General features: G+C 66.7%; 42 protein-coding genes, 2 pseudogenes and 1 CRISPR repeat array (1 of these 45 running past the window's edge). Of the genes and pseudogenes, 24 read left to right on the top strand and 20 right to left on the bottom strand.

What is annotated here, in order from left to right; all coding sequences use genetic code 11:
* Positions 1–12: 12 nt before the first annotated feature.
* Positions 13–940: direct repeats of the CRISPR family, unit length 28 nt; unit sequence GGCTCAACCCCCACGCAGTGGGGAGGAC.
* 46 nt (positions 941–986) lie between these two features.
* The 6 genes from Q0A27_RS05080 to Q0A27_RS05055 are packed head-to-tail and all read right to left on the bottom strand — an operon-like array spanning position 987 to position 9312.
* Positions 987–1322, bottom strand: coding sequence for a type I-E CRISPR-associated endoribonuclease Cas2 (locus Q0A27_RS05080; RefSeq protein WP_291473974.1), 336 nt, complete (start codon positions 1320–1322; stop codon positions 987–989).
* Positions 1319–2182 (bottom strand): CRISPR-associated endonuclease Cas1, encoded by an 864-nt coding sequence (locus tag Q0A27_RS05075; protein ID WP_291473973.1) that lies wholly within the window; start codon positions 2180–2182, stop codon positions 1319–1321. The genes Q0A27_RS05080 and Q0A27_RS05075 overlap by 4 nt, the downstream gene beginning before the upstream one ends.
* Positions 2175–5933 (bottom strand): hypothetical protein, encoded by a 3759-nt coding sequence (locus tag Q0A27_RS05070; RefSeq protein WP_291473972.1) that lies wholly within the window; start codon positions 5931–5933, stop codon positions 2175–2177. The genes Q0A27_RS05075 and Q0A27_RS05070 overlap by 8 nt, the downstream gene beginning before the upstream one ends.
* Positions 5930–7309 (bottom strand): type I-U CRISPR-associated protein Csb2, encoded by a 1380-nt coding sequence (csb2, locus tag Q0A27_RS05065; RefSeq protein WP_291473971.1) that lies wholly within the window; start codon positions 7307–7309, stop codon positions 5930–5932. The genes Q0A27_RS05070 and csb2 overlap by 4 nt, the downstream gene beginning before the upstream one ends.
* A 4-nt stretch (positions 7310–7313) precedes the next feature.
* A complete protein-coding gene (locus tag Q0A27_RS05060) occupies positions 7314–8663 on the bottom strand; it encodes a type I-U CRISPR-associated protein Cas7 (protein WP_291473970.1) in 1350 nt (449 codons plus the stop codon).
* Positions 8664–8688: 25 nt separating this feature from the next.
* Positions 8689–9312: a hypothetical protein gene (locus Q0A27_RS05055; RefSeq protein WP_291473969.1), complete on the bottom strand. Its 624-nt coding sequence runs from the start codon at positions 9310–9312 to the stop codon at positions 8689–8691.
* Between the two features lie 512 nt (positions 9313–9824).
* On the opposite strand from Q0A27_RS05055, the pseudogene Q0A27_RS05050 reads away from it, so the two are divergent.
* Positions 9825–9941 (top strand): annotated as a pseudogene (locus Q0A27_RS05050) (helix-turn-helix domain-containing protein); the annotation flags it as partial.
* Positions 9942–10113: 172 nt separating this feature from the next.
* Here the strand turns inward: Q0A27_RS05050 and Q0A27_RS05045 are convergent.
* Positions 10114–10743: a hypothetical protein gene (locus tag Q0A27_RS05045; RefSeq protein ID WP_291473982.1), complete on the bottom strand. Its 630-nt coding sequence runs from the start codon at positions 10741–10743 to the stop codon at positions 10114–10116.
* A gap of 386 nt (positions 10744–11129) precedes the next feature.
* Between Q0A27_RS05045 and Q0A27_RS05040 the strand changes: the two genes are divergently transcribed.
* Complete coding sequence (locus tag Q0A27_RS05040) at positions 11130–11282, top strand: hypothetical protein (protein WP_291473968.1); 153 nt, start codon at positions 11130–11132, stop codon at positions 11280–11282.
* A gap of 122 nt (positions 11283–11404) precedes the next feature.
* Here Q0A27_RS05040 and Q0A27_RS05035 read toward each other — a convergent pair whose 3' ends face one another.
* A complete protein-coding gene (locus Q0A27_RS05035) occupies positions 11405–11983 on the bottom strand; it encodes a hypothetical protein (protein WP_291473967.1) in 579 nt (192 codons plus the stop codon).
* 261 nt (positions 11984–12244) lie between these two features.
* Between Q0A27_RS05035 and Q0A27_RS05030 the strand changes: the two genes are divergently transcribed.
* The 9 genes from Q0A27_RS05030 to Q0A27_RS04990 all read left to right on the top strand — a co-directional run bounded on the left by Q0A27_RS05030 (position 12245) and on the right by Q0A27_RS04990 (position 20418).
* Positions 12245–13240 (top strand): hypothetical protein, encoded by a 996-nt coding sequence (locus Q0A27_RS05030; RefSeq protein ID WP_291473966.1) that lies wholly within the window; start codon positions 12245–12247, stop codon positions 13238–13240.
* A 316-nt stretch (positions 13241–13556) separates the two neighbouring features.
* A complete protein-coding gene (locus Q0A27_RS05025) occupies positions 13557–14129 on the top strand; it encodes a MauE/DoxX family redox-associated membrane protein (RefSeq protein ID WP_291473965.1) in 573 nt (190 codons plus the stop codon).
* 107 nt (positions 14130–14236) lie between these two features.
* Positions 14237–14860 (top strand): redoxin domain-containing protein, encoded by a 624-nt coding sequence (locus tag Q0A27_RS05020; RefSeq protein WP_291473964.1) that lies wholly within the window; start codon positions 14237–14239, stop codon positions 14858–14860.
* A gap of 30 nt (positions 14861–14890) precedes the next feature.
* Entirely contained in the window at positions 14891–15595 is a 705-nt protein-coding gene (locus Q0A27_RS05015; protein ID WP_291473963.1) for a methylamine dehydrogenase light chain, read from the top strand.
* Between the two features lie 51 nt (positions 15596–15646).
* Positions 15647–17023, top strand: a complete 1377-nt coding sequence (locus tag Q0A27_RS05010) for a hypothetical protein (protein WP_291473962.1) — start codon at positions 15647–15649, stop codon at positions 17021–17023.
* The gene (locus Q0A27_RS05005; RefSeq protein ID WP_291473961.1) at positions 17023–18711 is read left to right on the top strand and encodes a multicopper oxidase family protein; all 1689 of its coding nucleotides are present in this window, start codon (positions 17023–17025) and stop codon (positions 18709–18711) included. Before Q0A27_RS05010 ends, Q0A27_RS05005 begins: the two co-directional genes overlap by 1 nt.
* Positions 18712–18718: 7 nt before the next feature.
* The gene (locus Q0A27_RS05000; RefSeq protein WP_291473960.1) at positions 18719–19096 is read left to right on the top strand and encodes a plastocyanin/azurin family copper-binding protein; all 378 of its coding nucleotides are present in this window, start codon (positions 18719–18721) and stop codon (positions 19094–19096) included.
* A 50-nt stretch (positions 19097–19146) separates the two neighbouring features.
* Positions 19147–19446: a cupredoxin domain-containing protein gene (locus tag Q0A27_RS04995; RefSeq protein ID WP_291473959.1), complete on the top strand. Its 300-nt coding sequence runs from the start codon at positions 19147–19149 to the stop codon at positions 19444–19446.
* A 165-nt stretch (positions 19447–19611) separates the two neighbouring features.
* On the top strand, positions 19612–20418 hold the full coding sequence (locus Q0A27_RS04990; protein ID WP_291473980.1) for a methylamine utilization protein: 807 nt from the start codon (positions 19612–19614) through the stop codon (positions 20416–20418).
* Between the two features lie 127 nt (positions 20419–20545).
* Here the strand turns inward: Q0A27_RS04990 and Q0A27_RS04985 are convergent, their stop codons facing one another.
* Together Q0A27_RS04985 and Q0A27_RS04980 are read right to left on the bottom strand one after the other, a co-directional pair.
* Positions 20546–21874 carry an SLC13 family permease gene (locus tag Q0A27_RS04985; RefSeq protein WP_291473958.1) on the bottom strand — a complete coding sequence of 443 codons (1329 nt, stop codon included), beginning with the start codon at positions 21872–21874 and terminating at the stop codon, positions 20546–20548.
* A gap of 271 nt (positions 21875–22145) precedes the next feature.
* On the bottom strand, positions 22146–22715 hold the full coding sequence (locus Q0A27_RS04980; RefSeq protein WP_291473957.1) for a hypothetical protein: 570 nt from the start codon (positions 22713–22715) through the stop codon (positions 22146–22148).
* On the opposite strand from Q0A27_RS04980, the gene Q0A27_RS04975 reads away from it, so the two are divergent.
* Positions 22716–22847: a hypothetical protein gene (locus Q0A27_RS04975; RefSeq protein ID WP_291473956.1), complete on the top strand. Its 132-nt coding sequence runs from the start codon at positions 22716–22718 to the stop codon at positions 22845–22847.
* Here the strand turns inward: Q0A27_RS04975 and Q0A27_RS04970 are convergent.
* The 5 genes from Q0A27_RS04970 to Q0A27_RS04950 form a co-directional block, all read right to left on the bottom strand.
* Complete coding sequence (locus tag Q0A27_RS04970) at positions 22844–23695, bottom strand: Ltp family lipoprotein (RefSeq protein ID WP_291473955.1); 852 nt, start codon at positions 23693–23695, stop codon at positions 22844–22846. The two genes, Q0A27_RS04975 and Q0A27_RS04970, sit on opposite strands and share 4 nt — an antisense overlap.
* Before the next feature lie 174 nt (positions 23696–23869).
* Entirely contained in the window at positions 23870–25297 is a 1428-nt protein-coding gene (locus Q0A27_RS04965) for an aldehyde dehydrogenase family protein (protein WP_291473954.1), read from the bottom strand.
* Positions 25298–25319: 22 nt separating this feature from the next.
* Entirely contained in the window at positions 25320–26927 is a 1608-nt protein-coding gene (locus Q0A27_RS04960; protein ID WP_291473953.1) for an APC family permease, read from the bottom strand.
* On the bottom strand, positions 26920–27888 hold the full coding sequence (locus Q0A27_RS04955) for a universal stress protein (RefSeq protein ID WP_291473952.1): 969 nt from the start codon (positions 27886–27888) through the stop codon (positions 26920–26922). The genes Q0A27_RS04960 and Q0A27_RS04955 overlap by 8 nt, the downstream gene beginning before the upstream one ends.
* Positions 27885–29399, bottom strand: coding sequence for an NAD(P)/FAD-dependent oxidoreductase (locus Q0A27_RS04950; RefSeq protein WP_291473951.1), 1515 nt, complete (start codon positions 29397–29399; stop codon positions 27885–27887). Before Q0A27_RS04950 ends, Q0A27_RS04955 begins: the two co-directional genes overlap by 4 nt.
* A 163-nt stretch (positions 29400–29562) precedes the next feature.
* Between Q0A27_RS04950 and Q0A27_RS04945 the strand changes: the two genes are divergently transcribed.
* Positions 29563–30294, top strand: a complete 732-nt coding sequence (locus tag Q0A27_RS04945) for a TetR/AcrR family transcriptional regulator (RefSeq protein WP_291473950.1) — start codon at positions 29563–29565, stop codon at positions 30292–30294.
* A 174-nt stretch (positions 30295–30468) separates the two neighbouring features.
* Here the strand turns inward: Q0A27_RS04945 and Q0A27_RS04940 are convergent, their stop codons facing one another.
* Positions 30469–31998, bottom strand: coding sequence for a PucR family transcriptional regulator (locus Q0A27_RS04940; RefSeq protein ID WP_291473949.1), 1530 nt, complete (start codon positions 31996–31998; stop codon positions 30469–30471).
* A gap of 82 nt (positions 31999–32080) precedes the next feature.
* On the opposite strand from Q0A27_RS04940, the gene gabT reads away from it, so the two are divergent.
* Both gabT and Q0A27_RS04930 read left to right on the top strand, forming a co-directional pair.
* Positions 32081–33451: a 4-aminobutyrate--2-oxoglutarate transaminase gene (gene gabT, locus Q0A27_RS04935; protein WP_291473948.1), complete on the top strand. Its 1371-nt coding sequence runs from the start codon at positions 32081–32083 to the stop codon at positions 33449–33451.
* Positions 33451–34869: an amino acid permease gene (locus tag Q0A27_RS04930; protein ID WP_073884349.1), complete on the top strand. Its 1419-nt coding sequence runs from the start codon at positions 33451–33453 to the stop codon at positions 34867–34869. The genes gabT and Q0A27_RS04930 overlap by 1 nt, the downstream gene beginning before the upstream one ends.
* Before the next feature lie 66 nt (positions 34870–34935).
* Here Q0A27_RS04930 and Q0A27_RS04925 read toward each other — a convergent pair whose 3' ends face one another.
* The 3 genes from Q0A27_RS04925 to Q0A27_RS04915 are packed head-to-tail and all read right to left on the bottom strand — an operon-like array spanning position 34936 to position 37519.
* On the bottom strand, positions 34936–36339 hold the full coding sequence (locus tag Q0A27_RS04925) for a GntP family permease (protein ID WP_291473947.1): 1404 nt from the start codon (positions 36337–36339) through the stop codon (positions 34936–34938).
* Positions 36336–36902 carry a gluconokinase gene (locus tag Q0A27_RS04920; protein ID WP_291473946.1) on the bottom strand — a complete coding sequence of 189 codons (567 nt, stop codon included), beginning with the start codon at positions 36900–36902 and terminating at the stop codon, positions 36336–36338. The genes Q0A27_RS04925 and Q0A27_RS04920 overlap by 4 nt, the downstream gene beginning before the upstream one ends.
* A gap of 56 nt (positions 36903–36958) precedes the next feature.
* Positions 36959–37519, bottom strand: a complete 561-nt coding sequence (locus Q0A27_RS04915) for a carbohydrate kinase (protein WP_291473945.1) — start codon at positions 37517–37519, stop codon at positions 36959–36961.
* A gap of 99 nt (positions 37520–37618) precedes the next feature.
* On the opposite strand from Q0A27_RS04915, the gene Q0A27_RS04910 reads away from it, so the two are divergent.
* The 9 genes and pseudogenes from Q0A27_RS04910 to Q0A27_RS04870 all read left to right on the top strand — a co-directional run bounded on the left by Q0A27_RS04910 (position 37619) and on the right by Q0A27_RS04870 (position 48100).
* Complete coding sequence (locus Q0A27_RS04910; RefSeq protein WP_291473944.1) at positions 37619–38917, top strand: MFS transporter; 1299 nt, start codon at positions 37619–37621, stop codon at positions 38915–38917.
* Positions 38918–39128: 211 nt separating this feature from the next.
* Entirely contained in the window at positions 39129–39542 is a 414-nt protein-coding gene (locus tag Q0A27_RS04905) for a lipase family protein (RefSeq protein WP_291473943.1), read from the top strand.
* Positions 39543–39793: 251 nt separating this feature from the next.
* Positions 39794–40465 carry a hypothetical protein gene (locus Q0A27_RS04900; protein ID WP_291473942.1) on the top strand — a complete coding sequence of 224 codons (672 nt, stop codon included), beginning with the start codon at positions 39794–39796 and terminating at the stop codon, positions 40463–40465.
* Positions 40466–40553: 88 nt separating this feature from the next.
* Positions 40554–42839 (top strand): annotated as a pseudogene (locus Q0A27_RS04895) (glycoside hydrolase family 3 C-terminal domain-containing protein).
* Between the two features lie 117 nt (positions 42840–42956).
* The gene (locus Q0A27_RS04890; protein ID WP_291473941.1) at positions 42957–44339 is read left to right on the top strand and encodes a lipase family protein; all 1383 of its coding nucleotides are present in this window, start codon (positions 42957–42959) and stop codon (positions 44337–44339) included.
* 142 nt (positions 44340–44481) lie between these two features.
* Complete coding sequence (locus Q0A27_RS04885; RefSeq protein WP_291473940.1) at positions 44482–45414, top strand: SDR family NAD(P)-dependent oxidoreductase; 933 nt, start codon at positions 44482–44484, stop codon at positions 45412–45414.
* Positions 45411–46235 carry an SDR family oxidoreductase gene (locus Q0A27_RS04880; protein ID WP_291473939.1) on the top strand — a complete coding sequence of 275 codons (825 nt, stop codon included), beginning with the start codon at positions 45411–45413 and terminating at the stop codon, positions 46233–46235. Before Q0A27_RS04885 ends, Q0A27_RS04880 begins: the two co-directional genes overlap by 4 nt.
* A 34-nt stretch (positions 46236–46269) precedes the next feature.
* Positions 46270–47460: an acetyl-CoA C-acyltransferase gene (locus Q0A27_RS04875; protein WP_291473938.1), complete on the top strand. Its 1191-nt coding sequence runs from the start codon at positions 46270–46272 to the stop codon at positions 47458–47460.
* A gap of 10 nt (positions 47461–47470) precedes the next feature.
* A complete protein-coding gene (locus Q0A27_RS04870; protein ID WP_291473937.1) occupies positions 47471–48100 on the top strand; it encodes a TetR/AcrR family transcriptional regulator in 630 nt (209 codons plus the stop codon).
* A gap of 41 nt (positions 48101–48141) precedes the next feature.
* Here the strand turns inward: Q0A27_RS04870 and Q0A27_RS04865 are convergent, their stop codons facing one another.
* On the bottom strand, positions 48142–48229 hold the 3' portion of the coding sequence (locus Q0A27_RS04865) for a zinc-binding dehydrogenase (protein ID WP_291473936.1). 1004 nt of this gene lie beyond the right edge of the window; only the last 88 of its 1092 coding nucleotides appear in the window; the start codon falls outside the window, past its right edge — the gene reads right to left on this strand; its stop codon occupies positions 48142–48144.

The following is a 48229-nucleotide window of genomic DNA, read 5'->3' as shown; positions in this document are numbered from 1 at the left end:
CCAGTCGTTCTCGGCTCAACCCCCACGCAGTGGGGAGGACTCTCCCCCGCCGGTGATCGCCCACCCGCCCTCGGCTCAACCCCCACGCAGTGGGGAGGACCGTCCACGGCGCAACCCCCCAATCTGTCGGGTGGCTCAACCCCCACGCAGTGGGGAGGACCCAGGGACGCCGCCGTGTGCCGCAGCTCGTACGGCTCAACCCCCACGCAGTGGGGAGGACTCGTCCCATCCCACTCCGCCGGATTCCAGATCGGCTCAACCCCCACGCAGTGGGGAGGACGGATGATGTGCGGCATCTGCATGCGGTGATGCGGCTCAACCCCCACGCAGTGGGGAGGACTCGAGGACCGGGTAGGTGATCCAGTCCCACATGGCTCAACCCCCACGCAGTGGGGAGGACTCGTATAGTTCGTGAACAGGGTCAGTCACTCAGGCTCAACCCCCACGCAGTGGGGAGGACCCTCGGCGCACCTCGCTCGCAATCGCGGACCTGGCTCAACCCCCACGCAGTGGGGAGGACCCAGATCCAGGAGTGGACGGAGCAGCGGTTGGCGCTCAACCCCCACGCAGTGGGGAGGACCTGTAGAGTCCAGCACTCGCGTGAGCTGAGAAGGCTCAACCCCCACGCAGTGGGGAGGACTCAATCGGCTGCGTGCGCGGCGGGATCGCAAAGGCTCAACCCCCACGCAGTGGGGAGGACTCAGCCCAGGGTGAGGGGCAGGACGCCCCCTAGGCTCAACCCCCACGCAGTGGGGAGGACAGGCCCTCCACCACCGCGGTGACAGTGCCATCGGCTCAACCCCCACGCAGTGGGGAGGACTTGCCTGCCTGTTCCTCCCCCTCACCCATAGCGGCTCAACCCCCACGCAGTGGGGAGGACCACTCACCGTCCTGCGGGGTGAGGCCCAGCTCGGCTCAACCCCCACGCAGTGGGGAGGACAGGCTGTGACCTGTGGAACCAACCGAGGTTCAGCGAATGCTTACAGTTATTCGCTGCTACCCAGGTTCTGGCGGACCCGCTCGCGGAACATCCTACCGCGGGCCGTATTGTCCGGAACTGACACCACGGAGACCCCGTCGAACTCTATGACCTGTCGACCGTCCGCCCGGATCCCCTGGGCCTCCGACTGCATCAGCCCATGTTCCTGCCACACTGCAGTGTACTGGGGGACTTCGGTCCGCAACTGTTCCAGGAGGCCTTCACGGACCCTCTGGTTGACAATGCCGGCGGATACTCCGGGTGCCACTTCCATGAGAAATCGGGATGCCGTGCGTCGAGCGAGATCGGTCCGGTCCACTGTCACCACGAGCAGCCCACTCATGCTGATTCCCCGTCCCACCATGTCTGGGTGTCCACCAGTGATACGGCTTCTCCCCTCACATTCAGGATCCTGGTCACATCGTTGATAGCACGATTGAACAACTTGTTCTCCCACACCCATGTCCGGATGCGGGCGCGCAGTTCCGATGCATCCGTGAGACCTTCTGCTGCAGCTTGGAACGCGACCGGGGCTACCTCGGACTTGTACAGGTCAGCCAGATCGAAGATGAATGCCCGGGCATTACCCTCGTGCACGATTCCGAGGCCAGCGGACAGGCCCAGCGCTCCGGTCACGACTTCGCAGACGCCGTAGATCATGTGGTTCACGTAGTCGAGGTTCCGGTTGACAAGGTCGGGTTCCTCTCCAGGGCCACGACGTTTCCAGTGCAAACCGAACTGTTCTGAGAGCTCCCGGTATCGTGCCTTCACCCGGACGCCCTCGGCCTGCATCATCGCCTGCAAGGTGTCGCCAGGAACGCCACCGGGGAATCGCTGAGAGTACATCTCCCGCGCTGCGGCCAGACGCAGTTCAGGATCAGACACCACGCGGGCTTGGGCCCGTACCGCCGAGGATCCACGGGTGAAGGATGGTGGCGTGGACGAATGGAAGACACCGAGTCCACCGCCTCGTACCCACAGCAGGGTTACACAGTTCTCCGCCAGGAGGTCCATTCCAGGATGGGTCACCGATGTCCCCGGTCCCAGCATCACCGCCCCCAGCGTCCCGGATGGGACGATGAGGGTGTCGTGGTCCCGGACCAGGGTCAACTGATCCTCATGGCGTCCCAGCACTGTGTACTCGGCGTAGATCCATGCGGTGCGGGCCTCCAGCCGTACCAGTCGGTGCCGGGATTCAGGCATGGTCTACTCTCCGCAGGTCGCCAGGCAGGGTGTACAGGAAGTTGCCCTCCGTGATGATGCGTCCGGAACGTACGGGCAGTGAACCGGTATCGCCGCCGCGCAGCAGAGATGCGACATCATCCACTCGCATCGGCACAGTCGGCAGGGTGAAGGACCGCCGGTGGCGGTCTCCTGTGACACCGAGTCCGCGTTCGGAGACCTGTGGTCCGGACAAGGCACCGATCATCGCCCAGACCGCAACACCGACACGCGACGACTGCTGACCTGCGGTCGGTTCCACATCCAGACGGCCGGTCCTCTTTGGCCCGTCGAAGGGGTCACTGCTCCACCCCGCCGACGGATCATCGAGCGCACGGATGTCGCATACCTGCGCGCTTTCTGTGGATACGGAGTTCTCCCCGAACATTGTCCCGTTGCTGTGGAATAGAGCGGACGGGATCACCGGGAGCGCAACTTTCGACGCCAGCCCCATCTTCAGGTGCGGACTGAACACGGCCGGTGCCAGGATGTTCGCCAGCGCAGACCGGTGCTCCCGGGTGGCTGCCTCTGCCACCGCCTCCGGGCCGACAGGTTCTCTGGAGTCCTCCCATTTCATCTTGTGGTGCTGTGTGGCGATCCTTCGACCGTCAACGGTCAGCATCTCGTCCACGGCGTCCGCCCACAGTGTCTCGGTGCGCTTCAGGACACCCTGGTCCGCACGGGTGGTCACCACGGGTGTGCTGCCCTTCCAGACCAGTGCCGTCTCCGGATCCTGCAGGCTGAGGACCCGGGCCACCCCGAGCGCGGCGAGAATGCTCAGGAAGGTCGCCGAGGACAGTCCCGGCAGCGGGTAGTCCACGCCGACCACCGGGGTCTGCGGTGTCCCGAGTTCAGTGATGTCTCGGGTCTGGACACGCGCCATCGCTTCCTGCACATGGGCGGGTAGGGGACTGAGTTGCTGCGCAGGTGCCACTGAAGCGACGATATCGGCACTGCGCAGCACCCCCTCCAGGTACGCCAGACCCCACGGTCCGTAAATGTGCTCCAGTTCCCGGCGCATCCAACCCAGGGCGGTGGTTCTGGCCTCGCCGAACCACGGGCCTCGCCCTCGGCCATGGTGGGAGACCACTAGCCACCGAGTGAGCAGCGAGGCGTCCCGGTCCATCGCGTTCAGCGACGCGATCTCATGGCGCCAGCGCGCCGGAATACCTGGAATCCGGACAGGAGTGCCGTGCGGCTTGGCGATCGGCGGTTCACCCGGGACAGCGTTGAAATGGAGTTGGTAGAGCGGGGCAGCTTTGCCGACATCGTGGAGCAGCCCGGCGTCCCGCAGTTCCTCGGTGAGGGTGAGGCCTACGGCAGCGGCCGAGTTCGCGGCAGTATCACCCACCTGGCGCAGGTGGTCGGCCAGCGTCACCGTACCGGTGACGCCACCGCTACGTGGGACGAAGACGGCCGGGACGCCGGACACGAACTGAATATCGATGTCCGAGGAATCCGGGAACTCCTCCAGGGATTTCAGGGCGTCAACGAGGATTCTTTTGGCGGTCCTGGCCCGTTTACGTGTGGATACCGTGACATCGAGGAACCCGTCGGCATCCAGCGGGTAGAGCGCATCCATGATGCCCGTGGCAGCACCGTCAGGTACCCCAGCCCCGGCCAGGGACGCTTCGGTGACCGGGGCCCACCGGCCCATCGACAGGGCGGAACGGAGACTGACGTCCCGGACCCCCGGTCCCTTTGCCTTCGCGACCTCGGCGTGGTCTTCCCGGTCGTGGAGTTTTCCCTTCCCGTATGTGGTGACGACACCGTGCTCACTGTCGTAGCCACCGTCAGCGGCGTCGATGACCAGTGTGCAACCGGGGGCGATCTGCTGGAACGAGGTCACGCGTTGCCATTCACCATGACTGAAGACCACGGCGTTCCGGAGGACCTTTTGGTAACGGCGCTGGTTCCGCTGCGCCGGTGTCTCGTCAGGGGCCTCGGCGGAGCCGTCGGTGCGGTCAGTGTAACCCGTCACCAGGACCAGGTCCCGTGCCATGACCAGGGGGATCTGCACGGTCTCCCTTGACAGGGGCATGTGCCCCAGCATCACGGTGGCGAAGTCGTCCGGTGCGACGGCAGTGGGCCGGCCACGCCAGGCCACGGTCACCGGGTCGAGAACGTCCAGGGCAGGGTCGATACCTTCGCGCCAGGTGTCGGCGTTCAGCACCGGTGCAGCGGTCTCCAGATAGGCGGAACCGATCTCGGTGGTCACTGTCGCCGGGGTCGCCGAGCGGGGCCAGAACACGGACTCGTCGGCATCCTGGTCCGTCTGTTCCCGGACAGTCGCCACCATGGCCTCTACAAGGGCGGCATGCCTGTCGGGGGAGACCGACAGCTTCTTGGTGTAGACCGTGGCACCTTCCTGCGCAGAAGCGTACGCGGACACTAGGCCGGCGCCCACGGCGTCCATCGGGGCCTCACCGTAGATCTTGCGGGATCCGTCGGAACCGTACTCCGTGCCGGAAGCGGTGGTCTTCGACGGGACAATCACCACCGCTAGTGCGTTTTCCCGTGAGGATCCGTCCCGGTTGAGGCGTCCCAGCCGTTGGGTCAGCATCGGCCACGGGGCCAACTCGCTGACCAGTAGATCGCAGGTGAAGTCCACACCGGCCTCCACCACTTGGGTGGACACGGTGATGCGGTTGCTCTCCCCCAGATCCTTCGCCGTGGGAGCGTCATCGGCACGGAATCGACCGGTGACCAGCTTGACCGTGAAGCTCTCTCTCACCATGGACTTCGCCAGACGGGCATGGACCTTCTCCGCCTGGGCGACGGTGTTGGCGATGACCAGTACCCGGGAGCGGCGGCGGTGGTTCTCCGGGACGACGGCATGTGTTTCCACGGCATCGACCAGTGCGTCCACGATCTCCTTGTCACTGCTGACGGAGTGTTCCTCGGTACCGGAGACGACCTCCAGAGGGCGGTACACTCCGGACCAGCGCTTCATCGCCTCCGTTGTCTCGGCGGACGGCTCAAAGGAGATCATGCCGTCATCGACGGTGAGGTCAGGTGGGATGGTTGCACCGAGCACGCTGATCTGCGGTGCGGGGACTCCCGGGACCCGGAACTTCCGCTGGACACGCATGGCAGTGGTGATGGTGTGGACCTGGGCGGCACTCAGATGTGGCTCATCGAGCAGGACAACCGCATCCATCATCGCCATCCCTGCTTCGGTGGCGCGGGGTGCTCGGCCTTTGCCCGGTGCCCGTCCGGCGATGCGCAGGGTGTACTGACTAACGGTGGTGGAGACGATCTGGACTCCGTCAGGAGTCAACGCTTCGAGCTGACGCAGGGAGCCGTGGAAGGCTGCGGCGGACGGACCGGTGCCGGTGGCCGATAAAGCCTGCAGGGCGGTACGTACGGGGTACAGCACGCTACCCGGGGCAGCTTCGTTAACAGCGTCCACCAGGACACTGATGTGGTCGCCGGACCCCTCCACGATGATGCGGCGTTCCACGACCATGAAGATGCGCAGGCCCAGGGTGCGTTCGATGCCACGGTGGACCTGGTCAGCGAGGGCCCAGAGGACGGCGTCGACCGTGGAGGTCTTACCGAGACCGGTGGGGACGGACACCCGGCCAGGAACGCGTCCGTGCGCTGCAAGGTGGTCGGCCAGGGCGACCTGCCAGGCATAGGGGTGGTAACCGTGGACCGCAGTGTAGAACGCGTCGAACGTCGGGAAACCGTCGGTGGGATTGCTGCCGACGGCGAACAGGGGAATGGTCATAGGGAGGCTCTCAGGGTGGGGGTGCCGGTGGTGAAGTCGGCGCGGACGAGGATGCCGCCGGTGGTGTCGCCGATACGCAGGGGACCTTTCAGCGGAACCTGGCTGGAGACGGTGACGTCCCACAACCTTCCGCCCACCGAGGGGCGGTGGACGCGGGTGGCCTGGTCAGAGGCGGGGACAGCGGTGACAGTGAGCAGTTCAGCATCTATACCGGTCTGTTCCTCGATGTCTGCGGCGAAGACTGCCGCTGCATACGCGGCGGGGCCGAAACCGGAGGCGGGTACCACGGTGCTCCAGCTGACGGCCTCGGACAGGTAGTGTCTGGCCAGGACGGGAACGTCCGGATCCCATTCGAAGTCGTAGGCCTCGGAGCGTAGTGCCGTATCCAGCGCCTCCATCCTTTCCGGCAGGGTATCCGCATCACCGGTGACGGCGACATGGGCCACCCGAGACCTGGTGCTGTCTGAGCCTCCGGGGGCGAACATCGCGCAGGCCCCGGTCGGGATGATGTCCAGGAGGTGCCCGGCCTTCAGACCGGTGAGCGGATCCTCCAGGTGTGCCACCGCGATACTGGTGTCTGCGGGGGCGACACCGCCGACAACCGGGCGGTAGTAGATCTGTGGTGTGAGGTAAGCGGGGTGCGGGTACACGGTACCTTCCAGTTCGCCGGCGTGCCGGACGTCAAGGGCGGACAGCAGGCCCGGCGTCCACCCGGATAACACTGAACGTGGGCGGGCGGAAGGCGCCCATACGGTCCGTCCTGTCTCACCGACGAGGGAGGCGGCGAAGCCGTGCAACAGGTGGGGTTCTTCGCCACCGACGGTGTCGGTGACGTCGGTGACGGTGAGGCTGGCCTGGTCGGTACTGCGACCCAAGTAGGTCACCCGGGCGGCGATCTCATCCAACGCGGAGGACAACGCGTCGGCTTCCATCACAGTGTGCTCGTCGGTGACGCGGATGAGGTAGTCCACACCGTCGGTGACCACGACATGGTCACCAAACGGGGTAGCCTCACCACCGGTGCCGGCCGGCATCTGGGATACCTCGGACAGCCGGGCTCCGAGCAGACGTCTCTGCAGGACCTGGTCCACCCTGCCGGTTGTTGGAACAGCCACGTCTGCGCGGTTGATGTAGTGGGGGATACGGGGTCCGGGTTTCAGGCCGTCAGCTGCGATGATCACCGGGGCAGCGGCGGACTCCAGCGTGCGTAGGGCGGCGTCCTGGGTCGGGGTGCGGGAGTCTCCGGCACCGGCGACCAGGGCGGAGAACACGCGCGCCGGGGACGGAGGCCACTCAGGTGCCCCGGACGGGGCGTGCCCGGAGAACGTGGCGGTACCGAGGAATTCGACGTGGATCCGTAGGATACAGGGGGTCACAGTCCTAGGCCTCCCCGGCTTCGGCCTTCTTGACCAGCTGCTCCAGGTAGGACGCGGCGACGGCGTTCAGCATGGTCGGGCCCATGTCCACGGCGATACGGTCGGTGGCGGAACCGAAGGCGTCGACGGAACGGGCGGCATCGAGAGCCTCCTTGACGACCGGGATCATCTCTGCGGAAGTGGCGGGCAGGTCTATCACCTCGGATGCGCCGCCGCGGTTCAGGGAATGCCAAACCGTGGAGCGGTCGATCAGGTCGCAGCCGGACCGGTAGAAGCCGTTCTCGAGGATCAGGATGTGTGCGAGCAGGCCCAGGGCGGTTAGCGCGACGGTGGCGGCATCCGCCTGCTCGTCAGTCAGATCGGTCGAGCCACGGAGGACTCGCCGCAGTTGCGCGGTGGCGACGGCGGCGTCGCCGATGATGGTGTCGCAGACGATTTGATTGGTGGCTCCGGAGGTCGGCACGGCGCCAAGCCCCCAGTTCGACGGGCGGAGTTTTTCGGAGATTGTCTTGCCGTCGAGGTAGCGGACATCACCTGTGTCCCTGACCTCCAGGCGCGACGAAATGTCGAAGGGGGTGGCCTTGGTGGAACCACCGAGCAGACGGCGCGCACCGTACCCGGTGACGGTGGAGGTGAAGTTGCGGGCGAGACGGTGGCGGATCGGGAGAGTGGATGCCCAGTAACCGAACAGGATGCTGTTCGGGGAGAAGAAGAGCAGTCCACGCAGGTTACGGGGGCCGGCAGCGGCAAGCTTGTTATAGACTTCGCCGCCGTCATGCCAGATGACGTTGCCGTCGGCGTCCGTGGCGGATCGGATCACACCGTCAACGTGCCGGTGGGACAGGGTCCAGGAGGACATGGTCGGGACGATGGCCTCGATTTCGTCGGTGACGATCCTGGTGGCGGCCTCCAGCGTCTGGACTGGGGTGGCGGTCTTCTTGCCTATGACGGAGGTGTAGTTCTTCTTGACCGCGTCGTCGATGGTCTCCTTGGCCGGGGTATTGAAGGTGATGCCGGGTAGGTCGAGAACATCGGCGAGATCCCACAGGCTGTTCTCGCCACGGGTGGACTGTGCGAAGACGGTGTCGACCGGTGCAGAGGTACCGGTGATCGGTGCATTGGTCGCGGGGTCGCGGAGTACGGTGGCGAGACCGGTCGCCGGATCGACGATGCGCTGGGGAATGTTGTCGGTGATGGCAGGACCTCCCTTGAAGGAACCGTCCTTGGCTGCGGCGAACGTCGCCGGGGAAACCGGGGAGCCTTCACCGGTGGTGGGGATGAGGTCCGAGGTTCCGGACAGGGAGGTTGCAGTGAGGGCGAGTCGGCTCAGGGAGTCGAAGGTCAGAGCGGTCATGGTGTTGTCTCCTGGTGTGAGTGGGTTACTTGCCGGGGGTGAGGATGATGTGGCCGAGGCCGAAGTTCCGGCCGCGTCCGATACCGCCGTCGGCGATGACGGCGGCGAGCTGGGCACCGAGTGCGGTACCGGTGATACGAGCGACGGGGATGCTCTCGCGTCTGTTTCGGTTGTTTCCGTCTAGCTGGAGGTTCGCGACTTTCCTGACCTGGATATCGGTTCCGGTCACTCCCTTGCGGCCGAGAAGTTCGGCGGCCCAGGTGTCCAGGCGCTCGTCAGGGACCGGCATGAGTTTGCCGACCGGGCGCACGCCGTTGGGGCGGGTGACGTAGCCGTCGACATCGCTGGGAGGTGCCGGGCGGTACTGACAGGCCACGTCAACGGTGAACCGGACACTGTAGGTGGGGACGGTGAGTGGTTCGGCGGACTCGACCGTGCCGAACTGCCAGGGTGCGGCGAGACTGAGCCCGTCCCGGGTGTAGATGTCGAGCAGGTTGCCGTCGCGGACGAAGGTGAGTGCGGCATCGGCGCGGGGAGCGTCCGGGTTGAGGCGGACATGTGCCAGCGAGCGCATGAGCGCTTTGTGCGTCAGCCGAGGTGAGGCGGCGGCACCTTCCGGGGTGAGCCGGAGGTGGTGGTGGATGGTCATTGTGGGCCCTTTGGGTAAGTGGTTTTGCGAACGAAGTTCACTTTACTCTTACTTGTAGATCATATCAAGCATATAGTAGATTATACATTTTTTTAGTACATGTATACGGCGCCACCAGCGCATATATGTTCCTAATATGTGCTCACGATCATGTCGAATCTCTATTTTTTGAGCGCCGCGGTGGCGACTGAAGGCTGCGGGGTCTCTCCTTGGCCTCCCGCCGCTTGAGCAGCACAAAGGATTCTAGAAAGGACGCAGGACCGTAGACGTCTGATGCCGAACAAGGTGTTCGACACTGTCGAGTGCATGGCACCGTCAACATCGTTGACTGCACCTCAGTCCGATCTCCATTTCCGGTCTCGTCATATGCGAGGCGGTTCCGCGGAGATCTCTTGGCGGAGACCTATCATGGGCGCCCAAACATCGCTGACCGGCTAGTATGCTCGGTGACGAGCTGACCCCACAGTAGACAGCGAGAAGACCGTGGACGACAACACGCACAAGAAGTCTGGTTGCCTCCTCGTCCTGGGAAGACCATCGCGATTCTCGACGCCTTCACCCTGACCGATCCGACGCTCACTCTGGCCGATCTGAGGGGCCGGACCGGCCTGCCGGCGTCCACGGCGCAACGCCTCGTCGCGTGTCGCTCCTTCAGAGCTGCGGGGAAGGTCGGGGTGTGTGCTGTGACCCGCCCGACACCCTCCTCGAGAAGCTCGGCGCGCGGGGAAACGACTCCGCCGAAGATTCTTGTCGAGCTGCTGTGTGATCGTGCCCTACGGTCATGGTTGCTAACCCGCCCAATCACATCAGGTCGCTGGATCCGTCATTCACCTCATTGGGGCAATAGGCGGCCTCGGAGGCGACAACGAGTTCTGCGGCATCGTCAGCGAGTGACTGCGGCATGGAGACTGATGATCCTTCAGTGGTCGGAATGTCGAGGCCCTTCCACTTTGCGATCTGCTGAGCAGTGGTTATGATTGCCAACTTCCCTGTCTCACTGGTTCCAAATGTCGGGATCATGCAGACGGCGGCTGCGGCAATGAAGAGGTCATCGTCACTGGCGTACAGACGGAGTACCGGATTCACGGTCCCGAGGAACATCGCATCCGTCTCTGCGGTGTAGTCGGAGTCCACCTGGGACGGGGCTATGGTTGTGGTGACCGCTGGTGCCGTCGTCGGCGTGGCTGTCTCAGTTGACCCGTCATTCATAGTCACGACCAGCGCAATCACTAGGCCGACGATGACGACCACCGCCACCGTCGCACTTCCGATAAGTGTCCCAGGACGCCGGAACCACGGGACGGTCCGGGCACCCTCCGTGAACGGATTCCCCGGGGCAGTTGTGCCCCATCCCTCATTCACCAGCTGGTTCTGCGGGCCCTGTCGGTTGTCCGGATCCGGCTGCTCCGGCGTCCGGTCAGGCGTGGTCATGGTGGGAGTTCTCCTCGTGTCAGTGCTCGTGTGGAGCAGTCAGTGTCAGTCCACGTGAGGGAGTGGCAGAAGAGGAGACTACGGACGGTTCGGACAGTGGACGTCGGCGTTCGAACGCCTCGTTCGAGGTCCATCGGTTCCCTGACCAGCTTCCCTGCCAGCCCGGTGCCGGCCCACACCGCGTCCCCTGGAGGGTAACCTCCGGTTACCGTCCCGTGGTCACCAGGCAACGCTGCGGCAACCCGGAGCGGGGTTCCATCGCCGTCCCAGAACCGGTTCGTAGATTGATCGTCATCGGGCACAGCAGTGGTGCCCGATGAGTTCGACTCAGATCCCCTACCGCTTGACGGTCGCAGGACAGCGACCACCACCGAAAGGACATCACCATGGACATCAACAACTTCCTCGAGCCGTTCCACCAGTTCGGTCAGCACGCCCAGGAGCTCCCGGAGCAGGCCCGCCAGTTCGTCGAGCAGCACGCACCCTCCGCCCCGGCCCCGAAGGCCCCGGTCAGCGGCAGCAGCATCCTCGGCTCCTAGGCAGAGAGCCAGGCACGGGTCCCGGGACAGGCGCCCCCGGGAACACCAGCAGAACGCACAACGACCCCCGCACCAGGCATGGTGCGGGGGTCGCTTGCGTGCGGGAGGCGCTTGGAACGGACTCAGGCCTCCGTCGAGGTCACGGCATCCGGGTTGTTCTCCTTGTACTCGGCGTCCCCCGCGCTGATCAGGACGCCGCCCAGCACGGTGATGATCGCCACCGCAGTACCGACCTTCTTCCAGTTCCGGGGCATCGGTTCAGGCCGGGGTCGGGGAGCCAGCGCCTGCGCGATCGCGGCGTCCTCGCTGGTGAGCAGGGCGGACAGCTCCCTGGTCTCCGACCGGTCCTTCTCCCACGCCGCGAGGGCTTTCCTGTCCCGGCTGCGGCAGTACAGCGGCCAGCCGAACCCGAGGGTGATGGCCAGACCGAGCAGCACCCCGCCCAGAGCGTAGACCACCGAATAGCGGGCATCGAAGGCACTGAAGACCGTCATGTACGCGCCGAAGGCGGCACAGAGCCACAGCACGACCGTGCCTCCCTTCCCCTGCTTCTTCACTTGGGCAGGTGCCGTCGGCATCGCGGGGGACGCCGCTCTCGGCGCCGTGTTCGGCGCCATGTTCGGCATCGACGCCGGAGCTGCGGCCGGTGGTGTCGGCTGCGTCACCCGGAACGGGTTCTCGGGTCGTTGCTGGTCGTCCATGGTCTCTCCGTCTCTCCGGGACACCTGCTACGCGCGGTGTCGCGCCGGTCCTCATGTCCGTCGCTGACACTATCGCTGCGACGGACGCGGACGTCTCGAACGGGGGTGGTGGGGGTCCGATTCCTTCCTGAGGGGCGGGTCGATAAGCATGTTCGGGCTGACGACTGTCAGAGGGGGTGCCTGGCGTTCACTCCGGTGGAGGAGAATCAGAGGACCGGCGTTCCTCCCCGGAGCGCCACGGGTCCGACGAGAGGCGTCCCGATGTCCGAGAGATCTGCGTCCCGCTTCCCCCGGTGGCCGCTCATCGCGGGTGCTGCCGTGGTCACTGCTCTTGTCGCTGCAGTGGCCTTCGTCGGCTGGCAGTTGTGGGACGCGCAGCGCACCGAGGAGCGCCATCAGCGCGGGGAGAACAGGTACCGGCTCAGTGAACAGGAGGTGCTGACCGCCTGCGGGGACGCCGTCCGGGACCTCCTCGACACTCCCGATTCGGCCATGCTGACCGTCGGAGAGACCAGGGAGAGCACGGACTCCCGTGCCTGGGACATCACCGGACAGGTCACGGCGTCCGGCCATTTCGCTGAGGACGCCGTCCATTCCGGCATCGTCGACCCGACGACGACCGAGGTCGCGCACCGGTACCGCTGCCATGTGACCTCCGAGGGCGTGATGGTGGGCTTCGGTGGGGACGCGGCGCGATGGGCCGAGGACGCCTTCGGCACCTTCGCCCCGGTGGAGTTCACCGGTACGGGGCCGCAGTTCACCGACCTTCCTGAGGAGATTCAGGACGCCCCCGCCGGGATCATCAGCATCGACTACCGCGGCAGTGAGCGGGTTCTGGACGGTGAGCATGTGACGCTGACGGCGGTGCGGGGAGGCTCTTCCTGCAGGCCGGATGCGGTGCTGCTGGACGGCAGGGCGGAGGCGCACACCCGGAGCAGTCACGATAAGGCTTCACCTGACACCTCACGTGACCTGTCCTGGAGTGCCTCCGACGGTCCACTGGCCGGCCTGGAGATCACCGGTGCGGGGGAGTGGACGATCCGCGTCCTTCCGGTGCACGACCTGCCGGAACTGCCCGACAGTGGCACCGGGACCAGGCATTTCCTCTATGGGGACGCGGCGGGTGGCTGTCCGGGACGATCGGTCACACCCGTGGTGTCGGCGGTGGGCCGGGTGCTGAAGGGCCCCCGGGGCGACACTGCAGATCCTCGAGTACCCGGCGGGGGACGGATCTGCGGGCTCTGTCGACCACCGTGAGCTCGGTGACGCGGCACCGTACTCCCTGCGTGGGGACGGTGATGACGGTGTCGTGCTGTCGGAAGGGCCGTCGTGGATCTTCGCCGAAGGCTGCGACGCGTTCTGGCGGCTGATGCTGCCGTAGGGGTGAGGGCTCCGGACCGGGTGCGTTAACTCAGCTGGGTTGCGGTGAATTCAGCCTGAAACAAAGAGAGATCCAACATTTAACAGTCATTCGGGATGCGGGGAAATAATCCAGAAACGAACTGGGCTTAATCTTTCCCTGCATGGCGGTCCTGACTACCGCCTCGATAGAGCAGAGGAGGACACGATAATGGTGAGTGCCGTTATCTCGTCACTACTGGGGTTCACCCTGTTGGTGGCTGGAGTAAGCAAATTCCGTGACCTTGAGGCGCATGCCAGGGTCGTTGTCGGATACAAGGTCATGCCGGATACGGCGGCCAGGTTCGTCGGCACGTTGCTTCCCTTCGTTGAGGCGGCACTAGGGGCCGTCCTGCTTCTGCGCATCGGCCTCCCCTGGGTGGGATACGCCGCCGCCGTGCTTTTCCTCGGCTATGCGGCCGGACTGGTTGTGAATCTGGCGCGGGGGCGGACAGAACTCGCATGCGGTTGCTTCGCATTCGGCGAGGAAGATGCCCCGCACATTAGCTCGTTCCACCCGTTCAGGGCAGGGTTCTTCGCAGTCCTCAGCATCGCCTCAGCTGTGCTGTCGGCACCTGAATCGACCGGTGATGTTGTCGCCGGCACGGTAGTCAGTGCCCTTGTCGTCGGGCTTGCTTTTGCTGTCACAGCGTTTCTTGCAATTCGTCGTCCTGGACGGATCGGTGTGGACACTTATCTCACCCCCGCTCGCGATGAGTTAGTTCGTCGACGTGCTGTCCTGGGCTAACTTCGCCACTTTCCTACTTCACTTTTCAGATGCCACGGTGCCCGGTAAAAGCCGGGAACAAGTGGTGACTTCGCTAACCCCGAAAGCTACCCAACTAGAGGAAACTCATGACCACAATTCTTGCAGTTATTGTCGCAGTGCTCGTCATCGTCGACATCGCTCTCATTCTTCTGGTCCTCGGCCTGGCACGTGAAATTGGCCGTATCCAGGTTCGTCTCGGACCCCTCGGAGCCCGCGTGATGGACTCAGGACCGGAGATCGGGGAGAAGGCTCCTGCCTTTGACGGGCTCATCGACCAGTACGACCGCGGGGTCACCGTCGCTGGCATCCGTCCGCGTCCTCAGCTGCTCATGTTCACCGGTCCGAAGTGCTCCACCTGTAAGGCACTCCTGCCGGGGATCAAGGCACTCGCTAAGTCCGAGAAGAACCTCGATGTCGTCCTCGTCTCGGACGGGACTCCGGAGGAGCACGCGGAGTTCCTCGCTTCCGCAGGTGTCGGTGCGGAGATCAGCTACCTCGACGCCCGTGAGGTCGGCATCGCCTACCAGGTAGGTACCACCCCCTACGGCGTGCTGGTGGATGACGACGGAACCCTCGCGGCGAAAGGACTGTGCAACAACATGTCTCACGTCGAAAGCCTGCTCAACGCACTCGAAACATCCACCCCGACGGTCCAACACCTCTACTCCGACCTGGCCTCGGCCCGTTCCGCGGATCGGGCAGCCGGATAACAGGAACCACACATAAGAAAGGCTTCGACCATGTCTGAAATGCAATACTCCGACCAAGACCGTCTCAACGACCATGCCGCATGGCTGGCAGGGGAGGGTGGTGGCAAGATGAGCCGTTTCACCCGTCGACTCTCAGAGCGTACGTCTCGACGTTCAGCAATCTCGCGTTTTGCTCGATGGACGATGGGTATCACCGGTGTGGCCATGGTGGCATCGCTTCCAGTGACCCGGGATCCAAAAGCCAACGCGCAGTCTTCAACTTCCCCATCCCCCACTGCACCTTCCGGGGGCGCCGAAACTTTTGGCGAGGGAGACTATCTTCTTCCGACCTACGACGGCAAGGATCCCACAAAGTGTGACTACTGGCGTTGGTGCAACATGGACGGCACGCCGTGTACCTCCTGTGCGGGCGGCGGCATCGCCACTTGCGCGCCCGGCTCTAAGCCAGGCGCAGAGTACTGGGTTGGTTGCTGTACGAACCCTGCCGACGGCAAGACCTACCTCATCGCCTACTACGACTGCTGCGGCGCTCCTGGCTGTTCCACCACATACTGCGGGGAACCTGATGCTCAGGCAGTCATGTACAACCCTGTCTCCGGTTCCTTCGACCAGGAGATCATCTGGTGCATCTCCGATGAATCCCAGTCCTACACATGCACCCTTTCGCCGATCGTCGGCGAGGACTGCCAGACCCAGAAGGCGACCCGGCCTCGCGTCGGCGCTGGGTCCCGTTAGCCGGAATCATCCGGTACTCCACCGGCAACTGACGCGAAAGAGAAATGCAGCATGAAATCCCTGACACAGCGACGGTCGCTTGCCATCGCAGCGACATCCCTGACCGCGGTGACGGTCCTCGCCCTGGCTGGCTGCTCGTCATCTTCCGATGACGACGCTGAAGAATTTGATGTCGCAAACGGCATTGATACCACGTATGAATTTCCCAATGTCCCCACGGTGAAGGATGTACCCGAGGGAGGCGGCCTCGGCACCGAGGAACAGGAGATCGGAGAGGTCGGCGACGAACTCAACACTCCCTCGGTCGGAAAGGTCACTCCGATCAACCCGGACTGGATGATCACCGTGGAAAGCAAGGACAACGAGGCCATTTACAGTGCCATCGATCCGGAGACCGGAAAGATCATGACCCGGATCACCACCGGTCACGCCATCTGGGATGACGTCGTCCACGTCTTCACCACGGACAACGCCGACGATCCCCAGGCCACCGCCTTCGAGGTCTGGGCACCTCGCGGATCACGCGGCCAGTCCGACTACACCGTCTCCACCTATTCCGGAAACCTCCTCGACCCGCAGGAGATCAACCTCCCCAAGCACGTCCGTTTCCACTCCCGTGAGGGCTCGCACACCATCGCTGGCAGCGGAAAATACCTTGTCTCCTGGGACGACCAGCTCGTCGGCGTCCGCGTCGTCGACCTGGAATCCGGGGAACTCACCGGCGAGCTCCAGAGCGTCGGCTGCGGTCCCTACACCTGGCCGGTCGGCAACAAGATCTACTCCGTCTGCGAGAACACGAAGGAACTCCTCGAGCTCACCATCGACGACGACGGAAAGATCGAGGAGACCGGCCGCGAGAAGGTCCTCCCGGAGGATTTCACCGCAGCCCGCACCGCGAAGTTCACCACCGATGCCAAGCAGGGATTCCTCGTCAACGAGGCGGGTGATGTCTATTCCTTCGATTTCTCCGACGGGCTTCCCAATTCTGAGGTGAAGCCGATCGGAAACGTTGGTAAGGACGGTGGGCGCTTCGCCACCGAGAGCGCGCAGGTAACCCCGGATGGCAAGCGATTCCTTGTCGCATACACCGATTCAGATATTCACCCCCATTCCGTCAACGGTGGCGATGTGACTAGTTTCCGTACTTTCGATGCCGCTACCGGTAAGGAGACCAAGCTGGTCACGAAGGAGGACCTGGAACTCGAGTCACTTGATTCTGTCGCCTATAACAACGATGCCTCCCTGATATACGTTCTCGGCGAAGCCAAGCCTGCCGGGAATGATGCTGAAGAAGATGCCGAACCGGTCACGACCCTTGTCAGTGTTGATTCGGTCACCGGTGAGGTCAAGGATTCTGTCGAGGTGACAGGTAACGGGCGTGACGATGTTTCCGGCCTCATGGCACCCGAAGTTCGGGAGGACAACTGATGCGTACCGCTGTGGATCTCTCGCGGGTGGCTTCCGGGCCACTCAACCGGTCGCTGAGCCGGCGGGGTTTCCTCGGCGCGCTCGGCCTCGCCGGCGCGGGAGTCGCTATTGTCGCCTGCAGCGACGGAGACAGCGGGTCGGGAAGTTCGGGTTCAGGTTCCACGGACACCTCCAACCGGATCCTTTTCGGTGACGATGAGATCACCGCGACCGAGAATGCGCGCTACCACTCGGGAAAGACTGTCGAGGCGACCATCGCCGCAGTGATGGCGAACTTCACTGTCGACGGGAAAACGGTGATGGCCACCGGTTACACCGACGGCACCAATCCGGCGGCCCTTCCCACTGGCCCGCAAGTGCGGGCATCCTACGGCGACGAAGTGAAGGTCCGGCACGTCAACACCCTCGACTCGGAGACGGTGATCCACTGGCACGGAATCCATATCCGTAATGACATGGACGGGGCTCCGCCGTTGACCGGTGAGGCGGCAGCGGCAGGCGCGACCTTGGACTACAACTTCATCGTCGATCACCCGGGAACGTACTGGTACCACTCTCACTCCGGGCTCCAGGCCGATGAGGCGATGCTGGGCGCTCTGATTGTCGAGGATCCGGACGACCCGTACGCGGCAGATGCCGACCACGTCATTATTCTCGATGACTGGGTCTGCGGCCGTGACAAGATGCCGTCCGATATTCTCGGCGCGCTGAATCCGGCCCTGGCCGGACATGCCGCGTCCGGGTCCGCGCATGCCCACCATTCCGGTGGCGCCACCGCGTCCGGTGCAGCATCGTCGTCTGCCGCGGCAGTTCCGCAGGTTCCCGAAGCTGCGAAAAAGCTCGTCGCCGGTCCGTTCGCCGAGTCCACGGAACTCGGCGGGATGGTCCAGCACATCGCCTACCCCACCCATCTCATCAACGGGCGTTCCACTGCTGACGCGGAGGCACTGTCCGGAAAGTCCGGGAAAGTAAGGTTGCGGATCATCAACGCAGCCGGGGAAACGCCCTACCGGTTCGCCGTGGTGGGCAAGACAATGACCGTCATCGAGACCGACGGCTATGCCGCGTCCCAGGTCGAGGCATCCTCGATCATTATCGGCATGGCGCAGCGGATCGATGTCCTCATCGACCTGGACGATGAGGCCGTTCCTTTCGTCGCTGTCCCTGAAGGAACCGGTCGCCCTTCGCAGGCCGGTACCTTCGTCGCCGCCACTGTGAAATCGGACGGTGCCGCCGATCTTCCGGCCTCAGCATTGGCCGGTGCGGCTGACGCCCCAGAACTGAAGAAAACTCCGCTGCAGGACAAGGATTTCTCCGCCGCAGACTCCGCGAAGCTCGAGAAGAAGAGCCCTGACCGGTCCTACAAGCTCGAACTCATCCAGTCCGACGACGCCTACGTGTGGGGCATCGCCGGTGAGGACGTCGGGAAGATCACGATGAAGACCGGCGAACGGATCAGCATCGAGATGACCAACTCCACCGACATGTGGCATCCCATGCACCTGCACGGGCACACGTTCTCGGTCCCCGATTTCGGGGGACTGCGACGGGACACCCTCATCATTCACCCGAAGGAGACACTCACCTTCGAGTTCGACGCCGACAATCCGGGTGGCTGGATGTTCCACTGCCACAACGCTTATCACCTGGACGCCGGAATGACCACCAACTTCTACTACGAAAGGTAGGACCATCATGTCCTCTCTGCTTTCCCACCGATTCCGTACCGCCCGAGTCGTCACGTTCAGTGTCCTCGCGGCGTCCTCCCTGGTGGTCACCTCCGCGTGTTCCTCCGACAGTGAAGGAGGGTCCGGCGAGACCGTCACCGTCACCGTCAAGGACATGGAGTTCGATCCGGCGTCGGTGACCATCAAGCCGGGAGACACCGTGAAGTGGGTGTGGGACGCGTCCCTTCCGCACGACGTGGTCTCCGACGACGGGGCACCGGTGGCATACAACTCCGAGCTCATGACCGAGGGCGAGTACACGTTCACCTACGACGACGCCGGCACCTACGGCTACCACTGCACCCCGCACCCGACCATGACCGGGGAGGTGATTGTCGAAGAGTGACCCGCAGCATGACCGGAGGGGTACACCGCGCCCTCACACTGGTCGGAACAGTGACACTGACACTTGCCGGAACCACCCTCGCCGGGTGCTCCTCCGATCAGGACCCGATTCCGATCACCGTCCAGAACGTCGCCTTCTCGCCGAAGGAGATCACCGTCAGCGCAGGTACCGAAGTCGGTTGGTACTACGAGGACGGCGGCACCTTCCACGACATCCTCATCGAGGAACTCAACGTCGATGCCGGCTTCCGGCAGGAGGGCGAATGGGAATACACCTTCGAGACACCCGGCACATACCGGGTGACCTGTTCCATCCATCCGTCGATGATCGGCACGATCGTCGTCACCTGATATCAGGAGAAGACCATGTCCATCACCACACCGTCATCCACGTCGATGACTGAAGCCCCGCACCTACGGTTGGCAGATGCCGCCACTGAAGCCGAACTGCGCTCCCGCTCCGTACCGGATATCCCGGACCAGCAGCTCGGCGACCACCCGGAGATCCGTCCCCGGATGGGCGCCCGGGTCGGCGTCCTTACCCGGGTCGGCACCACCGTTGCCGCGCTGGCGGCGGGCGCCGGCGCCGCCGCCCTGGCCGGTTCGACTGCCGGTATCTCCGCCCACGGCGCGCTGACCGCCGGCGTGGTCGCCACTGGACTCCTCACCGCCGTCGCCGCGAACTGGTCGACCTGCGGCATGTCCGTCGCCGGCGTCGTCGCCGCGCCGAAGCAGGAGGGACGGCCCGGTGCGTCCACCCCGGTCGGACGCCTGTTCGCACACCTCGGCGGTTCACTGCTCACCTCCATCCCCACCGGTCTCGTCCTCGGCGGTATTGGCTGGCTCATCCAGTCCGCCGTCGGTGCCGGTTCGATGCCCTGGGCTGCACTGCTGGGCGTGTGGGCCGTGATCGCCCTGGCCTACGGCCTGCACGAGTCTGACCTGGTCCGTATGCCGACCCCGATGCGTCGGGTCCAGCTTCCCCGCCACCTCCGTCGTGCCGGTCGACCGGCACGGGTGTCCTTCTACTTCGGGATGCTCATCGGTCCGGGCTTCATGATCTTCATCCGTTCCGCGGCCTACTACCTGCTGTTCCTCGGCGTGATGGCGCTCGGCAGCCCGCTGCTCGGTGCCGCGCTGTTTGCTCTGGTCTCCGTGGGCAGGTGCGGCCCTGCAGCGATGGCGATCAACATGCAGCATCGCGGCCAGACCATGGCTGACTTCCTCATGAAGTCGATGACCATGGACCGGATGGTCCAGCTCTCTGCGGGCATCGGTCTCACAGCGCTCGCCGGATTTGCCGGCGTGGCCCTGATGCTCTGACCAGTTTTCCCCGGGGGTGTCCCCTGCCTGTGCGCGTCACGCACCCTGAGGTTGGTCCGGATAGAGTCCGGACAACCTCAGGGTGCGTGTTGCTGACATGACAGGTGAAGAAGAGTGCCCGTAGCCACTAGAACGGCAGCAGCACCATCAGCCACGCCGCCAGCGGGCCGACCGCGACAACCACACCGGAGTAGACCAGCATCTGCCTGAAGAAGGTGTCGCGGTGCTCGGCGTCCACGTTGGCCAGCACCATCGCACCGTTCGTGGAGAACGGCGAGACGTCCACCACTGTCGCTGCGACGGCGATCGCCGCGGCGGCACCGGCGACCGGGAGGTCTCCGTTGACCAGGAACGGGGCGGCCATGGTGATCGCGATACCGATCGTGGCGATGGAGGATGCCAGCGCCGAGACCACACCGGACAGGTAGCAGAGCAGCAGCAGACCGATCATCGGCGCGCCCATCGAGGACATCTTGTCCGAGATCCAGTCCACCGTCCCGGCCGCCTGCAGTACCTCGATGTAGGTCACCATGCCGCCGACCAGCACAATCGTCGCCCAGGACACATTGTCCAGCGCCTTGCGTGACTCGACCGGCTTCATGATCGCCAGCACACCGCCGATCGTCAGCGACACCACGCCGATGTCGAGCGCGAAGATCCCGGCCCCGATGACGAGGGCGGCCAGCCCGACGATCGTCGCCCACTGGTACGGCGTCACCGCGCGGGTCGTGGCGGTGGCGACGGTGGTGGATCCCGATCCCGTCTCGGTCGTTTCGGCGTCCGCTGCGTCCTCCATCTCAGCCCGGATCTCGGCCATCTCGGCGCGGGCCTGCGCGCCGATGAGGCGGCGTCCTCCCAGGAAGACGAAGACGATGGCACCCATGAGGACGTTGAACACCAGGGCCATGAGGAACAGTGTCCATGTGTGGCTGCCGAGGTCGTTGTTCTTGAGGAAGTCGTTGACGTAGATGCCGTAGACACTCAGCGGGCTGAGCAGGCCGGCCATACCGCCGTGGACGACCATCATGCCCATCATCAGCTGGTTGATGCGGTAGCGGCGGGCGAACGGGACAGCCAGCGGGGAGATGACGCCGATCGCGAAGATCGCGCCGATGGACATGAAGAAGCCGGTCAGCGCGAAGAAGATCCACGGCATCACCGCCCGGTTGCCGCGCACCGCGCGCATCGCCCAGCGCAGGATGATGTCGATGGTGCCGTTCTGTTGGGCGAAGCCGAAGAGGTAGGTCAGACCCATCAGCGCGATCATGAGGTCGACGGGGAAACCGCCGAAGACCTGGTCGAAGACATCGCCGGAGTCTTCGGCGGCGTCGGTGAATTCGGGGACGGCCAGGGCGACGAGGAAGGCGCCGATGAGGCCGAGGATGCCGAGGTTGATGTTGCGCAGGGTTCCGAGCAGGAAGATCAGGACGAGGACGCTGATCGTCAGGGCATGCATGGTGCAGTTACTCCCGGGTGAGCGTGGGGGAGGCCGAGCTGCGGGATTGCCGCGTTGAAGAGCCGGGTGCCGCCGGCGGCGCCGGGTCCTGGTGGGGACCGGAGTCTTCAGGGCGGGGTGGTGCGCTTCATGAGGACGCCGTCGGGGGACTGCCCGAAATCGTAGTGCTGGCCTGCAGGACGCCCGGACGCGGGGTCTGTACCGGTTAAGAAACCATGGTCGGGCGATGGTGGTCGTGGGACCTGGCGGCTGTGTCGACCGTGCTGTGGGCTCAGCCCGCCGAGACAAGCAGTGTGGTGCCTGTGGCGTGGGAGCACTGCTCCGGGAAACCGTCGATGTCGGTCACGGAAACTTCGGCGGCGTCCACGGTGATGTCGGTGCCGATGTAGGTGGTGTCCTGACCAGGCAGGGTCACTGACGGTCGACCATCACCTGTCACGGCCTCGCTGCCGGCGGGGAGGATGAGCGGTCGGGGAGCGTCCTGGCCGTCGTGGCCGATCTCCTTGAGTGCGAAGCAGGAACCGGGGCCTACGATGAGCTTTCCACTGACCGTGGTGGTGTCTGCCCCACTGTCGGCGTCGGCGGTGACGGCGACCGGGCCGTGTCCGGCCGCAGTGACGGTGAGCCGGTCACCGGGGGCATCAGTGGACGCGCTTTCGGGGCCGTCGTCCGGCGCCGCATCGGAGGGGGCGTCGGTGGACGACGGGGTTTCTCCGGCACCGGCACCGTCGCTGTCGTCACCGCCGCCCCCGCCGCTGCACGCGGTGAGTACCAGGGCCGCGGTCGTCAACAGTGTCAGCGCCGTCCCCACCGACTGTTTCCGCAGCGTGTGTCGTGCCATGTGTCTCTGCCCGTTCCCTCTCCGTCGGTCGTCTCCGCCGACCGTCGTGGTCCGGTCCATCTGTACCAGAGCCACAGCGACGCCGGGCCACCCGGGGAGGACGCCGCAGCCGGGCGCATCACCGGTGATTAGAGGTTCGCGATGGCGTAGTCCGCTTCTTCCTGGGTGAACTGCCCACCGTATTCACTGGTCAGCTGATCGCGGATGCCTTCCGGGGACATGTCCATCGTGTCCTGGTAGCTTCGTGCGCTTTCCAGTGCATTGTTGTTCCAGTCGGCGTCCATGTTGTCCACCGCGTACTGGGCCTCCTCGGGCAGGAACTGCCCACCGTATTCACTGGTCAGCTGGTCGTAGATGCCGGCCTTGGACATGTGCATCGTCTCCGAGTAGCTTTCCGCACTCTTCAGCGCGTTCTCGTTCCAGTCCGCATCGACGTTGTCCACGGCGTACTGGGCGGCCTCGGGGGAGAATTCGTCGGCGTACTCGCTGGTCAACTGGTCGAACAGGCCCGCCTTCGACATGTGCATCATGTCGGAGTAGCGCTGGGCGCTGCGCAGGGCCGACTGGAAGTCGGCAGGGACAGAGTCGTCCGAACCGGCTGAATCGTCGGAGCTGGCGTCCTCGTTGTCCGCGACCGGGGCGTCGACCTGCTCCCCGGCGTCCGGAGCGGAGATGGTGTTGTCGTTGGAGGACGCCGCGTCCGAGCTGTCCTTGTCATCATCACTGCCACCGGCGGCAGAGGCGATGATGCCGATGACCACCAGGACAGCCAGGATGATGAACCAGGCGCGCTTGTAGAAGGGCTTCTTCTTCGGCTCCTGCGGGGCCGGTGCGCCGTACGGCGCCGGCTGGCCGGGCATTCCCGGCTGAGCGAACTGCGCGGTCGGCTGCATCGGCTGCATCGGCTGCCCCGGGGCACCGTACGGCGCGCCGTAGGGGTTCGACTGGTCCTGAGGTCCGGTGGGAGGTGTCGTGGTCATGGTGTTCTCTCTCGTGTGCGCGACGGCGTGCCGCGGTCAGGTGACCCGGCCCGCCGACGATGTGGGCGTCGGTGGGCCGGGGTGCACGGTCGATCGCCGGGCACAGGGAACATCATGGCGGACGTCCGGACGTGGAAAGCTCGCGTTCGAAAGCCTCGTTCGAGCAGTGGTGGTCTACTTCTTCACGGAGTACAGCCGCTTGTTCACGAACTCGTCCATGCCCAGCGGGCCCAGCTCACGGCCGTAACCGGAGCGCTTCACGCCACCGAAGGGCATGGACTCGGTCTCCGGGGCGGACTGGTTCACACCGGTCATGCCGGCCTCCAGGCCCTCGGCGAACTTCTCGGCGCGTCCTTCCTCGACAGCCCACACGGTGGAGCCGAGACCGTACTGGGTGTCGTTGGCCAGTGCCAGCGCCTCCTCGTCGGAGGAGACCTTGTACACGGTCACGACCGGGCCGAAGAACTCCTCGTAGTAGATGGGGGAGCCGACCGGGATGTCGGTGACCACGGCCGGGGCGACGTAGAAGCCGCCGGCGAAGTCACCGTCGACCCGGGTGCCGCCGACCCGGAGCCGGGCCCCGGCGTCCACGGCCCGGCCGAGCTGGTCGAGCAGGTTCTCCGCGGCACGCTCCGAGGACAGCGGCCCGAAGGCCTTCTCCGCGGTGTAGTCCTCGATCTGCGCCGGATCCTTCGGGGTCAGGGCGCTGACCAGCTCGACCGCCTCGGCGACGAAGTCGTCGTAGATGTCCTCGGAGACGATGATGCGCTTGTTGGAGTTGCAGGCCTGGCCGGTGTTCTCCAGGCGGATCGCCACCGCAGTCGCCGCCGCAGCCTTCACATCGTCGGTGGAGAGGATGACGTACGGGTCGGAGCCGCCGAGCTCCAGGACGGCCTTCTTCAGCGCGGCACCGGCCTGGGCGGCGATGGCCGCACCGGCGCGCTCGGAACCGGTGAGGGAGACACCCTGCACGCGGGGGTCCTCGATGATGGTGGAGACCTGCTCGTGGGTGGCGAAGATGTTGGTGTAGACGGCCTCCGGGTAGCCGCCCTCGCGCAGCGCCTGGCGCACGATCTCCTCGACGACCAGGCCGCAGCCGGGCACGGACTCGGCGTGCTTGAGCAGGATCACATTGCCGGTGACCAGGTTCGGGGCCGCGAAACGGGCGATCTGGTAGAAGGGGTAGTTCCACGGCATGATCCCCAGCAGGACGCCGACCGGGCGACGCTGCACGACATTCAGCGTCTCCTCGGTGTCCTCGAGCACCTGGTCGGCGGCGAAGGCGGGGCCGTTGTCGGCGTAGTAGGCGAAGATGTCGCCGGAGAAGTCGGCCTCGCCGACGGATTCACCCAGCGGCTTACCCATCTCGAGGGTGGCGAGCTCGCCGAGTTCCTTGGCACGCTCCTTGAACAGTTCGGCGACGCGGGTGACGACCTTGGCGCGCTCCTCGATCGGGGTGGCGCGCCACACGGCGGCGGCGGACGCGGCGTCCTCCAGGACGGTGGTCAGTGCCTCGTCGGTGAGGTGCCTGTAGTTCGCGGTGACCTCGCCGGTGGCGGGGACGGTGGTGCGGTAGACGGGGGAGTTGGTCGGGACAGTCATGATGACTCCTTGAGGTGTGATGTCAGTGGTCTGTTGTGGTTGAGGTGATGGTCAGTTCGTCGACAGGCCGGTCAGGCCGGTCCCCGGGTTCGGTACCCACGGTAGTGGCGTCCTGTGGTGCGGCGCTGTCGTCGCCGGAGTGGCTGTGCGCCAGGGTCTCACCCCGGAAGAACGCGGGCTGCTTCGCGCGGACCCACAGCATGCACACCACGCCGAGGGCCAGCACACCCATCCCGAGGATGAACACCATGCCCACCCCGCCGATCGAGGATCCGGAGCCGTAGGCCGGGTCTAGGGAGTCCACGGCGGTGTAGAAGAACATCACCAACAGCACCACCCCTCCGATCAGCGGGAACAGGAACATGAAGACGGCGTTACGCAGCGAGTCGAACATCTCGTGGCGGAAGTACCAGACGCAGGCGACGGCGGTGATGCCGTAGTAGAAGCAGATCATCAGGCCGAGGGCCGTGATCGTGTCCCACAGGGCGTTCTCGCTGATCAGCCGGGTGATCGTGTAGAACGCGCCGGCGGCGACCGCGGAGGCCATGGTCGCCACCGACGGCGTCCGGAACCGGGGGTCGATCTTCGCGAAGGACGCCGGCAGCGCCTTGTAGTAGCCCATCGCCAGCATCGTCCGGGACGGCGAAATCATCGTCGACTGCAGCGAGGCGAAGGAGGAGCTGAGGATCGCCAGGGACATGAGAATGCCCCACCTGCCCAGCACCGGGTCGGCCAGCGCGGCGAAGATGGACTCCTGGTTGTCCGGGTTACCGGCGCCCAGGCCCTGGTCACCGGTGCCGGCCCAGGCGATGACGCCGACGGCGCACAGCGCGTAGATCGCCATGATGATCAGCACGACGATGGTGGACGCCCGGCCAGCGGTGCGCTGGGGGTCCTTGGTCTCCTCGTTCATCGTCAGCGTGGCGTCCCAGCCCCAGAACATGAAGATGGACAAGGAGACACCGGCGGCGATGACGGAGAAGGAGTCCAGGTCGAAGGGGTTGAACCAGGACAGCTCCACGTCGGTGGGGTCGAAGCTGGTGCCGTCGCGTCCCTGGACGAGTGCGGCGACGGCGAAGCCGGTGAGCACGATCAGCTGGAAGCCGACCAGCCAGTACTGCAGGTTCTTCGTCGACTCCACCCCGCGGAAGGCGATCCATGCCGCGACGGTGATGAGCACCAGCGTGGTCGGGATGTTGATCCACAGGTTCTTCGTCAGGTCGGCGATGTCCGGGTTGTCGAAGATCTGCGAGAGCAGCAGGTAGAAGAAGTCCACGGCGACGGCGGCGAGGTTGGACAGCACGATGATCGTCGCGGCGATCAGACCCCAGCCGCCCATCCAGCCGATCCACGGGTTGAAGGCCTTCGTCGCCCAGGTGAACGACGTGCCGGAGTCCGGGACGCGGTTGTTGAGCTCGCGGTAGCCGAAGGCGATGAGCAGCATCGGCAGGAAGCCGAGCAGCAGGATGCCGGGGACGTGCGTACCGACCTCGGAGATGGTGGGGCCGAGTCCGGAGGTCAGGGTGTAGGCCGGGGCGATGCAGGAGACTCCGACGACGACGGCACCGAGGACGCCGATCTTGCCCGCGGCCAGGCCTTTACCGCCGCTGGACTGCGTGTTCTCACTCATGCGCACCTCCCTCGGCCGGGTCCTCCACCGGAGACGCCGCCGGGTGGGTGTACCCGGCCGGAACGACGATGACCGGCACCGGGGTGGTGCGCATCATCTTCGTGGCGGTCTTGCCGAGGAAGAGGTGGCCGTGCGTGGCCAGACGGGAGGACGCCACCAGCACGATCTCGTCGTCGGCCCAGTCCAGCTCGGTCAGCGCGTCGGTCACCGAGCGTCCGGTCGCGATGACGGTGGTCGCGGTACCGGCGTCCACCATGTCGGACGCCTCGGCGGCGAGCCGGCCGGTGGCTTCACCGTGCACCTCGTTGATCACGGCCATGTTGATCTCGGCGGTGTCGTCGGGGGCGGTGGTGTCCGGTTCGTCGAGCATGACCAGAGAGACGAGCCGCAGCGGGATCTGCCGTTCGCGGGCGGTCTCCAGGCCGACGGCGATGACATCGGTGGCACCGGTGCGTCGGCCGAACATCGTGGTCACCCGTCCGACAGGGCCTTCGCAGCGGTAGCCGGTCGGCGCCATGGCCACCGGGATGTGCGAGGTGTGCAGCAGGGCCGAGGCCATCTGGCCGAGCCGGTGACTGCGCAGCAGACCACCGGAGCGGGCGCCGATGACGATCAGCCCGGCGTCCAGCGTGCGGGCGGCACCGAGGAGTCCCTCGGCGGCGTCCACCGCACGGACGACATGGCCGGACGCCGTGACGTCGGCCGGGACCTCGGCAAGTGCCTCGGTGAGCCACTGTTCCAGCTGCTCGTGCAGGATGCGGTCGTAACTGCGGTCGTAGCCGTGGGAGGGGCTGAAGCCGGTGTCCTCCGGGGCGACGAGCACCAGGCGCAGGGAGACATTCTGACGGCGGGCCATCGCGACGCCGAGGGTCAGGGCGTCGCGTCCGGTGGATGTGGCGGAGTACCCGACGACGATCGGGCTGCGCTGCCGGCCCTCACCTGCACCCCGGCCGGCCGTCATGCGGTGACCTCCTCACCCTTCTCGCCCTGGCACTCCAGGATCGCCAGTGCGGCGGCCTCGCCCTGGCGGACCGCGCCGTCGACATGCTGGTAACCCTCGGCGGCGATGTCGGAGCAGGCGTAGTGGACCGGCCCGGTCGGCTGGTTCTGCAGGTGGCCCCAGCGGTGCAGCCCGCCCAGGTCGTAGCTGGTGGCGTAGGCGCCGCGGGTCCATTCCTCGGCGGCCATGTCGGAGAGGTAGAAAGCGACCGGTTCCATGGTCTTCGGTCCCAGGTAGTCGGCCATCGCGGACAGGATCCGCTCCTTGCGCTCGGCCTCGGGCAGGGCCCACATCTCCTCGGCGTAGAGGTCGGAGACGAAGCCGACGAGGGTGCCGTAGGCGTCCTCCCCTTCGGTGCCGTCCGCGCCGTAGTTGGTGTTGTCGTAGACCTCCTGGACCAGGCGTCCGCCACCGAAGGCGGTGCCGGAGAGGCCGTCCTCGCGCCAGAAGGGGGTCTTGTAGACCGCATGGACCTTGATGACCAGGCCCATGGAGATGTGCTGGTGGGCGATGTGCTGCTCGCGCGGCATCGGCGGGACGAAGCTGATCCGGTTGTAGAGGTTCGGCGGTACGGCGAGCACCGCGTTCTTCGCGTGGACGGTGGCGCCCTCGGCGTGGACGGTGACGGAACCGGCGGCACCGTTGTCGGCCACACCGTTGCGCACGTCGGCGACGGTGTTGATCTCGTCGACGGTGGAGGCGTCCGCCTCGTGCCAGTCGATCTGACGCACCGGGGAGTCCAGGATGATCTCGCCGCCGAGCTCACGGATCTTCTCCGCCAGCGTCAGGGAGACGGACTGCATGCCGCCGACCACGCGCCGGTCGAGGATGAAGTCCTCGTCGACGAGGTTGGAGAAGGACCCGGCGGACGCGGCCATGAGCACGGCCTGCAGCGTCGAGAACGCGTAGGACGGCTTGGTCAGCATGCCGGACGCCACGTAGATCGAGACGTTGTCGATGGCCTCCTGGTCGTCGGAGTGCTGGTGGAGCCAGGTGCGGAAGGCGATCGTGTCGAGTTCCTCGGCCTTCGCGGCGGCCCAGGGGGTCTCGGCGCCGATCTCCTCGGCGAGCTCGTCCATGATGCCGATGAGCTTCTCCATCTCGGCCAGGGTGTGGTCGGTGACGGGCAGACGGTCGCCGGTGTAGGTGTGCCGGGTGCCGTCGGGGGAGACGTAGACGGAGTCGCCGGTGCGGTAGCGGGGGAAGGTCTCCAGGCCGAGCTCCTCGGTGAGTGCCATGAGCCGGGTCTGGTCGGGGGAGATCCACTGACCACCGATCTCGATGAAGTGCTTCCGGCCCTTGTCGTCGAGGATGTGGCCGTTCCAGGTGCGTCCGCCGACGCGGTCGCGCGCCTCGATGACGGTGACCTTCTTACCGGCCTTGGCCAGGGTGTATGCGGCGGTGAGGCCGGCGGGGCCGGCGCCGATGATGACGACGTCAGACTCGGTGGTCGGTGCGGTGGTGGTGCTCATGAATTGGTACCCTCTCTAAAAAGAACGACGTTCGTTTAGGGTGACTGTACCGTGTGTGGTGCGGTTTTCCTACGGTTTGTCTGTAAATTCTGTGTGACAGGTCACTTCCGACCACTGACGACCACTGACGACCACTGACGGCGAGGACAGGAGTCGATGGACCATGACAGGACCACAGCCGGGTCGTCGCGCCGGGCGTCCGGCGAAACCCCTGCTCAACCGGGAACTCATCGCAGACGCCGCGCTCGACCTCGTCACCTCCGACGGCGCCGACGGGCTGACCATGAAGTCGTTGGCCGCGCGGCTGGGGGTGTCCGTCTCCTCGCTCTACAACCACATCGCCGGTAAGGCTGAGCTTCTCACCTCCGTGCAGGACGCCGTGATGTCCCGCGTCGACGCGTCCGCCTTCACCGCCGTCGCCGATGGTCCGGGCCTGGCTGAGGCCCTGCGGACCTGGTCACGCTCCTACCGTCAGGTCTTCGCCGACTACCCCTCCCTCGTCCCGCTCATCGCGACGATGCCGGTGTCCGGTGCCCCGGCCACCCGCCGTATGTACGACGCGGTCTCCGCCGGACTCCTCGCCGCCGGCGTGCCGACTGCGCAGGTCGTGCCGGTGATCGTGGCCTTCGAGTCCTTTCTCTACGGCTCGGCGATGGACGTCCACGCTCCGGCCGGGATCTTCGGCTCTCGGCCGGGGGAGCAGGACGCCCCGTCGTTCCGCTCGGTGGTGGAGTCCTTCACCGCGCAGGTGGACGCGGGGGAGGACGCTGCGTCCACCCCGGCATCGTCCACCCCGGCATCGTCCTCCTCTGCATCCCCCAACCCCTACGCCGACCAGCCCTTCGAGTGGGGGCTCGACGCCCTCGTCGCCCGCACCCTCACGCTGCTCGACTGACCTCGCGGCCGCCTGTTCCAGCCCGCCTGACTCTCCCGCACCCGCTGTGGCATCTCAACGTGCTGAGTGGCATCTCCTCCGGTCGCTTGGGCGGCGTGGGGCGACATAGAGAGATGCCGCAGTGCACGTAGGGCTGCCGCTCCGCCTGTCGCGCCCCACCAGCTACCGCCGCGCTCACCGCCGCGTCACTGCCACCAGCAGCAGCTCCGCCCGTACCACCGGGTCGGACAGGTCCACCTCGCAGGCCTCCGCGATGCGGGCGATCCGCGTGCGTACCGTGTGCCGGTGCACCCCCAGCGCATCAGCCGCCGCCGCGGTCTTCCCGCCTGAGCGCAGCCACGTCTCCAGGGTCTGCATCAGGTCACGACCCTCCTCCGGGGTGCGTCCCGCAGCAATGACCCGGTCCACCGTCTCCGCCGCGCGCATGTCCAACGCCTCGCGCACCGCCGGACGCTCCAACCAGTCCGCCCCCGCCTCATAGGGTCCGGCCACCGACCCCGGCGTCAGCGACCGGGCGGCGGTCTCCAACCGGTGCACCCGCTCCATCGACACCTCTGACCAGGCCACCGGCTCACCGACGGCGATCCGTATCCGTCGCGCGGACGCCCCGAAGGTCTCCACGATCCCCTCCAGCGTCCGCGTCCCACGGAACAGGAACAGCGAGGTGGAGGTGTCCAGCCCGGTGGACACGAGGTTGCGTCCCGCCTTCGCTGTGGAACGGTCCGCCTCGTCCAGTGCCCGTCGCAGGTCCGCGACCCGGTCCGCGGCGACGACGACCGGACGCACCCGACCCTCCCCGTCGGCCGCCTGGTCCAGGACCTGACCGCCCGGGGCGTGACCCAGTCCGAGGTGCAGCCGCAACGCCAGGGAGTTCAGCTCATTGCGCTCCTGCCGCAGGTAGACGGGTCGCTGCAGCAGGATGTCCGCCAGACCCGCGGCGTGCTTGAGCACCGACCGGTCATGCGGGCTGAACGGGTGGTCGGCGAGCACCGTGATGAAATGCAGCCGCTCGCCCTGCTGGGTCATCCGCTGCGTGATCCGCCAGCGCTCACCACCGGCGTCACTGTGGTCCGCGCTGCTCCGGTTGCTCCGTGAGGCCTCCTTCGCCGCCTCCATCGCAGACAGCAGGACGCCACCCTCGGTCGTCCGGTCACAGTGACCCTGCGTCCGCCCGTCGTTGTCGGTCACCGCGACCGCCGCCGCCAGGTGGGACGCCGCGTCCGTGAGCAGGGCCGGGAGTCCGCCACGTACCGCCGCGCCCGAGAGCTGCTCCTGGACAGAGATGAGCCGTTCCTGGTCGAGGCGGGCGCGCCGGGTGCGTTCGACCTGGACCGTGTTGAGGATCGAGATGAAGGCGGTACGCCGGGGTACCTCGAATACGGCGATGCCGCGGGCGCGGGCGGCGTCCACCAGGGCCTCCGGGACTGTCGGATAGAACAGTCCGGTGCCGAATCCCACCGCCGTGACCTGTGCTTCCGCCAGTCGGGCGATGTAGTCGGGGAAGGGGTCGGCCTCCCGCGACAGGGCGACACCGACGGTGAGGACGACGGCCTGCGGGGCGAGGAACTCCCGCGGATCGGTGAGTTCGGTCGGCTGGATGACACTGAACCCGGCGTCCGGTGCGGCGGCCACGACCGGTCGAAGGTCCAGCCCGCGCTGGGCGTGGAGCCAGGTCAGGGGGAGGGGAGCCGGTGTGTCACTCATGGCCGAAGTGTACAAGTATCCGGATATTCTTCGCCAGATGGGACATGAGCCACATCACCACACGTGTCCCACAATGACTGCCATGACCGCTTCCACCGGATCGACCGTCCTCACCGAACTCACCCACCGCCTCCCCCAGGAGCGGAAGATCATCACCGACCAGCTGCCCGGACCGGCGTCCGCCGCCCTGACCGCCCGCACCTCCGCCGCCGTCGCCCGGGGCATCGCCCCGACCCTGTCCGCCTACATCGTCGACGCCGACGGTGGCGTCCTCGTGGACGCCGACGGCAACTCCTTCATCGACTTCGCCTCCGGCATTGCCGTGACCAGCGTCGGCGCGTCCAACCCGGCCGTCGTCGCCGCCGTGCAGGACGCCGTCGCGCACTTCACCCACACCAACTTCACCACCTCCCCCTACGAGGCATACACCGCCGTCGCCGAGAAGCTCAACGAGATCACCCCGGGTGACTTCGAGAAGCGCACCGTGCTGCTGAACTCCGGTGCCGAGGCCGTCGAGAACGCCGTGAAGATCGCCCGCCACCACACCGGACGCAACGCCGTCGTCGTCATGGACCGCGCCTACCACGGCCGCACCAACCTCACCATGGCCATGACCGCCAAGAACGTCCCCTACAAGGACGGCTTCGGCCCATTCGCCGGCGAGGTCTACCGCGCCCCGATGAGCTTCCCGCTGCACGACGGACTCACCGGCGCCGAGGCTGCCGAGCAGACCATCTGGCAGATGGAGAAGGAGATCGGCGCGTCCAACCTGTCCTGCGTGGTCATCGAGCCGATCCAGGGTGAGGGCGGTTTCGTCGTCCCCGCCGAAGGCTACCTGCCGGCGATCGCCGAGTGGTGCCGCGCCAACGGCGTCGTCTTCATCGCCGACGAGATCCAGGCCGGCATGTGCCGCACCGGCGACTGGTTCGCCGTGAACCACGAGGGCGTCGTCCCGGACATCATGACCACCGCCAAGGGCATCGCCGGTGGCCTGCCGCTGTCCGCGGTCACCGGTCGCGCCGAGATCATGGACGCCTCCGGCCCCGGCTCCCTCGGCGGCACCTACGCCGGCTCCCCGGTCGCCTGCGCCGCCGCCCTGGCCTCGATGGGCCAGATGGAGGAGCTCGACCTCGCCGGACGTGCCCGTGAGATCGAGGCCGTCGTCCGCGAGATCCTCGAGCCGCTGGTCAGTGAGACAGACGGCAAGGTCGCCGAGGTCCGTGGCCGTGGCGCCATGATGGCCTTCGAGATCGTGGACGCGGAAGGACGCCCCGACGCGGCCGCCGTGAAGGCCATCGCCGGAGCCTGCCAGGCCAAGGGCCTGCTGACCCTGACCTGTGGTCTCGACGGCAACGTCATCCGCCTGCTGCCGCCGCTGGTGATCTCCGAGACACTGCTGCGTGAGGGCCTCAATGTCCTCGCTGACGCGGTGCGTGCGGCCCTGGAGGCCTGATGGAAGGCGAACAAGAGGTCACCCACGGCCGCACCAGGAAAGAGGCGAAGAAGCTCGCCAACCGGCATGTCACCCTCATCGCCCTGGGCGGCATCATCGGGTCGAGCCTGTTCATCGGTTCCGGCAACATCATCCGGTCCACCGGCCCGGCCGCGATCGTCTCCTACCTGCTCGGTGGACTGCTGGTCTACCTGGCGATGAAGATGCTCGGAGAGATGGCCGCACACCGGCCTGCCGTCGGCTCCTTCATGGACTATGCGAAGCACGGGCTCGGCGACGGGGCGTCCTACCTCGTCGGTTGGCTGTACTGGTACTTCTGGGTCGGTGTGCTGGCCTATGAGGCGGTGATCGGCGGCGAGACGATGCACGGCTGGTTCTCCGCCGTGCCGACCTGGGCGTGGTCGCTGCTGCTGCTGGCTGTCTTCGTCGGTTCGAACGCGGTCTCCACCCGCAGTTTCGGTGAGATCGAGTTCTGGCTCGCCGGGATCAAGGTCATCGCCGTGATCGTCTTCCTCGTCGCTGGCGTCCTCTTCGCTCTCGGCCTCTGGCCGGACTCCGACTTCTCCGTCCAGAATCTCTGGGACCACGGCGGGTTCGCGCCGAACGGTGTGGGTCAGGCGCTGACCGGCGTGGCGATCGTCATCTTCGCCTACTTCGGTACGGAGATCGCCGTGATGGCCGCCGCCGAGTCCGAGGACCCCGGCACGTCGGTGCGACGTGCGACGAACACCGTCGTGTGGCGCATCCTGCTGTTCTTCGTCGGCTCGGTCGCCCTCATCGTCATGATCGTGCCGTGGGACGAACTGCCGGAGCCGACGGACGTCTCCTCGGCGCCGTTCACGTACGTCTTCGAGCTCTTCGGTCTGCCCGGTGCGGCGAACGTCATGCAGCTCATCATCTTCACCGCGGTGCTGTCCGTGCTGAACTCCGGGCTGTACTCGGCGTCCCGCATGCTCGCCGCGATGGGTGACCAGGGATTCGCGCCGAAGGCCGTCACCGTGCGCAATAAGCGCGGCGTGCCGCTGGTCGCGTTGGTGGCGTCCACCGTCGGCGGTGTCGCCGCGACCATCGTGAACTTCGCCTTCCCGGACACCGGCATCTTCGACTTCATCATGAATTCGTCGGGCCTGGTCGCGCTGTTCGTGTACGTCATCATCGCGCTGACGCACTGGAACATGCGCCGGAAGATGACGCCGGCGGAGGTCAGTGCGCTGGAGATGAAGGCGCCGCTGTACCCGTGGGTGAACTTCCTGCTCATTGCCGGTGTGATCGCCGTGTTCATCGTCATGGTGGTGCAGGAGTCCAGCCGGACGCAGGTGTGGACCAGCCTTATCGCCACTGGCGTGGTCGTCGTGCTGTGGCCGCTGGTGAAGCGGAACCTGGCGAAGCGCCGGGCCGAGCAGGACGGCGCCCTGTAGGACGCCCTGTAGGACGCCCTGTGGGAGGCCCGGTGGGAGGCCCCGTGGGGGTCCACCGGCGCACGGTCACACGATGAGGTTCACCAGAAGAACCACGATCAGCGCGGAGACGGACAGCACCGTCTCCATCAGTGACCAGGTCTTCAGGGTCTGCGGCACGGTCATGCCGAAGTACTCCTTGACCAGCCAGAATCCGGCGTCATTGACGTGGGAGAAGAACACCGAACCCGCACCGATGGCCAGCACCAGCAGGGCGACTTCCGCCGAGGGCATCCCCTCGGCCAGCGGCGCCATGATGCCGGCCGCAGTCACTGTCGCCACGGTCGCTGAACCCGTGGCCAGGCGGATGAACACCGCCACCAGCCAGCCGGCGACGAGGGTGGAGACCGGCGCGTCCTGCACCCAGTCACCGATGATGTCCGCCACGCCGGTGTCCACCAGGGTCTGCTTGAAGCCGCCACCGGCACCCACGATGAGGATCACCGAGGCGATCGGTCCGAAGGACGCCCCGACCGTGTCCGAGACCTCCTTGGCTGTGCGACCCTGGAAGAAACCGAGCAGGGTCATGCCGACCAGCACCGTGGCCAGCAGGGCGACGATCGGCTCACCGAGGAACTCGAAGGTCTTGTAGACCGCTGAGCCCTCGTCGACACCCGTGGATTCGACGATGGTGCGCGAGAGCATCATCACCACAGGCAGCAGGACCACAGTCAGGCCGCGGGCGACCGAGGGCCGGGGGCCGGCGTCTGCACCGTTGGAGTCCTTGTCCGCCTCGGCGGCAGCGGCCGGTGCGGGGATCGGGACCCACTTCGCCATGATCTTCGCGGACACTGGTCCGGAGATCGCGACGACCGGCACGGCGACCAGCAGGCCGAGGGCCAGGGTCAGGCCAAGGTTCGCCTGCAGGGCGTCCACCGCGATCAGTGGGCCGGGGTGCGGCGGGACCAGGGCGTGCAGTGCGGACAGGCCGGCCAGTGCCGGGATACCCAGCAGTATCAGGGGCAGGTTCGAGCGGCGGGCGGCGAGGATGACCACCGGGATCAGCAGCACGATACCGACCTCGAAGAACAGCGGGATACCGAGCAGCATCGCCAGCCCGGCGATGACCCACGGCCGCCATTTCGCGGCGGTCTTGTCGAGGAAGGCGTCCACGATGGAGTCCGCCGCCCCGGAGGTGACGAGGAACTGGCCGATCACCGCACCGAGTGCGATGAGGACGCCGACATCGCCGACGGTGCCGCCGAAGCCGGAGGTGAAGGAGGAGAAGGTGTCGACCAACGGGATACCGGCGATGAGCGCCAGGCCGGCGGAGCCGAGCATGAGGGAGAGGAACGGGTGGACCTTCGCCCACACGATAAGGACGATGATCAGCGCGATGCCGACGACCGCGGAGACCACGAGGCGTGAGTCCGAGGCGGTGGTGACGACCTCGTCCTCGGCGAGGACGCTCAGCGCCCCGATGGTGCTCATGAGTTCACCCCGGTGTCGGAGGTGCTGAGGTGGCTGAGTCCGGCGGCCTCGAGGACCTCGGCGACGAGGATGTCCGGGTCGGCGGTGGCGTCGAGGGTGAGGCCGTTCTCGTCGTCGGTGAGCGGCTCGAGGGTGTCGAGCTGACTGTCCAGCAGGGACGCCGGCATGAAGTGCCCCTTGCGGCTGTTCAGCCGCTCCAGGAGGACGGATGCCGGGGCGTCGAGCTCAGCGAAGAGGACGCGGCCGTCGTGGACGCCGTCGGCCTCGCGGAGGACATCCCGGTAGGAGCGCTTGAGGGCGGAGCAGGTGACGATGGAGGAGTCACCGGCCTCGGCATGGCCCTTCATCCAGTCGGCGAGGCTGCGCAGCCAGGGCCAGCGGTCGTCGTCGTTGAGGGGATTCCCGGAGGCCATCTTCTCCTTGTTGGCGGCCGGGTGGAAGTCGTCGGCCTCGGCGTAAGGGAAACCGGTGATCGCGGCGAGGCGCTCGGCGACGGTGGTTTTTCCACTGGCGCTCACCCCCATGATCACGAGGTGAACGGGCTGTGAAGTTTTCTCGGACATGATCCCGGACTTTACCGATTCGGAGCCGTCCGGAACAGGGTCGGAAGTGGACTGAACTACTGTTCGGCGGCTTCGCGGGCCTGGGCCATGAGCCGGTCCGCCATGCTCGGGGACCCGGCGGCGGTCTGCTGGTCGGACCTCATGCGGGCGATGGCGTCCAGCACCCGGTCGGCGACATCCTCAGGGTGGCCGGAGGCGTCCACGGTGGTGCCGAACTCGTCCAGGGCCAGGGGATCGGTGCCGGTCGCGTCCGGAGTGGTCAGCCCGATGAACATGAGGCGGGAAGCGTCCTGCCCGGTGAGGGCGGCGACATCCTCGGCCTCGCGGAGGACATCCCGGTCTGCCCGGCTCAGCGGCGGGCAGGTGAGGATGGTGGAGGTGCCGGAGACGGCCCGGTCGGCGATCCAGTCGCGCATCCGGTGCAGCTGTCCGGTGACATCGGCGGTGCAGAGGACCTGGCCACTGGCGATCTTGCGACGGGAGGTGGCCGGGTGGAAGGCAGCGGCGTCGGCGACGGGCATTCCGGTGAGCTGGGACAGGTGCTCGGCGATACCGGACCGACCCGTGCCGTTCACGCCGGTGAGGACGACGTGGACGGGCGAGAACTTCGAAGACATGGGGAATCACCCTACGCGGTGGCACGGGGGTAGTCACAGTTGCCGACGCTGACGACGGTGACCGCCACTCACCTGCGGCGCGTCGTAGAGTGGCCCCCTGTGAACGCCGTCACCGCCTCCCCCGCCACAACGCCCGCCACAACGCCCGCCACAACGCCCGCCACCGGGCCTGCGACCGGCCGCTCACTGGTCGCCGCGGCGTACATCTTCGCCGTCGTGATGATGGGCACGACGATGCCCACGCCGCTCTACCCGACGATGTCCGCCGCCTTCGGCTTCGGCTCTGCGGCGGCGACCGTGCTCTTCGCCGTCTACGCCGTCGGTGTGGTCGCCGGGCTCGTCGTCTTCGGACGTCTCTCCGACACCCTCGGCCGCCGGCCGGTCCTGGCCCTGGCGCTCGTGCTGTCCGTGGTCTCCGCGGTTCTCTTCCTGGTCGCCGGGCTTCCCACGGACGGATCCGGGGTGGATGCCACGGGCGGGTCTGTCGCCGGGCTGGTCCTCATGTACGTCGGACGTGTGCTCTCGGGTCTCGCCGCCGGGATCTTCACCGGCACCGGCACGGTGACTGTGATGGAGAACGCACCGGCCGGACGCGCCACCCTGGCTGCGGCGGTGGCGACAGCGGCGAACATCGGTGGCCTGGGACTGGGTGTGTTGGTGGCCGGGTGTGTCGCTGAGCTGGTCGATGATCCGCTGACCTGGCCTTTCGTGGCCCATGCGGTGATGCTGGCGGTCGCGGCACTGCTGCTGCCCGTGGTGCGGGACCGGGTGGTGCGTCCTGCCCGGGCAGAGCGAGGGCGGTTCGGCGGGTGGCTGCCCCGGCCGCAGGTGCCGGGTGTGCCGGCGTCGGTCCGCGGACTGTTCGTGGCGTCCGTCCCGGGCGTGATCGCCGGTTACACGGTGTGCGGTGTGTTCTCCTCACTGGCGCCGAACTTCATGAGCCATGAGCTGGGGATCTCGTCGACGGCGACGATCGCCTCGGTCACTGCGGCGCTGTTCATCGCCTCGGCAGTTGCGCAGATCGTGCTGCGGTCGCTGCGTGACCGGGTGCTCATGGTGTTCGGCCTGGTGCTGCTGGTGGTGTGTGCCCTGGTGGTGATCATCGCGCTGGCGGTGGATTCCCTGGCGCTGCTGCTGGTGGCCTCGGTGTTCGGTGGTGTGGGCCAGGGGCTGAGCTTCATGACCGGCATGCGGGCGATGACCTCGCGGGTGGAGCCGGAGGAGCGGACGGCGGTGACGACCTCCTACTTCATCATCGGATACCTGGCGCTGGCGGTGCCGGCGATGCTGGCGGGGTTCCTCACCGTGCCGATGGGCCTGGTCGGCTCGACGACGGTGTTCTCGGTGATCACGGTGCTGCTGTCGCTGGTGGGGCTGGGGTACGCGCGGCGGTACTGAGGTCCACTGCCGGGCCCACGACCGGCGTGGACGTCTGCAGGATGTCGGCATCACGCAGCCGGAGGTCGGTTGAGGGGGTGTCAGAACAGCCCCACGCTGCGTGCTGCGGACATGGTCGGTCCGAGCCCGGTAGCGTGCGCGGCATGGGACATGAAGCACGCCGGTCGGCACACCGTATAACCACACCGTATAACCCGGTCAGTACCGGCCAGTGGGGTTCTTCCGTCCCGGCCACGGTGACCAGTGCGCGCCTTCACGTAACCGGCGGTTGGACGGGCGGCCGGACCTGCTGACCTCAGGGCGCAACTCGACCCTCGGAGGTCTCTACGATCTCGTCTTCGCCGCCCGTGCCGTCCGCTCCCTCGTGGAGGACGCCGGGGAAGGCTCCGGTGCAGTCGGGTTCTACGGGTATTCGCAGGACGGTGGGGCCTCGGCGGCTGCTGCGGAGCAGGTCGGGACCTGTGCTCCTGAGCTGCAGGTCGCCGGGTCCTACGCCTCCGCCCCGCCGACGGGCTGGCGGCCAGCTTCCAGGAGTTGGCCGCGGAGCTCGACTCGGTGCTCCCACTGCGGGGCCGGGATCGCCGCTGCAGACTGCCCCGGTGATGATCATTTCGGGGCCTCATGACGGGCTGGTGGAGTACGGGCAGGCGAAGCGGCTGGGGCGGGACCGGCAGGCTGCCGGGGCGTCGGTGGCGTGGTCGGGGACGGGTGCTCCGCCGAGTTCGTAGATCCAGCGCGGCAGGATCGTCCCGGTGCCCTTACTGCCGTTGACTTATATGGAACATGTGTTCGATCCGTGGTCGAGTTTCCGCACTACCCGTCCACTCTGCCTGTTACCTTTCTCCCACCTGTCCGACAGACATCAAGGAGAACCTCATGGACACGCACGACAAGATCGAGATCCGTATGCGCGACGCCTTCCCCGGCCTCGGCACCGTCACCTGGTCGGAGATGGTGTGGGGCCACCCGATCCCGCAGACTGAGCTGGATACGGCACCGCCGGGGATCCGGAACGCCACACGGGGACGCCCCGGGCACGCCCTCCGGATGCTCGACAACATCTGCTTCGGCGTCCCATTGGTCTGTGGTGATCAGGTGGAGGCCGAACCGGCCCGACCGGGGCGCCCGTTGCCCCGGGTCACGAGGGTCGTGGCGTTGCAGCCCGGCATCCTCGTCACCGCCACCGGCTATGCCGAGATCAGCCGGGAAGGCGCGGATCTGCCGGTCACCCCCGGGGCGAATGACATGACCTGCGGGTGCGGGCACTGTAACGGCCCCGGCCTCGACGGGCACTGGTGGAGTGAGTGCCGGAGCAGTCTCTACCACAGCGGTGCAGCGATGGTCGAGACCGACGGGGACCGTATCTCGGTCTTCTTCCTGCAGCTCCCGGGCACCGTTCTTGACCGGGCCGCCGTGATCGGTCGCTGCTGCTCGGCGGGCATGGTGCGCGACACGCTCCGCCTCTTCGACCAGGAGGACCGCGAGGTCTTCACCGGGCTACGGCTCATAGGACAGGAAGAGCCGGAAGCGCAGGACGCCGCCGCCTGAGCGCCTGCCTGACCGGCTTCTGATCGCCCGCCCGACCAGATGACGCCAACCACCGCCGAGGGGTGACAGTTTCGCGTACAAAGGGGTCATGAGTGACTCGAGCACCACATCCACCGACCTCTCCACCCTCAGCCTCGACGAGCGGGCCGGTCTCGGCTCCGGCGCCGACTTCTGGACCACCAAGGAGGCACCGGGCGTCCCGTCGATCACCATGACCGACGGGCCCCACGGCCTGCGGAAGCAGGAGGGCGCCAACGACCACCTCGGCATCTCCGGCTCGGTACCTGCCACCTGCTTCCCACCGGCGGCCTGTCTCGGCTAGAGCTGGGACCCGGACCTCGTCTCCCGTGTCGGCGCCGCCATCGCCGATGAGGCACAGGCGGCGGACGTGCAGGTCGTCCTCGGACCCGGCATCAACATCAAGCGCTCCCCGCTCGGTGGCCGGAACTTCGAGTACTACTCCGAGGACCCGCACCTGTCCGGCGTCCTCGGCGCCGCCTGGGTCAACGGACTGCAGGGTCGCGGCGTCGGTGCATCGCTCAAGCACTTCGCGCTGAACAACCAGGAGGCCGACCGGATGCGGTCGAGCTCCGACGTCGACGAGCGCCCGCTCCACGAGCTCTATCTCCGCGGCTTCCGCCGCGTGGTGGAGGACGCCGCTCCCGCCACCGTCATGTGCTCCTACAACGCGGTCAACGGGGTACCTGTCCGGCACAACCGGGAACTGCTCACCGACATCCTGCGCACCGAGTGGGGCTTCACCGGCGCCGTCGTCTCCGACTGGGGAGCAGTCGGTGGTCGCGTCGACGCAGTACGGGCCGGCCTTGACCTGCAGATGCCCTACGACGGTGGGGCCGGCGACACGGAGGTCGTCGCCGCCGTGAACGACGGCGATCTCGGGGAGAACGCAGCCACCACTGCCGCACAGCGCGTCGCCGACCTGGCGAACCGGCTGCATGACGCCCACGATTCCACTGCGTCCTTCGATGATGCCGCGGTCGAGGCCCACCATGACCTGGCCCGCGAGGCCGCGGCGTCCTCGGTCGTGCTGCTGAGCAACGAGGAAGTCGACGGTCGTCACCTGCTGCCGATCGCCGAATCCGGGGTCACCGGCTCCGTAGCCGTCATCGGTGCCTTCGCCGATGCGCCCCGCTACCAGGGCGGCGGCAGTTCCCACGTGAATCCCACCAGGCTGACCTCCCCGCTCGAAGCCATCCGCGAGACCTGGCAGACCCCCGTCACCTTCGCCGCCGGATTCACCACCGACGGTACCGGGGTGAACCCCTCGCTCCTCGCCGAGGCCGTGGAGGACGCCGCCAACGCTGACGTCGCACTGGTCTTCCTGGGACTGGCCGCCGAGCAGGAGTCCGAGGGCTTCGACCGCACCGGTCTGACCCTGCCCACCGAGCAGATCAACCTGCTGCGTGCGGTCCGGGCGGTCCAGGACCGGGTCGTGGTGGTGTTGTCCCATGGTGGCGTCCTCGATCTGCGTCAGGTGCGGAAGTACGCCGGCGCGATCGTCGACGCCAACCTCTCCGGTCAGGCCGGTGGTGCGGCGGTCGCCGAGGTGCTCTCCGGGCGGGTCAACCCCTCGGGCAAGCTCACCGAGACCATCCCGCTGCGCCTGCAGGACACCCCCGCCTACCTGGACTTCCCGGGTGAGCACGGGCATGTCCGCTACGCCGAGGGACTGCACGTCGGCTACCGCTGGTACGACGCCCGCGAACTCTCCGTCGCCTTCCCCTTCGGCCACGGGCTGAGCTACACCACCTTCGCCTACGACGGGATCTTCGCCCAGCCTGACGACGACGGCGAGGGCATCACCGTCATCGTCGGAGTGACGAACACCGGTTCCCGCCGTGGCCGCGAGGTCGTCCAGGCGTATGTGGCGGTGCCGGAGTCCACGGTGCAGCGCGTCCCGCAGGCCCTCGGCGGATTCGGGTCGGTGACCCTGGACCCCGGTGAGCGTGCCGAGCTGGAGATCCACATCGACCGCCGCGACCTGGAGTACCGCGACACCCGCACCGGACAGATGGTGCTGGAACCGGGACGCTACGTCGTCGCCGTCGGTGCGAGTAGTCGTGACCTGCGCGGTTCCACCGAGGTGGAACTGGAGGGTGAGGAGGTGCGGGTCCCGCTGACGCTGAACTCCACGCTCGGCGAGGCGATGGCGAGCCCGGTGGTCGCACAGGCGTTGGGCGACGCCACGGGTGCACTCACCGGTGGCGATGAGGGTGGCGGAGAAGCACTCGGTGTCGACCTCGCCGTAATGATGGGCAGCATCCCGCTCGACCGGCTGGTCGGCTTCTCCGCGGGACAGGTGAGCACCGGACAACTGCAGCAGCTGCTGGACGCCGCGAACCACGCGCAGTAGCCCGGCACAACAGCCCGGCACAGGTCACCGCCGACCGGATCCGGAAATTGAGGGTGGAAAGAGTGGGAAAGCCGGAACCGGCAGCAACCTAGGTTGGACAGGGATACAGTTCTTGTCATGAATCCTCATTCCACGGTGCATTCCCTGCGGCGGAGGGCGTGCGCCGCACTCCTGGTCCCGGCTCTCGGCCTGGGAACGGCGGTGGTGGCGGCCCCCGTCGCCGGTGCTGAGGAGGCGGGCACAGCGGCGACTGCAGGTGCCACGGAGATCGCGACAGTCCCCGGGGACGCCGGGTTCTTCGCCCTGCCGGACACCACGGACACCGATCTCGCGTCCCTGGCACCGGGGACGCCGCTGAAGCAGCGCAGCGTCCCCGCTAAGATCAACAATCTCGGCAGCACGCCGGTCACCATGACCCAGATCCAGTACCGCACCACGACCGTCACCGGGGAGCCCACGGTGGCGGTGACCAGTGTCCTCCAGCCGCCCGCCGGGGTGCCGCGCACCGGGGACACGGTCATGTACGCCAGCTTCTACGACTCGATGAATCCCGAGGACGGGCCTTCCCGCGTCCTGGCCCGTGGGGCACAGTCCGGGATGCTCGACTATGCCGAGGCGGCGTTCGTCACCCCGCTGCTTGCTGCCGGGCACACCGTGGTCATGCCGGATATCCAGGGCGAACGCGGCATCTTCGCGGTCGGTGAAGAGTACGGCCACATCATCCTCGACGGCCTGCGCGCCGCCCGTGACACCCCGGCTGCGGAGGTCGCCGCCGATTCGCCGACCGCACTGACCGGTTACTCCGGTGGCTCCATCGGTTCCGGCTGGTCGGCGATCATCGCCGACGACTACGCCCCCGATATCGCGCAGAACATCGTCGGCGTCGCCCAGGGTGGGGTGATGGTGCGTCCCGAGCACAATCTCGCCTACGCCGGTGAGGGTGCGAAGTGGTCCGGCGTGGTCGGTATGGCACTGACCGGCATGGCGGACGCCTACGGTGACGATCTCAGCCCGTACCTCACCGACCTGGGTAAGGAGGTCATCGAGCGGATGCGTGGGGTGAAGATCGACGATGCGCAGGACGCCTACGCCCACCTGCGGTGGGAGGAGCTCTTCAAGCCGGAGTATCCCACCCCGGACGATGTCCCGCCGGTGCGTCGTGTCCTCGACGAGTCGAACATGGGTCTGGCACCGGTGCCGTCGTTCCCGCAGTACATCGCCCAGGCAGGGGGAGGGGCAGACCAGCAGAAGACGCCGGTGCACCCCACCCTCGGCGACGGTGACGGCGTCATGCTGCTCGGCGACACCCGGGCGATGGCGCAGTACTACTGCGACGTCGGCACGACGGTGCAGTACGAGGAGTATCCGCCGATCGGCCACACCTACGCCGGGCCGTACTGGGCCACACAGATGGTGCCGTGGGTCAATGCCCGCTTCGCCGGGCAGCCGGCCCCGTCCACCTGTGGCTCGGTGCCGGTGGGGAACTCGCTGACGGACTGACCCTCCGTAGGCCGGAGTTCTCCATGCCACACCTTGACTGAACTAGGATTCATATCACATAATACTCACAAGTATTGCTGGTAGGAACCACGATCACCCCGGAATCACAGCCGCGCAGTCGCGCAGGAAAGGACTTCCCACCATGGCAGGCACCGCAGGCACCGCAGGCACCGCAGGCACCGCAGACACCGCACAGTTCGCCGGCCAGGTCGCCGGCCAGGTCGCGGTCATCACCGGAGCCGGCGGCGGACTCGGCCGGGCACACGCACTCGCCCTGGCGTCCCGCGGTGTGAAGATCGTCGTCAACGACCTCGGCAACGCACAGGGCGTCGTCGACGAGATCACCGCCGCCGGTGGGGAGGCCGTCGCAGACTCCACCGACATCTCCGACCGTGCTGCCGCCGCCGCGCTGATCGACGACACCGTCTCCCGTTGGGGACGCATCGACATCCTCATCAACAACGCCGGCATCCTCCGTGACAAGTCCTTCGCGAAGATGGACCTGGCCGACTTCGACAAGGTCATCGCCGTCCACCTCACCGGCTCGGTGAACTGCACCAAGGCCGCCTGGCCGTACATGGTCGAGCAGGGCTACGGCCGCATCCTCATGACCACCTCCGCCTCCGGCATCTACGGCAACTTCGGCCAGGCCAACTACGGTGCGGCGAAGTCCGCACTGGTCGGCCTGATGAATGTGCTGGCCATCGAAGGCGCGAAGAAGGGCATCCGCGTCAACTCGCTCGCCCCGACCGCCGCCACCCAGATGACCGACGGCCTCATCGCCGAGGACGCCGCCGAGCTCCTCGGCCCGGAGACCGTGGCTCCCGCCGCCGAGTTCCTCGTCTCCCCGGACGCGCCCACGGGCGTCATCCTCGGCGCCGGTGCCGGCGTCTTCGCCGTCTCCCAGATGGTCGAGGCCAACCCCGTCGCACTCGGCGCGGACGCCACCGCCGAGGACATCGCCGCGAACTGGGAGCGGATCTCCGATCTCAGCGAGCACCGCCACCTCGGATCGGCCTTCGACCAGACCGACCGCTACGTGCGTGCCGCCATCGCCGCAGGGGAGGACGCATGACCGGTACACCCTCCGCATTCGACATCTCCGGGCGCACCGTCCTCATCACCGGCGGTGCCCGCGGCATCGGACGCTGGCTCGCCGAGGGCCTGCTCCGGGCCGGCGCGAATGTCCTCATCTCGACCCGGCGACCCGATGCCGCCGCCGAGGTGGGGAAGGAACTCGCCGCCCTCGATACCGCCGGCGAGGTCCACGCCATCGCAGCGGACATCTCGACCGAGGAGGGGTGTCAGACTCTCGCCGACGCGGTCCGCGGCTACACCGAACGGCTCGGTGGTCATCTCGACGGCCTGGTCAACAACGCCGGGGCGACCTGGGGTGCGTCCTTCGACGAGTTCCCGCCGGACGCCTGGGACAAGGTCCTCGGCGCGAACGTCAAGGCACCGTTCCGGTTGTCCCAGCTGCTGCGTCCGCTGCTGGACGCCCGGGCGGACGCCGGTCTCGACCCGGCCCGCATCATCAACATCGGGTCCATCGACGGCCTCGCCGTCCCGAACTACGACAACTTCTCCTACGCGGCGTCCAAGGCGGCGGTCCATCACCTCACAAAGGTCATGGCGTCCTCCCTGGCCCCGAAAATACTGGTCAACGCCGTGGCACCAGGTCCCTTCCCGACCCGCATGATGGCCTGGGTGCTCGACGGGCGCGGCGAGGAGGTCAACAAAGCCAACCCGCTGGGACGCATCGGCCGGCCCGAGGACGTCACCTCCCTGGTGACCTTCCTGCTGTCCCCGGGCAGTTCCTACATCACCGGCACCACGATCCCCCTCGACGGCGGTCTCACCTCGACCATGTCTGTCGCCATGTACGACGAGAACTAACAGCGAGAACCAGAAGAAGGAACAGAGAACACCCATGCGCGAAGCAGTCATCGTCTCCACCGCCCGCACCCCCATCGGCCGCGCCTACCGTGGCGCCTTCAATGACACCCAGGGCCAGGAACTCGCCGCCCACGCCATCGCCGCCGCGGTCGAGCGTGCCGGCATCTCCGGCGCGGAGGTCGAGGAGGTCATTCTCGGCTGTGCGATGCAGGAGGGCAGCACCGGCACGAACGTCGCACGTCAGGCGACGCTGCGCGCCGGGCTCCCGGTCACCGTGCCGGGCATGAGCGTCGACCGCCAGTGCGCCTCCGGACTCATGGCGATCGCCACCGCCGCCAAGGAGATCATCACCGACGGCCTGCAGATCGCCGTCGGCGGCGGTGTGGAGTCCATCTCCCTGGTGCAGAACGAGCACAAGAACACCTTCCGTGCCGCCGACCCGTGGCTCAGGGAGAACGGCCACGACATCTACATGCCGATGCTCAACACCGCGGAGATCGTCGCCGAGCGCTACGGCGTCACCCGCGAGCAGCAGGACGCCTACGCCCTGGAGTCCCAGCGTCGTACCGCCGCCGCCCAGGAGGCCGGTTACTTCGACGACGAAATCGTCCCTTTCACCGCCATCAAGCTTGTCGCCGGTGAGGACGGTCAGCCGGTCGAGCAGAAGGTCACCCTGACCCTCGACGAGGGCAACCGCCCTTCGACCACCGCGGAGGGGCTGGCCAAGCTCAAGGCTGTCCTGCCGGACTCCGACGGCCACGCCGCGACGATCTCCGCCGGTAACGCCTCGCAGCTCTCCGACGGTGCCGCCGCCGTCGTCCTCATGGAGAAGGAGGAGGCCGCCCGCCGCGGTCTCGAGCCGTTGGGCACCTACCGCGGCATCGCCGTCGCCGGCTGTGAGCCCGACGAGATGGGTATCGGCCCGGTCTTCGCCATCCCGAAGCTGCTGGAGCAGCACGGTCTCACCATCGACGACATCGACCTGTGGGAGCTCAACGAGGCCTTCGCCTCCCAGACGCTGTACTGCCGCGACACCCTCGGCATCGACCCGGAGAAGTTCAACGTCAACGGCGGTGCGATCTCCATCGGTCACCCCTACGGTATGAGCGGCGCCCGCATGGTCGGTCACGCCCTTCTGGAGGGGCGTCGCCGCGGTTCTCGCTACGTCGTCATCACCATGTGCATCGGTGGCGGAATGGGCGCGGCCGGGCTCTTCGAGCTGTAGAGTCCCGTCCATGGCTGACGGAGCAGGAACTCCCGGCGTCCGTGACACGGCACGGGCGCAGATCCTCGACGCCGCGGCCGTGGTCTTCCAGTCCCAGGGGTTCGAACGGACCACCGTGGACGATATCGCCGACCGGATCGGCGCGACCAAGGGGCGGATCTACTACTGCTTCCGCTCCAAGTTCGACATCTACCTCGCCGTCTACGAGGCGGGGATGAACGGGGCCTTCCGCTCCGTCCAGCCGCTTTCCGAGGGGCCCGGCACCGGACGGGACCGGCTCACCGCCATGTCGGTCGGGCACCTGGTGAACCTCATGACCGATCTCGGCTACCACGACGTCATCTCCCAGGGCGTCATCGCCGGCCGCTCCACCGCGCTCAAGGAGCACCAGCGTCAGGCTCTCATCGAGCTCAACGAGGTCCGCACCCGCTACGAAGGACTGTTCCGTGGCGTCGTCACCGACGGGATGGCGGACGGATCACTGTGCGACGGGGACGCCCGGCTGGCCACCCGGTTCCTGCTGAGCAGCCTCAACAGCACCGCGATGTGGTTCCGCGTCCGCGAGAACCAGGACGCCGCGGAGATCCGTGACCTGGCGGAACAGATTGCCGACCAGGCCATCGGGGGTCTGGCGTCCTGAGTGGCAGTCTACGCAGCCGGGGTGTGGCCCTGCTTTCCGGTTCAGGGCAGCAGCACGGTGCGCAGCGTGCCGTCGGATGGGCCGGTGAACACCGCGCCGAGAGAGTCCGTCCCGTCCAGACCGTCCAGC

The sequence above is a fragment of the Corynebacterium sp. genome (genome assembly GCF_022712275.1).
Classification (GTDB): Bacteria; Actinomycetota; Actinomycetes; order Mycobacteriales; family Mycobacteriaceae; genus Corynebacterium.
Note: the sequence above shows the minus strand (reverse complement) of the source record. Positions and strands in the feature narration are given on the sequence as shown.

What these genes read in the sequence shown, in the direction of transcription:
- Q0A27_RS04900 (WP_291473942.1), top strand. Translation starts at nt 39,794, where the DNA reads ATGGACACGCACGACAAGATCGAGATCCGTATGCGCGACGCCTTCCCC.
- Q0A27_RS04990 (WP_291473980.1), top strand. Translation starts at nt 19,612, where the DNA reads ATGGGCGCCCGGGTCGGCGTCCTTACCCGGGTCGGCACCACCGTTGCC.
- gabT (WP_291473948.1), top strand. Translation starts at nt 32,081, where the DNA reads ATGACCGCTTCCACCGGATCGACCGTCCTCACCGAACTCACCCACCGC.
- Q0A27_RS04920 (WP_291473946.1), bottom strand. Translation starts at nt 36,902, where the DNA reads ATGTCCGAGAAAACTTCACAGCCCGTTCACCTCGTGATCATGGGGGTG.
- Q0A27_RS04880 (WP_291473939.1), top strand. Translation starts at nt 45,411, where the DNA reads ATGACCGGTACACCCTCCGCATTCGACATCTCCGGGCGCACCGTCCTC.
- Q0A27_RS04980 (WP_291473957.1), bottom strand. Translation starts at nt 22,715, where the DNA reads ATGGCACGACACACGCTGCGGAAACAGTCGGTGGGGACGGCGCTGACA.
- Q0A27_RS05020 (WP_291473964.1), top strand. Translation starts at nt 14,237, where the DNA reads ATGACCACAATTCTTGCAGTTATTGTCGCAGTGCTCGTCATCGTCGAC.
- Q0A27_RS05080 (WP_291473974.1), bottom strand. Translation starts at nt 1,322, where the DNA reads ATGAGTGGGCTGCTCGTGGTGACAGTGGACCGGACCGATCTCGCTCGA.
- Q0A27_RS05045 (WP_291473982.1), bottom strand. Translation starts at nt 10,743, where the DNA reads ATGACCACGCCTGACCGGACGCCGGAGCAGCCGGATCCGGACAACCGA.
- Q0A27_RS04915 (WP_291473945.1), bottom strand. Translation starts at nt 37,519, where the DNA reads ATGTCTTCGAAGTTCTCGCCCGTCCACGTCGTCCTCACCGGCGTGAAC.
- Q0A27_RS05015 (WP_291473963.1), top strand. Translation starts at nt 14,891, where the DNA reads ATGTCTGAAATGCAATACTCCGACCAAGACCGTCTCAACGACCATGCC.
- Q0A27_RS05035 (WP_291473967.1), bottom strand. Translation starts at nt 11,983, where the DNA reads ATGGACGACCAGCAACGACCCGAGAACCCGTTCCGGGTGACGCAGCCG.
- Q0A27_RS05055 (WP_291473969.1), bottom strand. Translation starts at nt 9,312, where the DNA reads ATGACCATCCACCACCACCTCCGGCTCACCCCGGAAGGTGCCGCCGCC.
- Q0A27_RS04945 (WP_291473950.1), top strand. Translation starts at nt 29,563, where the DNA reads ATGACAGGACCACAGCCGGGTCGTCGCGCCGGGCGTCCGGCGAAACCC.
- Q0A27_RS04870 (WP_291473937.1), top strand. Translation starts at nt 47,471, where the DNA reads ATGGCTGACGGAGCAGGAACTCCCGGCGTCCGTGACACGGCACGGGCG.
- Q0A27_RS05005 (WP_291473961.1), top strand. Translation starts at nt 17,023, where the DNA reads ATGCGTACCGCTGTGGATCTCTCGCGGGTGGCTTCCGGGCCACTCAAC.
- Q0A27_RS04930 (WP_073884349.1), top strand. Translation starts at nt 33,451, where the DNA reads ATGGAAGGCGAACAAGAGGTCACCCACGGCCGCACCAGGAAAGAGGCG.
- Q0A27_RS04885 (WP_291473940.1), top strand. Translation starts at nt 44,482, where the DNA reads ATGGCAGGCACCGCAGGCACCGCAGGCACCGCAGGCACCGCAGACACC.
- Q0A27_RS04955 (WP_291473952.1), bottom strand. Translation starts at nt 27,888, where the DNA reads ATGACGGCCGGCCGGGGTGCAGGTGAGGGCCGGCAGCGCAGCCCGATC.
- Q0A27_RS05060 (WP_291473970.1), bottom strand. Translation starts at nt 8,663, where the DNA reads ATGACCGCTCTGACCTTCGACTCCCTGAGCCGACTCGCCCTCACTGCA.
- Q0A27_RS04875 (WP_291473938.1), top strand. Translation starts at nt 46,270, where the DNA reads ATGCGCGAAGCAGTCATCGTCTCCACCGCCCGCACCCCCATCGGCCGC.
- Q0A27_RS04970 (WP_291473955.1), bottom strand. Translation starts at nt 23,695, where the DNA reads ATGACCACGACACCTCCCACCGGACCTCAGGACCAGTCGAACCCCTAC.
- Q0A27_RS05000 (WP_291473960.1), top strand. Translation starts at nt 18,719, where the DNA reads ATGTCCTCTCTGCTTTCCCACCGATTCCGTACCGCCCGAGTCGTCACG.
- Q0A27_RS04890 (WP_291473941.1), top strand. Translation starts at nt 42,957, where the DNA reads ATGAATCCTCATTCCACGGTGCATTCCCTGCGGCGGAGGGCGTGCGCC.
- Q0A27_RS05075 (WP_291473973.1), bottom strand. Translation starts at nt 2,182, where the DNA reads ATGCCTGAATCCCGGCACCGACTGGTACGGCTGGAGGCCCGCACCGCA.
- Q0A27_RS05070 (WP_291473972.1), bottom strand. Translation starts at nt 5,933, where the DNA reads ATGACCATTCCCCTGTTCGCCGTCGGCAGCAATCCCACCGACGGTTTC.
- Q0A27_RS04925 (WP_291473947.1), bottom strand. Translation starts at nt 36,339, where the DNA reads ATGAGCACCATCGGGGCGCTGAGCGTCCTCGCCGAGGACGAGGTCGTC.
- Q0A27_RS04950 (WP_291473951.1), bottom strand. Translation starts at nt 29,399, where the DNA reads ATGAGCACCACCACCGCACCGACCACCGAGTCTGACGTCGTCATCATC.
- Q0A27_RS04985 (WP_291473958.1), bottom strand. Translation starts at nt 21,874, where the DNA reads ATGCATGCCCTGACGATCAGCGTCCTCGTCCTGATCTTCCTGCTCGGA.
- Q0A27_RS04960 (WP_291473953.1), bottom strand. Translation starts at nt 26,927, where the DNA reads ATGAGTGAGAACACGCAGTCCAGCGGCGGTAAAGGCCTGGCCGCGGGC.
- Q0A27_RS04965 (WP_291473954.1), bottom strand. Translation starts at nt 25,297, where the DNA reads ATGACTGTCCCGACCAACTCCCCCGTCTACCGCACCACCGTCCCCGCC.
- Q0A27_RS05040 (WP_291473968.1), top strand. Translation starts at nt 11,130, where the DNA reads ATGGACATCAACAACTTCCTCGAGCCGTTCCACCAGTTCGGTCAGCAC.
- Q0A27_RS04940 (WP_291473949.1), bottom strand. Translation starts at nt 31,998, where the DNA reads ATGAGTGACACACCGGCTCCCCTCCCCCTGACCTGGCTCCACGCCCAG.
- Q0A27_RS05030 (WP_291473966.1), top strand. Translation starts at nt 12,245, where the DNA reads ATGTCCGAGAGATCTGCGTCCCGCTTCCCCCGGTGGCCGCTCATCGCG.
- Q0A27_RS05010 (WP_291473962.1), top strand. Translation starts at nt 15,647, where the DNA reads ATGAAATCCCTGACACAGCGACGGTCGCTTGCCATCGCAGCGACATCC.